The sequence below is a fragment of the Enterococcus mundtii genome (assembly GCF_002813755.1).
Lineage (GTDB): Bacteria > Bacillota > Bacilli > Lactobacillales > Enterococcaceae > Enterococcus_B > Enterococcus_B mundtii.
This window is the reverse complement of the sequence record NZ_CP018061.1, coordinates 3,284,528-3,342,198: the sequence shown is the minus strand read 5'-3', so window position 1 is coordinate 3,342,198 and position 57,671 is coordinate 3,284,528. Positions and strand designations below refer to the sequence as shown.

Genomic DNA, 57,671 nt, shown 5'->3' with positions numbered 1-57,671 from the left:
ATGATCAAGTCGATTTGATATTTCTTTGGTAGTTTTACTGCCATAGATTCTCTGACCGAACCATAAGCCACAATGCCTTCTATTTTTTGGTAGTCAACGGATTTTCCGTAATTTTTACATTCTTCAATCAATTGTTTTGCTGATTCAGTCTGTTGATCGATCAAGGATTGGTCAATAGGCGTATACCCCATAAATTGATAAAATTGTTGGTCGATCACATTCGTCACGTACACTGTGCCTTCATTTCTACGAGCCACCTCGACAGCTTTTTTGAATGCAGCAAACGCTTGCTCGCTTCCGTCAATTCCAACTAATATTTTCTTATATGCTTGTTCCATTTTTCCCACTCCTCTCGTTTCTCACTGCTGAATCGTTTTTGTTAAAAATTGTTCGATTTCTTCTTTTGTTTTACGATCTTTATTGACCAGACGACCTAATTCTTTCCCATCTTTGATGACAATGAAACTTGGAATACCGAAAATATTCCATTCTGCTGCTAAATCGATGTACGCATCTCGATCCATTTCGACAAATGTCCACTCTGAAAAATGACGTTCGATTTCTGGCATTTGTGGTTTGATGAAGCGACAATCGCCACACCAATCGGCAGTAAAGAAAAAGATATGATTGCCTTTTTCAACATAACCGGCTACTTCTTCAAGACTTTTAGGAGTAATCATAGGTTCACACTTCTTTCTTATTCTATGTTCTACTTAAATTATACACCTTTACAAAAAACTGACCAAACTATATCTAAAAAATAAAAAACGAGCAAAAGCGGATCGCCTTTACTCGTTGATTACTTATTTTCCGTAAACGATCGTATTCACCGTTGATTTATCTAAGCCCTTCAATGTTTGGATCAACATTTCTCTGGCTGCTTCAAAGTCACGGATACTAAACATCGTTTGATGCGTATGGATATAGCGTCCAACTACACCGATAACGGTACTTGGGATTCCTTCATTTTGTGTATGAGCAGCACCAGCGTCGGTACCGCCTTTTGATACAAAGTATTGATAAGGAATATTGTTTGTTTCAGCAATATCTAATAAATATTCACGTAATCGCGGCAACATGATCAATCCTGGATCTTGGATACGCATCAAGGTGCCTTCTCCTAGATGACCAAATGTGCCTTTTTTCGTTACTGTATCATCTGCTGCAGAGCAGTCTACCGCAAAGAATAGATCAGGTTTGAATTTGTTCACTGAAGCTTTTGATCCACGTAAACCAACTTCTTCTTGGACATTGGCGCCGGCGATCAGCGTATGACCTAATGTTTCTTTTTCTAGGGCTTCTAATGCTTCCAAGACCATCGTACAACCGTAACGGTTGTCCCATGATTTACTGATGATATTTTTGCCGTTTGCTGTTTTGATCGTTTCTGCAAAAGGTACGATCGTATCTCCTGGTAGGACACCAAAACTCATTGCTTCTTCTTTTGATTCAAAACCAGCATCAAATAAAATATCTGTTACTTCGACTGACTTTTGACCGCTTGTACCACGTAATAAATGTGGTGGAACAGAAGAAGAAATACATGGGTAATTTTTCCCTGTTGATGTCTTCAATGTAAAGCGTTGAGCCGATACTACATAAGGATTCCAACCGCCTAGCGGAACCACTTTGAACAATCCGTTATCTTGGATTTGTGTCAACATAAAACCAACTTCGTCCATGTGTGCTGCCACCATGACACGAGGGGCATCCGCTTCTTGGTGATGGCGCAATCCAAAGATCCCACCTAATCCATCTAATTGTAATTCATCAACTAGTGGCTCCATGTGTTGTTCCATGTACGCGCGGATGTCTTGTTCAAAACCGCTTGTTCCTTGTAATTCTGTTAATTCTTTAATACGTTGAAATGTTTTTTCATCCATAATAATGATCGTCTATAATTCAGACTTGTCTCCTTTCAATCTCAGCTTTGATTTGTCTTAAAAAATAGTATCTGGACAAATCTATCGTGATTATTATACCGTATTTTATTTCAAAACGGTTATTTATTTCAAAGAAAATCAGATAGTGTGGTAAAATAAAGCCAAAGAAACTTGTGAAAGTGTAAAGGAGGGCAAGCAGCATGTATGAAGAAAGTGAACAGGCCTATTTCAAAGGTGGTTTAGCTGTCGGACTTGGTTTAGGATTATTAAGTGGCGTGGCAACTGCACTATGGTACAATCGCAACAAAACGATGTCCGCTGATGAAGTCTTAGCTACCATCAAAGAAGCGTTTTTAGATGAAGGCTCGATTGAAGGCTCCTGGATCTCTTTTGAGAAAGAACCGACACGTAAATTTGCAATTCATTCAAAAGCTTATCGTGGTGGGATTTCTCGCATAGAAGATGGTGAAGTCGTCTATTATGAATTTTTAGCAGATGCCTATACTGGTACTGTTTTAGATATTTCTAGAAAAAAAGGAACAGATGCTTGATTTCATTTTTAAAAGATTCTCTTAGAAATAGGCTTTCCTATGGATAAGAGCTTCTTTTTTTGCATAAAAACTGGTATAAACGTACATGATAGGTTATGCTTAGTTTAAACTTTTTCAATTTATTTAGGAGAGTGAAAAATGAATCACACAGAAAAAATTGCTGTCCTGATTCCTTGTTATAATGAAGAAGCAACGATTCCTACAGTCATTGCCGACTTTAAACGAGAATTACCAGAAGCAGATATTTATGTATACGACAATAACTCAACGGACAACACCTACGACTTAGCAGTTGCAGCGGGTGCTATTGTAAAAAAAGAACCTCGTCAAGGTAAAGGAAATGTCATTCGTCAAATGTTTTTTGATATTGATGCGGACTACTACTTGATGGTAGACGGAGATGATACTTATCCAGCCGAAGCCGTACATGGACTTTTAGAAAAATTACGTTCTGGCGAAGCGGATATGGTCATTGGCGACCGTCTTTCTAATGGTACTTACTTTGAAGAAAATAAACGCGCCTTCCATGATTTTGGCAATAATTTAGTTAAAAATACGATCACTCGTTTATATAAAACAAAAATAAGAGACGTGATGACTGGCTATCGAGGATTTAATCGTATTTTTGTCAAAAGTTTTCCGATCATGAGTGCGGGATTCCAAATCGAAACGGAATTGACCATTCATGCCTTAGATAAAAAATTCAAATTAGTTGAGCTCCCTATTGATTACCGTGATCGCCCAGAAGGTAGCGAATCAAAATTGAATACCTTTTCTGATGGCTTCAAAGTCATTATGATGATCATTAAAATGTGTAAAGATTATAAACCTATCCTATTTTTCAATATCTGGACAGTCATTTTCTTTTTAGCTGGTCTGTTCACTGGGATTCCTGTCATTCGGGAGTTTATGTTGACGAGCTTTATTACTAAAGTCCCTTCAGCCATATTAAGTACAGGATTGATGATCCTAGCTTTACTTTCACTAGTTACTGGTATGATTTTAGATACGGTCGTTACAAATGCAAAGAAAGAGTACGAACTGAACCTCTATCATGTTTATCATGAGTATCACCAAAATAAAAAAGAAGAGAGATGATTTTATGCAATCATCCTCTTCTTTTTATCTTATCATTTATTTCTCTGATGCAATCGTCACAAACTTCACTTCGACATATTCCTCTACCCCAAAAGTTCCGTTCTCACGGCCAAACCCTGAATGTTTGACTCCCCCAAATGGTGTCGCAGAATTTGAGATCGTCGTATCATTGACACCGACCATGCCATATTGCAATTTATTGCTTACATTGTTGATCGTATGGATATTCGTCGCAAAGAAATATGATGCTAAACCAAAAATCGTATCATTGGCATCTTTGATTACTTGTTCTTCGTCTTCAAATGTAATGATTGGGATCACTGGTCCAAATGTTTCATTGTAGAAAATATCCATTTCCTTTTTCACGCCATCTAATACTGTCGGTTCAAAGAAAAAGCCATTTGCATATTCTCCGTCCGTTAGACGATGACCACCAGCCAAGATTTCTGCTCCTTTAGCTACTGCATCTTCTAGTTGTTCTTCAACTTTTTTTACGCCTTCTTCATTGATCAATGGCCCCGTAGTTGGATCGTCTAAGCCATTTCCAACAGTCACTTCTCTGATTTTTTCCACAATCAATTTTGTTGCTTGTTCTTTGATTTCTTTATGGATAAAAATTCGATTTGGTGACGTACATACTTGTCCATTGTTGATAAATTTCGTTTTGATCAATGTATCGACTGCTAATTCTACATCGGCATCTGGAAAAATAATAAATGGCGCATGTCCACCTAGCTCCATAGAAACTTTTTTCAAGGTAGGTGCTGCTTGTTCATTTAGAATTTGTCCAACTTCTGTTGAACCTGTAAATGTGATTTTTTGGATATCATCCGATTCAGACAAAATCTTTCCAATAGTTGAGGAGTCCCCCATGACGATATTTACGACGCCATCTGGAAAGCCAGCTTTGTGGAATAGTTCCATCAGCGCAAGTGCTGATAGAGGTGTTGATTTTGCTGGTTTTAAGATAACCGTACAGCCTGCGGCGATTGCCGGCGAGATTTTACGAATGATCATGTTGGATGGAAAGTTCCATGGTGTGATGGCGCCGACGACACCTACTGGTTGTTTACGTGCTTGCCATTGTTTCCCTTCAGGTGAAGGAATGATTTCTCCCATGATTCGTTGGCCTTGCGCTGCATTCCAGCGAAGGTTTTCGACATTTGTTTGGATTTCTGCCGTCGCTTGAGCAAGCGGTTTCCCTTGCTCCATCGTCATGATTTTTGCTAAACGTTCGCTGTCTTCTTCTACTAGATCAGCCATTTTATTCATTAATTTTGCTCGTTCGCTTGGTGCCGTTCTTGACCAACCTTCGAATGCCTTGTTGGCAGCTTCAATGGCTTCTTTTGTCTCTTTTTCGCCACCTTGTTGAACGCTTGCTAACGTTTCACCAGTTGCTGGATTGACGACATCAACTGTTCCTTCAGAGCCTTCAAGCCATTTGCCATTAATATAAAGATGAGTTTCTACTTGCGGTAAATCATATTTCCCCATAGTTTGCCTCCTCTATTCTTAATTACATAACAACCGTAACATTAATAAAGTCAAACCTCAAACCATCTGTTTAACGTGACTTTGTCTCACTCAGCCTTACAAATTCAATTTTTTTATTCTTTTGAAGAATAAATTGCTCGTTCATTCAAAAGCTTTGTTACAATGAGATAGAAATGAGATAGAGTACTACAATGATTTTATCCTACGACTAAAGGAGTGTTTTTATGGGGCTATTTGATGGCTTGATGGGAAATGCTACCCAAAAAGATACAACGAATATCACAAGAGAAGTTCAAGAAATCCTGATTCCAATGGAACAGGTAGAGTTAGCGTTCAAATTAGTACGTGATTTGATTATTTTTACCGACCGTCGGATGATTATCGTCGATAAACAAGGAATGACCGGTAAAAAAAGTGAATATAAATCGATCCCTTACCGCTCGATTTCACGTTTTTCGATTGAAACAAGTGGGCATTTTGATTTAGATGCCGAATTGAAAATTTGGATTTCTAGCGCAGAACTACCCGCAGAGTCTTTACAATTCAGAAAAGATAAGAATATCATCGCCGTACAACAGGCGCTAGCAACAGCTGTCTTATCTTAAACTTACGATCAACACAAAGAGCTTACACACCCAAAATACTTCAAATTTTGGGTGTGTAAGCTCTTTGTGTTGACGTCTTCTGTAAAACTCTTCCTAATAAAATAAAAATTTTATAGTACACGTCCTTCATTTTTTTGATGATTCGCTCTTTTTTCTTTAAATTCCATTTTGTCTACTTTTAGTTTTTTCATATTATTCACTTTGATTTTACTGATTTCTGCAAAAGAGCGCTGTTTGATACCTTCGATTTCTTGTCTTCTTTTCTCTTTTAACTTATCTAGATCTTTTTCTTTCATCATGCTCTCCTTTCTTTTAAAAAGCTTGGTTTTTAAAATTCACTGTAACCATACAAATCTAGAAAGTCGCATCAATCGAACAGGATGCTGAGACGTTCAAGTATCTTCTATTCATATTCTGGATTTTTGAAAATTTATCTCTCTTTATTTTTTTCGCTTTGCCCCACAGCCTGAGAATCATCTCTGTGTAATACTTCTTTACTATCTTTCGTTACTTCTTTATTTCTGTCGACTTCATTTAATGCTTGCTCTTTAACTGATGCTAATTTACGCTGTTTTCTTTCTCTAAGCCCTTCCAATGTTTCGTGTTCCATCGTAATTCCCCCTTTAGTAATTATTTTACTGAATAAATGTCGACAGAATGAACGAATTTTTTTGAAAATAAAAAAAGTATTTCCTCCAAACGATAAAGAGAAACATTACTGTTGGTAGTCGCTTATAAACATTCAGCCAACCAACTGTATGGTTGATTTATCACTTAACCCAAAACGAATAAGAACGTACAAAAAGCGACATACATTCACTTGATCCAGCGAATACATGCAGCTTTTTTGCTATTATTTACTCATTCTATCAGCCTTGCTCTTTTTCAAGAAAATCTTTGAACCAATAGAAGCTTTTTTTAGGTACGCGTTTCATATCACGTAGATCATGATTTCCTCTATTAACGTAAACCATCCCGTATCTTTTTTCCATATCACCTTTTGAGCTAGGTAGATCAATCAATCCCCAGCCAAGATAACCTAGTACTTCACAGCCGTCCAGGCTCATTGCATCTTGCATCGCTTTGATATGCTGTTCATGGTAATAAATGCGGTAGTCGTCTTGAATAGGTGTATTGCCATCCCACTTTTCCTGCGTGCCTATCCCATTTTCAACGGGGAAAATCGGTACATCGTACTTTTGATACATCTTGTTGATGATATCTCTAAATCCAAGAGGATCAATTCCCAGATTCCATTCATTCATCGAAACAAATGGATTTTCCACTTCACCATACGTCAAATAATAGTTTGGTGCGACATCTGTTGGAATGTTTTTATGACTGATACTTCCGGTACAATAGTAACTGAATGCTAAATAATCACTTGTTACTTTTCCGATCTCAGCAAGTTCTTCCTCTGTCATATCTACGTTCAAATGCTGTTCTTCAAACGTCAAAACTTGTTTCGAATAACCACGTCCGCAAAAGGCATCTAAAAGATTCTGGTTGATAAATTCATCCCATTCTCTCGCAATTAATACATCTTTGGGGTGATTTGTCGCAGGGTACATATTGGAATAGGCTAACATCCCGCCAATTTGACCATCTGTCGTTTCATGGATATAGTTGGCGATTTTGGCATGTGCGACCATGATATTATGCGCGATTTGATGAATGTTATCCGCTGTATCTTCCGTATTCAATGTTCCCCCGTATAATAGTGCCCACGGTGTTGAATACAAGTTTTGTTCATTGAAAGTTACCCAATACTTGACTTTATTCTTGTAACGATCCACCATTTTTTTTCCATATTCCACAAAAGCATCTACGACGTGTTTACTCATAAACCCATCGTAATTTTGTGCAAGATGAAGTGGCATATCAAAATGATAGAGACATAGCATGGGTTCAATATTCCGTTTTAGCATCGCATCAATGTAACGATCATAAAACAAGAGTCCTTCTTCATTGAATGTCCCATCACCTGTAGGATTGACACGTGACCAAGAAGTTTGGAAGCGATAAAAATTCATGCCCATTTCTTGCATCAAATCAAGATCTTCTTCATATCTATGATAGCGATCAATCCCATGTTTCCAATCTGAAGTAGTTTCAGTCGCTTCACGAAGGTCATAAACAGACAATCCTTTTCCGCCTTCGTTCCAAGCACCTTCCGTTTGCATACTTGAGGAGGAATCTCCCCAGAAAAATTTTTCCTTTACCATCTTATCATTCCAATCATCGTTCTATTTATCATTTGTCTATTTCCTTTAGCAATCGTTTAAGAAAGACTCATCTCAGCATTTGTACGAGCAACCCGTTCACTGATTTTCAAGAATGGCAGATAGAAGAAAACTAACGCAACGATAATGACCGCTTGAACAACAATTGCTCGCCAATCACCTGCTGTTGCTAAAAAGCCACTTAAAAATGGTGGTGTCGTCCAAGGAATTGGCACCACACAGCGATTGACTAGCTGCATCGATGTTGCTAAATAGCCAATGGTCGTACCTATGATCGGTGACAATACAAAAGGAATGATCATCGGTAAGTTGAAGACGATCGGTAATCCAAAAATCACAGGTTCATTGATGTTGAAAATATTAGGGCCTAACGCCAACTTAGATAAATCTTTATATGCTTGATAGCGACTAAAAATCAATATTGCTATCACTAAAGCAATCGTCGAACCCGTTCCACCCATCAAAGCGCCATATACTTGGTGAAACGCTGAGTTAATGATGTGAGGAGCAGCTTCACCATTCGCAGTAGCTGCCATATTCTCATTCATATTTACCATCAACAATGGATCTAAGATCGGACCTGTGATGACAGATTGGTGAATACCGAAAGAAAATAGTAAGTTGCCAAAGCAAACTAAAAATAAGTAACCAATAAATGACGTACCTACACCACGTAACGGTTCTTGGATGAATTGCTCGATGATTCTCATAAAATCATTTCCTGTTAGTTGGATCAAAAATGAAGCAAAGGCAAACAATGAAACGACAATGATCAATGGAAACATCGTGTTAAAAGATTTTCCTACCGCTGGCGGAACACTATCTCCTAAGTTGACTTGCAATTTTTTAGAACGTGTCAGACGAATGTATAGCTCTGTTGCCAATAATCCAGTAATGATGGCAGCAAAGACTCCTTTTGAACCAATATTCCCGTAACTGATGACCCCACTGATTTCCACAGCCGTTTCCCCATTGATCGGCGTTGTCTCGATCATTGTTGGAAGCAACGTCAAAAATGCTGGAACAACAGCGATCACGACGCCAATTGGATTATCATACTCTCTATTTTTTGACAAGAAATAGCCAATGGTGATCACAAGAATAATCCCAGTGATATTAAGGGTCGAGTTCGTAATGATCGATCCCCAGTTTTGCCAAGATGCCATTGTGTCCGCGCTGATCATATTTTGGAACCAACCTGACGGATCTAACACTACCGAATTAATTAAAATAGCAATACCTGCTAAAATGAATAAAGGCATGATAGTAGCAAATGAATCACGTAGTGTTCTTAAATAAACTTGATTGCCGATTTTTTGAGCTGTTAAAACAAATTTCCCCATCAAAGCTTCCCTTTTTTTCTCATCCATTTATTTATGCCTCCTGAATTGTCTATAGTTGTATATCAATTTCTAATACAGAATATCACCTGTAAGCGTTTTTGTAAACACAAAATTAAAATTAGTGTATACTTATTTTCAAAAGAAAGAAAAAAAGACCACACTTGATCGTGACAAGCACAGTCTTTTAAGTATTATTATCTAATTGATATCTGCTACTATTTTCCCTGACGTATAGGGATATCTTGTCTTAGATAGATCAAACGGCGTACCATCATCAAAAAAGACGATCTGATTGGTTTCCAAAATCGGGTCGCCTACCTCGATCTCAAACTCTTCACTGTCTAAATGATTTGCTTTTGAAGCAATGATCACTCGACGGGCCGCACTGACCACATAACCTAACTCTTCTCTGATATAGTTATAGATAGACCCCTTTAAAATCTCTTCATCCAAATCTTTGATGTACTTAAGAGGCATGATAGATGTCTCTATACTTCTCGCCTCTTCATCGACATATCTCACTCGTTTAATATCATAGACCGGATCAGTCGCCTTTATTTTCAATTCTTCAGACTCATAAGAAGTGGGAAAACGCACATCAAAGCGGATGATTTTACTGGTCACCGCCGTCCCTTCTTGAGCAGAAGTCCCAAATACGCTATTGATCTGGGTCACACTCTCATTGTCCTTTTTTATATTGCTCCTAACATATGTCCCTGATCCCCGTCTCGTGTAAAGTAAAGATTCATCAATCAATAACTGTATCGCTTTTCTGACAGTTACTCGACTCGTATGATAGGTTTTTGCCAATGCTTCTTGGTTTGGTAATAGCTCGCCTTCTTTAAATTCACCCTCGATAATCTTATTTTTCAAAGAACGAGCGATTTCGATGTATTTAGGCATATTCATTTCACCTCCAAAATTTGTATACACTTATTATAATATTAGATTAACAAGCAAATGTAAACAACCTTTACAACTATAACTAATAAATAAATGACTAGTCAGTCAGATGTTTATTCATTTACTAACATATCCGCTTTTCGGAATCCAAAAAAAGCCTTCAGAGAAGCCCAATTCTCTGAAGGCCAGGTGTCACTCAAGTCTTTGTCATTTGTTACCTATTGATTTTATCATGTTATATCTAAGCTAGGCATACAACTATTTCTGACTTTTGCAATGAATGTTGAAGTACGAATAAAGATGATTTACTTCGCCAAACGATAGATAGCATCCGCATAAATCGCTGTCGCACGGAACAAGTCATCTAGACTCATAAATTCATTTGCTTGGTGCATCGTATCTGTGTAGCCTGGGAACATTGCGCCATACGCCACACCGCGTTTTAATAAGCGTCCATATGTGCCACCACCGATGATTTGCTCATAGCCTTTTTCGCCGGTATGATCTTCGTAGACTTGTAATAATGTTTCAACCAACGGATCATCCATTGGTACATAATGTGGTTCCATTACACGGGCACCACGAGTAACTGAGGCACCTTCGTCTGCTACTGTTTTGTTCAGTTTGCTTTCTAATTCATCTGTGGTTGTGCCTTTAGGAAAACGGAAGTTCATGTTGATATAGTTATCGTCTTCTGAACCATTTTCTTTAAACGCAAACAACCCAGCGTTCATTGTTAGTTTACCCATTTTTTCGTCTTCGTGGGCAACGCCTAATTTCTCACCATAAAAGTCTTCATGGACGTAAGTAGCTGCCACATGGATGAATTGTTTAGCTGCACCAATAAATTCATAATTATCAAGGAAGCTCGCTAAGAAAGAGCCGGCATTGATCCCAGATTGTGGGCTTGCGCCATGTGCCCCTTTTCCGACTACGTTGATCGTAACAAATGTATGTTCTGCTTCAATCGAACCATTGATTGGGTTTGCTTCAATAAATTCATAAAATGCCTTTTCTAATGCAACTGCTGCATCTGCGCTTGGTACTTCAATTTTTGCAGTCGCTGTTCCTGGCACCATGTTTTCACGTAAACCTGACGTAAATGATTTCAATACATAGTCGCCGGCATTATCGCCTTTAAAACGGAATGCGAAAGAAACATTGCCTTTTTCTCCGTTGATGATCGGGAATTCCGCATCTGGTGAGAAACCGAAATCAGGTTCTTCTTCATGTTCAAAGTAGTAAGCCATATCTGCCCAACCACTTTCTTCATCACTACCTACGACAAAGCGAACTTTTTTCGATAATTCTAAATCTAGGTCTTTGATGATTTTCATCGCATAATAGGCAGCCATACTTGGACCTTTGTCATCACTTGACCCACGAGCAAAGATTTTTCCGTCTTTGATCACTGGTTCGTAAGGATCAGTATCCCAACCATCGCCAGCAGGCACAACATCCATATGCCCAAAAATCCCTAAGGTTTCGTCTCCTTCACCTAAATCGATGTGTCCTGCGTAATTGTCCACGTTTTTTACAACGAAGCCATCACGTTCACCATAAGCAAGCATGTGTTTCAATGCGTCACGAGGCCCAGGTCCAAATGGTGCATCTGCAGTTGCTTTTGAATCATCACGTTCACTGCTTACGCGTAAAAGATTTTTTAAGTCTTCAAGCAAGTCTTCTTTACGTGCTTCGACTTCTTTTTGCCAATTGATTGTCATAAAGTTACTCCTCCACTCATTCAGTCTACGAGTTCATCATAACATAAATCAGACAAATTGTTTAAAAAATCAGACAACGGATAAACGAAACAGTTTTTTCCATAAATATTATAAGCTATAATGAAAAAAAGGAGGCTTTCCCATGGAATTAAATGAACGATTACTCCAACAAGTGATTACTCCTCGCCCCATCGAATCTCATAAAGGTACATTTGGTAAAGTCCTGTTGATTGGCGGAAACGAGCAATTCGGTGGTGCGATCATCATGAGCGCTTTAGCAGCTGTCCATAGTGGCGCTGGCTTGACAACTGTTGTAACAGATCCTAATAATCACGTGGCCGTCCATAGTCATTTACCAGAGGCAATGGTAGGGGATTGGACAAATAAAGAAACATGGCATTCGGCTTTTGAAGATGCCGATGTCTTACTGATTGGTCCGGGATTAGGAACCGACCAACAAAGCCTTGAACTTCTGCAATTTGTCCTAACAAAACAAACAGAAAAACAATGGTTAGTCATTGATGGTTCTGCCCTGACATTGTTGGCTAGGCATTCGCTGGAGCTTCCTTATCCAGAGCATACCGTTCTCACACCCCATCAAATGGAATGGCAACGCGTCAGTGGATTGCGTTTAGATGAGCAATCTGAAGAGAACAATCAGCAGAAACAACAAGAATTAGGGGCATCCCTGGTTTTAAAAAGTCATCAAACAACGATCTATGGGCAAAATGGCATCTATTACAATACAGCAGGTTCACCAGCTATGGCAACAGGTGGTATGGGGGATACGTTAGCTGGCATGATTGCTGGTTTTTTAGCTCAGTTTCCAAAAAATGACCAAACGATCAGTGCCGCTGTCTATTTGCATAGCATTATCGGCGACCAATTAGCAAAAGAGCAGTATGTCGTTTTACCGACTCAAATCAGTCAGTACATCCCAAAATGGATGCATTATTTTAGTCAAAGATAAGAAGGAGCGTCACAATGGAAAAATATACCGGCTACCTTAGAGAGCCTTTTTATTACGAAACCGATCAAATGGGTATCATTCACCACAGCAACTATATCCGCTGGTTCGAAGAAGCACGTGTTGCGTTGTTAGAACATTTAGATTTTAGTTACAAGAAAATCGAGGAACAAGGCATCATCATCCCTGTACTAGGCGTAAGTTGCGAATACAAAGAGATGATCCGTTATGGGGACAAAATCTTGATCCAACCAATTATCGAAAGCTATACAGGTACACGCTTGAATTTCCGTTATGAGATCTACGACACAGAAGATCAGCGTTTACGGACGACCGGTACAAGCCAACACTGTTTCTTGCTTGCAGAAAATCAACGTTTAGTCAAACTAGGCCGTGTAAATCCTAGCTTGGATAGTCTGTTTAAAACTTATGCAAACATCGACACAGACCCTGATTCTGCAACAGAAATGAAATAAAAGAAAAAATAAGTGTTTATTCTTGCCTTTTAACCCCTGATTTGTATAATGGAAAGAAAAAAAGCAGGTGATTATAATGTATGTCGTGAAAGTCTTACACGGTTATATTGATAAAACTGGCTGTCGCACACGTGAAAAAAACCCGGAAACCTTGCTTGTCTTCAAAGACAAAAAAGAATCAGAAACCTTTGCCAATCAAATCGGTGGTCGTGTCAAACAACTGCAGGAAGTTCGCCCAGATTGACTGTTGCTTTCGTGAAAGGATGAGATGTTCGCACTATGGATATGTATTGAAAAGAGTCGACAAACCAATCGTTTGCGGCTCTATTTTTGTGTTTCTGTTCGCTGATCTGCTTACCTCCCCCTTATTCTGTTCTCAGTAAAGGATATGCTATACTGGATATAACTTTTTGAAAGGGGTGTTCTATGGGGAACAATTTGCAACAACAAGCATACGAAGCCATCAGACAACAAATCATCTATTCTGAATTAGCTCCCGGGAGTAAGATTTCCGACAGAATCTTAGAAGAACAACTAACGATTGGACGCACGCCGATTCGAGAAGCATTGATCCAACTTAGAAATCAGGAATTGATCAAAACAATTCCTCAATCCGGTACATATATCTCAAAAATCGACATACGTTCCGCAGACTTGGCACGTTACATGCGAGAAAAATTAGAGCAACCGATTTTACAAGAGTGCAGTGCTAAAATGAACGATAAAGCGCATCAGCGCTTGGAGATGATTTTAGAACAGACGGATCAAGCCATCTTGGCACAAGACAAAAAAACCTTCTTTCTTTTGGATAAAGCCTTTCACCAAATGTGTTACAAAGTCGCGGGGAAAGAAGAAATATGGACTTGGCTTGAAAGCTATAGCACTCACTTAGATCGTTTCCGTTGGTTGCGTTTGACGATTTCTGAATTAGATTGGGGCCGTGTATTAGATGAACATCAAATCTTATTGAGAGCCATGAAAGAACACGCACTTGATGAAGTGGGCTTTCTTTGTAACCTCCACCTCCATATGATCATTGAGGAACAAGAACAAGTGATCCTTCATTATCCGAGTTATTTTGAAATAATCTCTTCTGAAGTATAATGAAAAAAGGCGTAGCCTCCCGAACTTTCAGGAAGGGCTATGCCTTTTTTTCTTATTCAAAACGACTTAAATGACTGGACGAGATACTCACATAATCGGGAGTCATATGGCCAAGTCATAGCGACTTCTAACACATATGGTGAGAAGCCCACGTTATTCAACTTCTTCGAAAAGCTCATCGCTGCAATCTCACTCAATGCTCGGATCTTAGACTGATGACGATACCCAAAAAATCGCCATAGTTCTAGGGTTTTCTGTTGGGTATACAATGTAGGATCGCGTGTTTCAAGATGATGATATAATTCATGCGCTAAAATCAAAGAAGTAACTTGTTCCAGTGGGAGCTCAGTGATCTTTTCCTGTTCAAATTTCTGAATTGGTTCTGTCATTAAACAGATCCCCGTTGTTTCATCGTAAGTCGCGAGTGTCAAACGATCATTCCGCCATGCTGTTTCTCCATAGGAGATAGCGACATCGAATGTACGACAAAGCGCATGAATATTCCTTGTACGGTACTTTCGATAAATCACTTCTGCTAACCTTTCTCCACATTGTCTCGCCAGTTCTCCCCACGCTCGTTGCTCAGAAAGTGAGAATTTCCCTACTAAAAGATCTCGTTGAAATTGATAATCACACCACTGTTCATCAGAAATCGTCAGCAATTTTAAAATCAACTCATCTAGTTTATTTTTGCTTGATATTCCCCGCAATCACAATCACTTCTTCCTCTGGATCTAACATCGAGATTTCTAACTCCATCAAGAGTTGTAATTGTTCAAATTCTGTCGCCGAAAAATCTGCGACACGCGCGCCGATACATAGATAAAATTCCGGTCGAGCAATCAGCTCCGTCTGATAGACCGCAAGTTCTTCCCATAATTGTTGGACAGCGGAGAGATACTGTTCAGCTGTAGTTTTCAGACATTTTGCATACCCTCTTTGAACTTTGATGAATCCTTTTTGGTCGATGATCCGTAATGCGCCGATTGAATGTTCTGGACTATTTTCCCCAACCACATAGAAGTAGTCAGTATTCGCTAATAAACGAACATCTTTGAGGGACATCCGTAAATCTTCTGCAGCTAATGTCAACGCCTCTGTTTCACTGATCTGCTTTGTTAAATCAGTCGCTTTGACTTCCGTTGAACCTGTAGCAATTGCCGTCACTTTCGACGTCTGTGGATCAATTTCAACATGGACTTCAATCGATTCTGGTGTAGCGCCAGATTCGATTGCTTTATTCATCGCTTCATTTTTCAATCCTCGAATATCTTCTTTACTTGGCGAAGGAATGATTCGTTCAACCACATCTCTCACCATCGCTAATGCCACACCGATAGATGAGATCACTTCCGCATTTTCTGGTATTGAATACTTAACACCCATTTTCTGACTAAAATAAGTAATCAAGGACGCTGCTCCACCGCCTACCCCAACCAAGGAGATTTGCTCTTTTTCCAATTGATATTTTTCTGCCAGTTCCAAAATCACTGGTTCGATTTTGGCATAAGCTTTTGCCATGATCTGCTCAGCGATATCTTCCACAGAAGTCTGACAATAAGCTGCTAAAGCTTCCATGGCTTTTCTTGCGGCTTGTGGATCACCATAAGAAAAGTGTTCTTCTTGGACAAGCCCAAGAACATTCGCTGCACATGTATTGGTAATAGTGACCTCTTTTCCGTCTGCCAAAATCACTTTGACATAATCAGCCGGATCTCCCTCAATGGGTGAGAAAAAAACGATTTTCGGTTGATCGATTTTTTCAATCGGTGTGAATACAGCATAATCCAATCCAGCAATATGGGCTGAACGTGGTCCCACGTCAAGAATCCCTGTGCGATCTGCCCGAACCATTGAACCACCGGCAACACCTAAGACACGAACATCTAACGATGAAATATAGGTGGCATGACCGCCGACCACTGAGTAATCGATGGCTGGACGCCCATTCCTGATAACACCAATATTGGTTGTTGTCCCTCCGACTTCAAAATACACACCATTCGAGGCACGTAAATACATCAAAGAACCCATGACAGAGGCAGCTGGACCTGAAAGCATCGTTAATACTGGTCGCTTCTTCATTTCAGCAATTTCCATTACACCACCATCACCACGCATGATCATCAAAGAAACATTGACACCGGCAGTTCGAACAGAACGTTCAGTTGAGGTCGCTGTTTCTAACATTTTAGGTAAAATCGAGGCATTGATCGCTGCCGTTCGTGTGCGTCTCGTCAAACCATAAAGCTTTGTGATTTCAGAAGCCATCGTTGTTGGTATCCCTTGTTCCGAAGCAAGTGAATAGATAACTTGTTCGGGTTCACTATTATCTACGCCAAAAGCCATGGAAGAAACTAAAACTTCCGCCTGTTCTTTTTTAAGTGTAGCAATCGTCTCTAACACTCGTTCATTTGTCAATTGTTTAATTGGCAAGAACACATTTGCAATGTCTATTTTTCGATTATTCCCTAAATCAATCGGTGCTAATCGAGTTTGTCTTTTTGCCAAAAAACCTTCGAACCCGCCCTTAGCCATTCCGATCACTCCTACTTTTGCCACATCTCCTTCAATCAAGGCATTCGTTGCTTGCGTTGTAGAATGCGCGACAAAAACAACATCCTCGGGGCTGATCTGATTTTCTTGCAAACAATTTTGGAACGATTGTACGACCCCTGCAGCTACACCCTCTGGATGGTGATGCGTTGTTTTAACAGATGATTTACCGATGATTTCATGTGTCGCATTGTCGATTGCGACTGCTTTTGTATGGGTTCCGCCTACATCAATGCCCATTCTTACTGCACGCTTCATTTTGCATCCTCCAAATTTTTTACTTTCTATACCTATCAAAAATTACCATAAAGGATCAACGTCAAGATACAGACGATCACACCGATCGCCCACCCTGTCGGAATCGATTTTTTCATGAATTCACGAGAGGAAACCTTTGTATACCCTAATCCCCATGCGATCCAGGATTGAGTGATATCTAAATGCTGTGGCGCAATGGTCGTCGTCGCAAATAGTGGAAATAAGAAGGCCACGGGCATCGTCGGATTGACGGCTAAAACTACTGCTAAAATTGCTGATCCCGAACCGACTAGACTCAACGGACCACGGAAAAAACCTAGAGGCGTCAACAATGCAAAGGCAAGTGCTAACACAAAAGGTGTCTGAGGAATAAAGTCTCCCAAAATTGCAGAGAAATAAGAAGAAGCATATACCGCCGAATTATTGAACATCGCTAAAGTCATCAAAAAGCCAACCATCGGTGCTACATCTGTTGCTCCATCTGTAAATAATTTAGCGAATTGCCGACAAATCTCCTTGTATCCCCCACGTAATTTCCCTGTAAATAGCAACGCCCAGATCCCTGCCAACATAAAACCAAGAATGATCGGGATTTCTAACACCACTACTCCTAATACAGGTATAACGACTGCCAACCAAGAAATTATTGGTGCTTCCCCACCTTCTCGTGGAAGTTCAGCTGCCATTGCATAGCGTTTCTTCGGGTTCATTGATATATTAGCTACAAGTAGAACGATTACTAAACTTACGATCATGCCAATCATTCCGATTTGAAAGTAATCATTGTATGTATAATTTTCAGCCGCAGAATTAAAACCTGCATAGATCGTTTGATATTGCTTGAAATTGACAATATTTGCAAAGATCCCTGCCATGATCGAACCCATGAATGCAAATAGAGCAACAGGTGCAGTAATTCCTAACGACATCAAAATCGGTAAAACGATCACGGCAATTGAAATCACTGGACCAATCCCGGTCATCGACATAAAAATAATTGACGTTACAAGACACAAAAGGCTCATCGTGATCCGCGGTTTATCACCGCCAAGCTCTACGACTTTTCGAATCAATGTAGCCGCTATCCCACTATCTACCAACACTCGACCAAAAAACGCACCAAAGAATACATTCACTAAAATCGATTTCGCATATTCCGCTGGACCAGTAGCATATACATGGGTCAACACATCAATGACTGACTGTCCTTCCATTGCAGCATTCGGTGAGAAAAAATTACCAATCAGCGCCAATCCCATCCAAATCGTCGCCATGATCGCTAAACCAACCATCAAATTAAGTCCTTTGACACAATACCAAACCATAAAAAAGAACGACAAAATCAGCAACATACCAATAATCATTTCACTCATAGACTCACTCCATTCTATTTCATCTCACTGATATATCAGTTGACTTATTCTACCCTATAGAGAAATCGCTTTCATTAAATATTGACGACAGAATAAGTACATATGATTAAAAAAGATTCATTACGAGCTACTGAAATGTTTTTTGAAAAAACATTTCATTTAGCTAACTGTATAAATAGATTTACTATCTAAGATAAAAAATGAGCTATGGTAACCTTTCTTTTCAAAAAAATATCATGCACTTTATTTATTGGGTTATTTCAATCTATTTGTAGATAACAGAAATTTTATTGAAGAATGATAGCTATAAAAAAACACACCTAAGCAAGCTTAGACGTGTTTTACTTTAAATCCTATATTTATCTTGAAACGGTCACTCCCTGTTCATTTGAAGCGATGTTTACCGCATCCATGATCTGACCGTCTTTGGATAGCACAATAATATTGACGCCTGTTTTATTTCTTGATACATCGACGCCGGCAATTTTAATTCTAGAAAATTGTTGCTCCTCATAAGACGTAAAACTAGAAACCATGGAGATGTTCTTATCAGTGAGTTTTTGGTTAACTTCATTATAATTTTCATTTTGCGAAAGAATAGGAGTCTGATTCTCTTGACGAATACCAGTAAAATTCCAATCATGAGTAAACTTCTGTAAATCAAGATCCGGTAAAAGTTTTGCTATTTCTACTGCTAAAGCTTCACTCATTTGTTGGGACTTGCCTGCACCAGCAATCAGAACTGTATAATCTGAGTCTTCTAATTCTTTTAGATATTCCTGATAATCCCAAATATTCATCAACGTTGGGTCTCCATTTTTATAAATCGTATTCCAAGCATTTTTAGAAACCGATCGAATCGTCTCCAAGCCAAAATATTTAGCATTTGAACGGTTGATCTGAGAGTCTATGTTCGCTCCAACGTGTGACAGTGCGCTAGAATATGCTGGATAGGGCATCCCTTCATTTGCATTGAAATCAGCGATCAAAGGATTTAGATTACCTTGCTTTTTCTGGTTCTCTACATACCTATATTGTTCGTTGATATCACGATAAGACTGAACGATACCTTGCACACCTAAGACAAAGGAAAATAAAAATTGAACAATGAGAATTGAGCTGATCACACTATAAAAACTTCCAGCTGTTGTCTTTGTTAATTTATCTGGCCATTCGATTAACATCGCAATAATAATATACAATGCGCCACCAAAGAATGACCGCCCCCAGTTAAGTCCAGTTGGCGAAAGAGATAACACATAGATAGTTGCTAGTCCGGCAAGAATATATACATATGAAAGTCGGAACCAGTTTTTATGCTGGTTAAAAATAATACCTAATGCAATTAAAATAGCCACTAAAACAAATAATTGCAAACTGTTTTCGTAAAGAGTTCGTGTAATCCCAAAAACACCAGTATATAACTTACGAGCAAATGACCATGTACTACGGTCGAAGTACGTTGCTCGTATCGCATTCCCAGGAGCCGCAACCATCATCAATAATCCAAAGATTGCTCCACCTAAACCTGAAAACAACCATACCTTAATCGGTCTTTTCTCTTGATAGATAAAATAGATATACCCTAAAACAACAAGAATCGCTCCACCAGATGTATTTTCATTACACCATCCGGCAAGTATCCCTAAAACTGTCATAATAATAATCTGCAATGGTTGACTGAATGGTAGTTCTCGACCTTTTGTATAATAGCGGTGATACATAGAAAGAAAACTAATAATGATGATGCCACCCCATAGATAATTCGCAGCTCCAGTCTCCCATAAGATCGTTTGTCCGAAAGTTGGGACAAATAACCAAATCAACAAATTGATCATTAAATATTTAAACACATAAAAATTCTCATTATCTTTAGTTGATATTTTATAGATCAAAATGGTTAGTAAAACATAAATCAATGGATTCATAAAATTGAATACGATTTTTGGCATCAATAAAAATAAACGCGCAATGATATGGACCACTGACCGACCTGTCCAATTCATGTATTGCATATATTCGTCATGAAGAATAGTTGAAAAACTTGTTGTTTTGTACATGTATTCAATATCATCTGCAATCAATGGCGTTAAAAAATTCAAGATGACCATGACTACGTAAACAGAAACTATCACAATCATCTTTTTATGCTTGCAGATACTATCGATTATTCGATTCATTTTGTTCTTCCCTTCCAACAATTATTTAAGTGAATACTTATGAATATTATTATAACATTTTAAATCATTGGGTGCTCTTAAATGAAACAACGCTTTTTATCATTTTTTGTCTCATAGTTTCTTTGGCTTCAGATAGGTTCACTACAAAATGAACATTTCATAAAAGATCTTAATAGAAAACAATAAGAATAAATGTTTGTCGAAGCCTTTTCATTCAAGATCTCAACAAATCCACAAAGCCTGAGCGGTTATTCATTCGTGGGGAATATAGTCTCGAAAGACAGAAAAGAAGAAATTTCTAGGAGATTTTATGAGTTGAGTAGTTGACTAGCAAAAATCATCTGAGGCAAAACAAAAAAGCTTACTAGGAATTAACAGGAACAAATTTCTAGTAAGCTTTTTTATATTATGATAATGCCATAACGCCTAATTCACAAAATTTCTTTTGCTCCTTAGTACGCAGTGTCTATGGGCTATGACCGACACCTTTCCTTTGTGTATTAATCATAGCATAATGAAATGACTTTGGGAAGAATTTTAAATGCTATTCAATGATTTAGATAAAAACAAAAAAATATTTTTCATTTTATTATGCTTTGAGTAATGCTTTTTATTTAATTTTGCACGATAAATAAAGCTTCTAATTTCTTTTCTTCTAGCAAAAATCATTTTTTCGCTTTCAATATATTCTTTATATAAAATCATCAGACAAAAGATATCATGAATCTTTGTATGTTCAAGTAAATTATTGTATAGTGAAATTTCTTTCCTACTAACATTCTTATTAATTTGATATTTTGTAAGAAAACTTTTTACGTTGGAAGAAACAACAAGACTACCTGAGTGATTTTTATTTGCAATATTCATCAATATAGGACGATTATGAGAAGAAGCATTTCGAATACGTTTGATCATTATCAGTAATTCCTCAGCGGTTTTATAATACGCATAATTATTTTTCTGTTTATCAACATAAAACTTTATAAAGTCTATCAATTGCCCAAAATTCAATTTTTCTATTAGTACCCAAACTGGAACAATCTTGCTATTAAAATATTTCCGTGATATTTGATAATCATAATCATTAGGGTCAGATACATTATAAATTGTTCTTTTTAAAATCGGCTTATAATTAACATTTATGTAATTTTGTCCATAACGTTGTCTTAGTACTTGTTGTTTTAAATTAAACTTTACTCTCTCAAAGGAATCAAATTCATTGACGATAGCATACCCATCCTCAGTACTATTCGTTATGTCCTTAATTAAGTTCTTTTTTAAACTGTGTTCTATGTCTAAACATAATTTATTAAATAAATGTCTCATTCTCATATCTATTATTGATAAATCATATAAATGAAAAAAGTCTAAATCAATATATTTATTGTTGCTATCTTTTCTAAAATTTCTCTTGTAACAAGTAATTTTATAATAAAAATTGGTGTTTTCAAGTATATTCTGTGCTTCAGTAACTGTTAAAATATCACAGCTAATATTTTTATCCTTTGTTAAATATGCGAGTTGGTCAGATAAATTTAGTTTCATAATTCCCACCCATTCAATATTATTATCTAAAAACAGACTCATCAGTTGTAAGTAGAGGATTAATCTTATTGAAAATGCTGTCTTCACTGGAAAAGTTTAATCATGCTAGAAGATTTTATTTCTTTTTTGACTAATTTCCCAGTATTATATGTGTCAATTTTGTTATTTTCTAAAAGATTTATATAAAGCTAATTCTGTAAACTTCATAAGATCATTAAATATCAGCAAATTATGTTTACTTTTATCAATTAATAATTCCATTCCACTTCAAAAGCTCCAAAAAAAAGAACGAATGTTCTTATCTATTTTATCATGAAACCGCATTTGTTTCTACAATTCAAACTTACTAAGCTTTATCCTATATGGCTCAACACGGAAAAATATTTTTCGCTATAAAAAAAAGAACAGACAGAAAATAATCATCTTCTGTCTATTCCAAACATTCTAACATTTCTATTTACCAACTTCATTTGATAGAAAGTCGGTTTACGCTGTTAAATTATTTAGCTAAAGCGTCTTTTGCTTGGTCAGCTAATGCAGTAAATGCTGCTGCATCATGGACAGCCAAGTCAGCTAACATTTTGCGGTTGATGTCGATTTCAGCTAATTTCAAACCGTGCATCAATTTTGAGTAGCTTAAGCCATTCATACGAGCCGCTGCGTTGATACGAGCGATCCACAATTTACGGAAGTCGCGTTTCTTTTGACGACGATCGCGATATGCGTAGTTGTATGAATTCATTACTTGTTCTTTTGCTGTTTTAAATAAAGTGTGTTTTGAACCGTAGTAACCTTTTGCTAATTTCAGCATTTTTTTGCGACGTTTACGAGTTACTGTTCCACCTTTTACACGTGCCATGTATAATTCCTCCTAATAAAAATAAATCTTTAAATTTCAGTTATTTTACGTTCTTATTTCATTTTTGCTAGTTGTTGACGAATACGTTTGAAATCGCCACTAGAAACCATGCGCGCTTTACGTAATTGACGGCGTTGTTTTTTAGTTTTACCGTGGAAACGGTGACTTGTAAACGCACGGAAGCGTTTCAATCCGCCTTTACCAGTACGTTTGAAACGTTTTGCTGATCCGCGGTGTGTTTTTTGTTTTGGCATGACTATATTTCCTCCTCAAAATCTTTCGTTATCCGACTATTGACTGTCCAACAATCAGTTAGTCATTCAAATTACTTACTGTCGTTTTTCGGTGCCAGCGTCAAGAACATGCTGCGTCCGTCCATTTTCGCTTTTTGTTCCACTGTTGCAATATCAGCAGTTTCTTCAGCTAAGCGATCCAAGACTTTTTGACCAATTTCTTTGTGGGTAATGGCACGGCCTTTGAAACGGATAGAAGCTTTCACTTTATCGCCTTTCTCTAAGAACTTACGTGCATTACGAAGTTTTGTATTGAAGTCATTCAAATCAATCGTTGGACTTAAACGAACTTCTTTTACATTGATCACTTTTTGTTTTTTACGCGCTTCGCGGTCTTTCTTTTGTTGCTCGAAACGGTATTTTCCGTAGTCCATGATTCGCGCTACTGGTGGTTTCGCACCTGGAGCAACTAACACAAGATCCAAGTTTGATTGTTCTGCAATTTGCAATGCTTCTGCTTTTGACTTAACTCCTAATTGCTCACCATCTGAACCGATCAATCGTAATTCACGTGCACGAATGCCGTCGTTAACCATCATATCCTTTGCTATGGTCATTCACCTCCAAATATTATGAGAGAAAGAAAAGCTTACCGAATGAACGGCAATAAAAAAACGAGTTCTTTTGATAGAACCCGCACGTACTCCACCTATACTACATATAGATGAAAACTATCTAGCCCAGTGACTGTATCAACTAAGGCGAGAAGCGGGTGCTTCTGCTTTTATTTCTCAACTTAATTATCATACCAAATCTATTTCTTTTTGTCAATCATTTCTTCACTTTTTTCTATTTAATCGTAGCAATTCTTCTTCACATACAGCTCAGTAATTAGACATTTTTGTTGCTTCGCTTATCACCAATCGAATCTGTCCCCCTACTGCTACTACCTCATTTACGTTTTATATAATTCCACTTCTTTTATTTTAAGATAACTAAAATATAATCTAGGGAAAATCATTTGATTCTTAATACCAAGAAATATTTTTTTATAAAAAAATGTTCTTATTTTCCAAACACGGTACCAAAACCCCTAAAAAATCAACGTTATAACAAATCATATTATTTATGTTTCTATTATTTTTTTTACCTACACATCGGTATAAACTGATTCGTAACTATTCGTTTTTTTTGATAATCTTAATTTCAGATAACACGATAAAGAGATAATTACGAAACTCGTCTTTTATTATTCGTTATCTAAATCTTATTTACATATGGAGGGAAAAATGAAAAAACAAATTTTGGGTACCGTTTTATGCTCGGGGATTTTATTTGGAGCAAGCTTAGCGATCGGGGAACAAGACGCTTCTGCTCACGGTTATGTTGAATCACCGATCAGTCGTGCGTATCAAGGGCACTTAGACCGCAACGTCAACTTAGCTGCTGCAATAGCTAAGTATGGTCCTGTGGTTTACGAACCGCAATCATTAGAAGCCGGTAAAGGATTCCCGGAAAGAGGTCCTGTCGACGGTCGCATCGCTTCTGCCAACGGAGCTGTTCAACGAAGCTTTGTATTAGACAACCAAACAGAAACAATGTGGACAAGACAAAACTTAGAAACAGGAGCGAACACATTCAGATGGCGCTACACACAATCTCACCGTACAACTAAATGGCATTATTATATTACTAAAGTAGGTTGGAACCCGAATGCACCACTGAAACGTAGCGATTTAGAGTTGATTACAGAAATCCAACATGATGGAACTGCTTCTGCAAATAATCGTAACCACACAGTCAACATTCCAAACGACCGTATCGGTTATCATGTTGTTTTAGCTGTATGGGACATTCATGATACAGGCGGCGCCTTCTATCAAGTAGTCGATGTCAACTTGAAAGGTGATTCTGCGATTCCAGTAGCACCAACAGCACCACAAAACGTGCGTGCGACGAATGTAACTTCTTCAACTGTCCAATTAGCTTGGAATAGTCAAGCGAATACTGCATCTTATAATGTTTATCGTGATGGTGCATTGATCGGAAATACATCATCGCCAGATTTCAATGATACAAACTTAACTGCGGATACTTCTTATAACTATGAAATCGAAGCAGTTGGACAAACTGGCTTAGTCTCTGCTAAGACAGCTTTGACAGTAAAAACTGCAACAGAAAATGCACAAGAAAAACCAACTACACCGACTCACTTACACTCAATGGGTCAAACAAGTTCAAGTGTTTCATTGATGTGGGGCGCTTCTACTCATTCAAAAGGAATCAAACAATACAACATCTACCGTAACAATCAATTGATTGGTTCAACAAAAGAAACAGCATACGAAGTGTCTGGATTAGCTGCAAACACTGCCTACTCATTCGTGGTTCGCGCAGTCAGCAATACGGATGAACTATCTGATGCAAGCAATGCGTTATCTATTACGACAGATCACGATGACAATGGCGGCGACAGTGGTGGCGAAGTCACTCCAGGACGTCAATGGACAGTAGGAAGCTTATTCGCACCGGTTTCTTATACAGCAGGCGAAGAAGTTGTTCACAACGGTGTAACATACATCACTTGGCAATCTCACTTGAACTACGGAGATACAAACTGGGCACCCGGAATTGCTCATGCCTTATTCTATCCTAAATAAAATAAACCTTATAAACATAATTAAAACGATAATATAGAAAACATTCCACGTAAACAAAACCCTATAAAACTGAGGCTAGAACAACTTTCTTTGCCTCAAAAATAAGCTAGCACCTGTAACATTCGAGACGAATTATACAGGTGCTAGTTTTTCAAAGTGCTCATCCATTATCACAGATTGTAAAACACATTCTCTCCCTCTTCGTATCCAGTTCCTTCTATAAATAGATAAAATATATAGAATTGCTTGAGATGTAGTATTTAGTCATCTCGAAACTCTTGAATCCAAATAAACGATATTCTAAATTGACTTTTTTCGATAATAAGACCGAACACTCCTATCACAATCTCAAACCAAAAAATTGATGATCAAATCTACAAAAAAGGACTAAAACAGTCAATAAAAAGATATATTTTAAAAATAATCAAACGTCAAAAAATAACTATAAGCGCCATTCCAAGCTTTCTCAATTAGAATAAAATTTTATCTTTTTATTTTTTTATTGTTATTTATTATACAAAATAAATAACTAATAACAAATAAAAAAGACAATAAAAATGCCTTTAAATCAATATTTATTCATGTTTTGGATAAAAACACCCTCATTTGACGTCAAGACCCAATTTTACCTAATGTTCGGTATAAACAGATTATTCAATAGTGCAATTCTCTGATAATATTAAATACAGATAACAACGAGGCACATCGAACGAGTCATACTCATCGACCTTATTAGTTATCTAAAAATATCATTTTATCTATGGAGGGAAACATGAAAAAGCAAATTTTAGCAACAGTTCTATGCTCTAGCGTTTTATTAGGAGTAGGTTTATCTATCGGAGGACAAGACGCTTCAGCTCACGGTTATGTGCAGTCACCGATCAGTCGTTCTTATCAAGGACACCGCGACCGTCTAATTAATCACGATTCTGCATTAGCAAAATACGGTCCAGTAATCTATGAACCACAATCATTAGAAGCATTGAAAGGCTACCCAGCAGCTGGTCCTGCTGACGGACAGATTGCTTCTGCAAGCGGTGCAGTTGGAAACAACTTCAACTTAGACCGTCAAACTTCGACTATGTGGACAAAACAAGACTTGAACACAGGTCCTAATACATTCACTTGGCGCTATACACAATCACACAGCACCACTAAATGGCATTACTACATCACAAAAGCTGATTGGAATCCAAATGATCAGTTAGATCGTAGCGATTTTGAATTGTTAACAACGATCAACCATGGTGGGGCTCAAGCTGCAACAAATCCATCACACTCAGTGAACATCCCTAATGACCGTCTTGGTTATCATGTTGTTCTAGCAGTTTGGGATGTAGATGATACAGCAATGGCATTCTACCAAGTAATCGATGTGAACTTGAAAGGTGATTCAGCAATTCCAGTAGCACCAACAGCACCACGTAACGTTCGTACTACTAACGTAACTTCTTCAACAACTCAATTGACTTGGGACGGACAAGCAAATGCTTCATCATTCAACATTTACCGTGATGGTCAATTATTAGGAAACACAGCTTCACCAGATTTCAGTGATCAAAACCTAACTGCAGAAACTACATATAAATATGAAATCGAAGCAGTTGGACAAACAGGTCTAGTTTCTGAAAGAACAGCTTTATCTGTTACAACTTTATCTGAAACTACAGAAGAAAAACCAACTGCACCTAGCCACTTACACTCAATGGGTCAGACAAGTTCTAGCGTTTCATTGATGTGGGGAGCTTCTACTCACTCAAAAGGAATCAAAGAATACGAAATCTTGCGTGATGGCCAAGTAATTGGTTCAACAACTGAAACTGTTTTTGAAGTAGAAGGCTTAAAAGCTGAAACACAATACTCATTTGTAGTACGCGCAATCAGCAATGAAGGCGATGTTTCAGATGAAAGTAACACATTAACAATCACAACTGATCGCGATGAAAATGGCGGAGGTGACGAAAACGGTGGCGATGGCGGAAACGGCGGCGGTGAAGTCGTTACTGGACGTCAATGGACAGTAGGAAGCTTCTTCTCACCTGTTTCTTATACAGCCGGTGAAGAAGTTGTCCACAACGGTGTGACTTACATTACTTGGCAGTCTCACTTGAACTACGGTGATACAAACTGGGCACCAGGAATTGCTCACTCATTATTCTACCCTAAATAAATCAACTCACCACCCTTTGTTCGACTAAACAACGATTGAAATAAGCAAGAGGCAATCACTCATTTGTGATTGCCTCTTTTTTGTGATTTTTTATTTGGACCATTCAAAGTTCCACTTCAGTCAGAACATTTTTTATACGCTGATTTCTTCACGGATCTCCGTTAGTTTTTCTTCGATCATTTGTAACACTTGCACTCTCGCTGCTTCATCTTCCACAAAGTTCAAGCAGTCACCGTCGATTTGAATCTTAGGACTTTCATCATAAGCTTCATACCATTCATCATAACGGCGATTCAATTCTTGATAGTACTCATAAAGACTAGGATCAAAAGAAAGTTGCTCATATGTCCGCCCTCTTTTTTCGATCCGTTCTAACATGGTTGAAAAAGATACGCGAATATGAACCAATAGATCGGGATGTTTTTTCGATGCCGCATAGGGCAATTCTTCCATCATGTTCGCCAATAATTCATCGTAGACTTGGACTTCTGTTGCTGTCGCTCGACCAAGATCTGCATTTAAATGAAATAATAATGAATCCTCATAGATCGAACGATCTAACACATTGTTATCCTCTTGCATCGCTTGCTTGATACTTGCAAATCGCTTATTCAAAAAATAAATTTGCAATAAAAACGCATATTGTTCAGGGTTTGCATAAAACAAAGGCAATACTTCGTTGTCATCGATTGATTCATAAAAGGCCTGACTCTTAAAATGGTCAGCAATCATTTTTGTTAAGCTTGATTTCCCTGCCCCTATCGTTCCTGCTAAAACAATCACACTCATTTCCCTCCAACTCACTTCTCCCACTAAATACAGTGTTTTTTTCTCATGTTTCTAAATATAACCCCAATATCTTGTGGTGTCAAACGAAATCGACAAGTTTCTTTCCTATGAAAAACCAAAATTTTATTAAGAAAATCACGTTTTTTGTCGAGAAATCGTATTCTTTATTTTACTTCTTGACTGGTTTTAGTAAAATAAAGAAGGACTGTTTTTTTGGACAAACATCGCGCACGTAGTAATAGGCGCTTTATTTTTTGTTTAAAAGCTACTCTCAGAGGAAAAGAAGGAGTTGTACTATGGCAATTCATGGCCAAGGGGAATCGAGTGGAAAACTGATTTTAATGGGTGAGCATGCTGTCGTTTACGGCGAGCCTGCCATTGCCTTTCCGTTTTATGCAACAAAAGTAACGGCTACACTTGAAGCACTCCCATCATTCAATAAAGATCAACTTATTTCTTCCTACTATATAGGAAATTTAAATGACGCACCACATGCGTTGAACAATATCAAACAGCTGATTGCTGGACTGAAAACTCACTACCATGTGCAAGACACATTGCGTTTAACAATTGAAAGCACCATCCCTGCAGAACGTGGGATGGGTTCCAGTGCAGCTGTAGCCACTGCGATCACACGAGCTTTTTATTCTGCCTATGAGTTGCCATTATCACGAGAACAATTATTGGCACATGTGCAAGTTTCTGAAAAAATCGCACATGGAAACCCCAGTGGAATCGATGCTGCCGCAACAAGTGGATACGAACCGATTTATTTTACAAAAGGCCATCCTTTTGATTATTTTGCGTTGAATATCGATGCTTTTTTGATCGTTGCTGATACGGGAATCAAAGGTCAAACACGTGCAGCGGTGAAAGATGTGGCTCACCTTTTTGAAAAAGATGCGCAGAAAACTGGACAAAAAATCCAACAACTAGGATACTTGACGAAACAAGCTAAAAAAGCAATTATCGACAACTCACCAGAAAAGCTAGCTGAAGCAATGAATGATGCCCAGCGCATTCTAAAAAGTTTGACGATCAGTAATGACTTTTTAGACACTCTGATCGCTACCGCACGTACTGCTGGCGCTTTAGGTGCAAAATTGACCGGTGGCGGACGTGGTGGATGTATGATTGCTTTAGCACAAACAAAAACAGAAGCTCAAGAAATCAGCCACGCACTAATACAAGCAGGCGCAGCTGAAACTTGGATTCAAGGATTAGGAGTACATACCTATGCTTAGTGGTAAAGCCCGTGCTTATACAAATATCGCCTTGATCAAATATTGGGGCAAGGAAAACGAAGAATTGATTCTTCCGATGAACAACAGTTTATCTCTCACTCTCGATGCCTTTTATACAGAAACCGAAGTGATTTTTTCAGATTCGTTCACAGACGATCTGTTCTATTTAGATCATGAATTACAAACAGAAGCAGCAACAAAAAAAATCAGTCGCTTCCTTGATCTTGTACGCATACAAGCGAATACAAACAAACGCGCAAAAGTGATCAGCCATAACTTTGTTCCAACAGCCGCAGGTTTAGCTTCTTCTGCAAGCGGTCTAGCTGCGTTAGCTGGCGCCTGTAATGAAGCCCTAGGACTAGAATTGGATAAACAAGCCCTGTCCAGACTCGCTCGTCGGGGTTCTGGTTCGGCTTGTCGTAGTATTTTTGGTGGCTTCGTGGAATGGGAAAAAGGGCATGATGACCAAACTTCATATGCGCAACAAATCCCTTCTAATGGATTTGAAGACGAACTCGCCATGGTATTTGTATTGATCAATGATCAACAAAAAGATGTATCTAGTCGTGATGGGATGCGTCGAACAGTGGAAACTTCGCATTTTTATCAAGGGTGGCTTGATTCAGTCGAAACAGATCTAATGGAGCTGAAACAAGCAATCGCTGAAAAGTCGTTCCAAACAGTGGGCGAAGTCATGGAGCGAAACGGGTTAAAAATGCACGGCACCACGTTAGCGGCTAATCCACCCTTCACCTACTGGTCTCCAGATAGTCTGAAGGCGATGCAAGCAGTTCGTGAACTACGTGCTTCAGGCATTCCTTGCTATTTCACGATGGATGCAGGTCCAAACGTCAAAGTATTAGTTGAAAAGAAAAATCAAACGGCTGTTCAAGCAAAATTCATTGAATTATTTAGCCGTCAACAAGTGATTCTTGCTCATGCTGGGCAAGGAATCACGATTATTGAATAAAGGGAGATTGTTATGGTTGAAGTATCTGCACCTGGAAAACTTTATATCGCTGGAGAATACGCAGTTGTCGAAACGGGGCATCCTGCAATCATCGTGGCAGTCGATCAATTCGTCACAGTAACAGTGGAAGCTGCTCGGAAAGTAGGAAGTATCCAATCTGCACAATATAGCGAGATGCCTGTGCGTTGGACAAGACGAAAAGGCGAACTTGTTCTAGATATCCGTGAAAACCCGTTCCATTATATCCTTGCTGCTATACGTTTAACTGAGAAATATGCACAGGAAAAAAACATTCTTCTTTCATTTTATGATTTGAAGGTAACCAGTGAATTAGATAGCTCAAACGGCAGAAAGTATGGACTAGGTTCTAGTGGCGCAGTAGCGGTAGCGACGGTTCGAGCATTGAACCAATTTTACGCACTGAATTTATCTCAGTTTGAGATTTTTAAAATTGCAGCCTTAGCTAATCTAGCTGTCCAAGACAATGGTTCTTGTGGCGATATTGCGGCTAGCTGTTATGGTGGTTGGATCGCCTTCTCCACTTTTGACCACCAATGGCTCAAAGAACAAGAATCAAGTAAAACGATCAGTGAATTATTAGCGCTTGATTGGCCTGGTTTATCTATTGAATCCTTACACACTCCGGAAGATCTCCGTTTATTGATTGGTTGGACCGGTAGTCCTGCCTCTACTTCCGACTTAGTGGACCAAGTACATCGCTCTCGTGAAGATAAAATGGCGGCGTATCAACAATTCCTTGAAGATAGTACGCTTTGCGTCAACACGATGATCCAAGGTTTTAAAGAAAACGATGTTGCTTTGATCCAAGAAATGATTCGTAAAAATCGTGAATTATTGCGTGATCTGTCTGCCATCACTGGTGTGTTGATCGAAACACCAGCATTAAATAAACTGTGTTGTTTAGCTGAACAATTTGAAGGTGCGGCGAAATCTTCTGGCGCTGGCGGTGGGGATTGTGGCATCGTGATCGTGGACCAAAAATCAGGTATCCTTCCATTGATGAGTGCTTGGGAAGAAGCTGAGATCACCCCGCTTCCATTACATGTCTACCATCAACAGAAAGAGGACAAGTTATGAATCGAAAAGATGAACATGTATCATTAGCTAAAGCATTTCACAACAAACAGATAAATGAATTTGACTTCGTTCGACTTGTTCATCGTCCACTTCCACAAAGCAAGGTTGATGACGTGTCTTTGAAAACAGAAGTTGCAGGTTTTACTCTTTCTAGTCCTTTCTATATCAATGCCATGACTGGCGGTAGCGAAAAAACAAAAAAGATCAATCATGACCTTGCACAGATTGCTAAAAGTGCTGGGTTGATGATTGCTACCGGTTCTGTCAGCGCCGCCTTGAAAGATCCTTCCTTGGAAGATTCTTATACGGTGATGCGAGATGTCTATCCTGAAGGGAAGATTTTAGCGAATGTCGGTGCTGGTACTTCTGTCGCACGTGCCCAAGAAGCTGTAGAACTCTTCCAAGCGGATGCGTTACAGATCCATTTAAATGCACCACAAGAATTAGTCATGCCTGAAGGGGATCGCGATTTTTCGCAGTGGAAAGAACTGATCTCAGAAATCCAACAAACTCTTGATGTGCCAGTGATCGTAAAAGAAGTGGGCTTTGGGATGACGAGGGAAACCATCATTGAACTGTCTGAACTAGGTATCAAGACGATTGACGTCAGTGGACGTAGCGGAACGAGCTTCACGCAAATCGAAAACGCTCGACGTAAAAAGCGTGAATTGGCTTATTTGACGGATTGGGGACAGTCTACTGTGTCCTCCTTACTTGAAGCAAACGAAGCGAATACACATGCCGAAATCATTGCTTCGGGTGGCATACGAAATGCTTATGATATCTTTAAAGCATTGTGTCTTGGTGCGAACGCTGTAGGGATTTCCGGAACGATCTTGACGCACTACATGACACACGGGATCGAGGAGACGATTGCTCTTATGGCACAGTGGCAAGAAGAACTACGAATGCTCTATGCCATGGTCGGTGCAACAAAAACAAGTGATTTAACAAAACAATCCTTGATTTTGTCTGGCCCTGTCAAAGAATGGTGTGAAGCCAGAGACATCCCATTATCAAAATATGGTCGACGCAAATAAAAATGACGAGTGCATACGATGCACTCGTCATTCTTTGTTTGTTATGGTTGTTTTCCGATATAAGCTAAGATACCGCCATCTACATACAAGATATGTCCGTTAACAAAATCAGAGGCACGTGATGCTAGGAAGACAGATGGGCCAGCTAAGTCGATTGGGTCGCCCCAACGTGCAGCTGGTGTACGCCCAACGATAAATTGGTCAAATGGATGACGCTCCCCGTTTTCTTGTGTTTCTCTTAATGGCGCTGTTTGCGGCGTCGCGATATAGCCAGGTCCGATCCCATTACATTGAATGTTGTACTGACCATATTCTGAAGCAATGTTTTTCGTCAACATTTTTAATCCGCCTTTAGCAGCAGCATAAGCACTTACTGTCTCACGGCCAAGTTCACTCATCATTGAACAAATATTGATGATTTTCCCGCCACCTTTTTCAATCATATCTGGGATGACTGCTTTCGACATGATAAATGGTGCGTTCAAGTCTACGTCGATGACTTGACGGAAATCCGCCGCATCCATTTCGATCATTGGTGTACGTTTGATGATACCTGCATTGTTGACCAAAATATCGATTGGACCAACTTCTGCTTTGATTTGCTGGACCATTGCTTGTACTGCTGACTCATCCGTCACATCACAAACATAGCCTTTTGCTTCGATGCCAATTTCTTTGTAGTTGGCAATCCCTTCATCTACTGATTCCTGAGTTAAATTATTGAAGACGATCGTCGCTCCAGCTTCTGCTAATGAGCGAGCGATCTCAAAACCGATTCCGTATACCGCACCGGTGATTAAAGCGACTTTATTGTCTAAACGAAACATATCCATATTGAATGACATTTTTATCTTCCTTTCCTATTTCAATTGATCCATTGATACCATATCCATATCTGTATAGGTGATATTTTCCCCACACATTGCCCAGATAAACGAATAATTGCTTGTGCCAACACCTGAGTGGATCGACCAGCTTGGTGAAATCACGGCTTGTTCATTATCTACGACTAAATGTTTGGTTTCATCTGGTTTACCCATCATATGGAACACACGTGTATCTTCATTTGCATAATCAAAGTAAACATACGCTTCCATGCGACGTTCATGCGTATGGCAAGGCATCGTGTTCCATGAACTACCCGGTTCTAAAATGGTATAACCCATCTGTAATTGACAGCTTTCACAGACGTTTGGATGGATATATTGGTAGATTTTACGCTCATTCAATGTGACGCCTTCGCCTGTTTCCATGGGTTTCACTTGATCGATGCTGATTTTTACATTTGGATATTTGTGATGTGCTGGCACAGAACTGATGTAAAATTTTGCAGGATTCTCTGGATCTACAGAGGAGAAGACTACATGCTCCGTTTCTTTACCGATGTAATACCCATCTTGTTTCTTCATTTCTTCTTTTTCACCGTCGATTTCAATGAATCCAGGTCCGCCGATGTTGATCACACCAAGCTCGCGACGTTCTAAGAAATAAGTAACACCTAGTTCTTTATCTAGTTTGATTTCTAATGGACTAGTTGTTGGTGTTACACCGCCGAAGATCATACGATCATTGTGCGTATAAGTAAGACTGATTTTCCCTGGAACAAATACTTTCTCTACCAAAAATTCATTTCTCAATTGTTCTGTTGAATAATGACGGATATCCTCTGGGCTATGTGTATAACGTGTTTCCATTTCTTGCATGTTGTTAGACTCTCCTTTATCGAATGATTTTTCCAGAACCGCTAGCGATAAAACTAGCAACTTCTGCTTGATTGAATTGGTTGCAATCTCCATGGATCGTGTGTTTCAACGCAGAGGCTGCTGTCGCAAAATCAATAATTGCTTGTGGTTGCATCTCTTCTAAAATTCCATGAAGCAATCCCCCAGCAAACGCATCTCCTCCACCCACACGATCAACGATCGAAGTGACTTGATGAAGGGGCGATTCGAAATAGCTATCCTTCATCCACAAAGTACCTTGTAGATCATTTTCACTCGCTGAATGCACCGTACGTTTGGTTGAGTAAAACGTTTGGATGTTGGGAAATCTTTCTTGCATTTTTTCGTAATAATAAATAAGTGGATTTACTGTCGTTTCAGGTGCTTTTGCTATCCCTAACAAATAAAGCGCATCCATCTCACCGGCTGAACAAATATCCACGAGTGGTAATAATTGTTCTAACGCTTTACCCGCTTCTTGTTGTGTCCACAACTTGCCCCGATAATTGATATCAAAACTGATTTGACAGCCTGCTTGTTTGGCTGCTTCCATGAGTTCTTTTGTCAACCCTCGCCACTTTTCTGATAATGCCGGTGTGATTCCTGAAACATGGAATAGATCAACTCCCTTGAAACAGTCCTCCAATGACCATTCCAAGCAACCCATCACCGCGAAACTGGAACCGGCACGATCATAAATGACTGAAGCCGCACGTTCACCGATCCCTGTTTCCATATAATATGTGCCAAGCCGAGGGCCGCCTTTCAGCAGTAGACTAGTATCTACCCCATAGCTTCGTAAGTGTTTTTCGACTGCCAGACCCAGGGAATGTTCTGGGACTTTTGACATGAACGAAACCGTATGTCCATAATTTGCTAATGAGATCGCGACATTCGCTTCCCCACCGCCATAATGCGCGCAAAAATGATCACTGTCTTGTAACCGTTGTCCCTGTTCTGTCGACAAGCGTAGCATGATCTCTCCGAGTGTCACGACTCTTCCCATGAGCGGTTACCTCGTAATTTCTTTCATTTTTGCCGCATATTGTTGTGCGACTTTTGTCACTTCCTCAAAATCTCCATGAGCTGCTGGAGCCAACAAGTTCCCACCAACACCAACAGTGATCACGCCTGCCTCAAACCATTCTTGCATGTTTTCTAAACTGACCCCACCAGTAGGCATGATATTGACATGGGGCATCGGCGCTTTGAATGCAGAGATGATACTTGGACCGAAAGCACTTCCAGGAAATAGTTTGACGATGTCTACGCCACTTTTTAGCGCTGTTTTGATTTCATCGATCGTCATACATCCTGGTAAATAAGGGATTTGGTATAAATTGCATAGTTCTGCGGTTTCCTGATCAAAACAGGGGCTGACGATATACTCAGCACCTGCTAAAATCGCTAAACGCGCAGTAATAGCATCCAACACTGTCCCTGCACCGATCACCACATCCTGTTGGTCTTTGTATGTTTCTACTAGTTCTTTAATTACCCGATCTGCTTGTGGCACGGTGAAGGTCAACTCAATGCCAGTTAGTCCGCCTTTGATAATCGCGTGACAAGCATTCAGCGCTTCTTCATTTGTTGCTCCTCGTACGACTGCAATAACTCCCGCTTGTTTCAAACGAGATAAGATATCCATTTTTTTCATTTTCCCACCCATTTCTTATTTGGAAATTATAGTTTACAATAAAGAAATTTACATCTTCATTATACGGCAGGAATAAAAAAATGCAAACGCTTTTTAGTTTTTTTCAAAAGTTTTTTCGATTTCTTCTTTCGTTTGCAGGATCGTTTGAATGATTTGAGCTTTGCTTTCTTCACTTAATCGGTATTTCGGCATACTGACACTAAACGCTCCAACCACTTGGTTCTCATGAATTAAAGAGGTACCGATGCAAAAAATATCTTTTTCGACTTCTTCATCATCGAAGGCGATTTTTGTTTGTTTGACTTGCTGGATCTCTTTTTTTAGTTTTAACGGATTGGTAATCGTATATTCAGTGAATGGGATCAGAGGACATTTTTCAATATACTGTTGATATTGCTCTTCCGTAAAATGCGCCAAGACGGCTTTCCCCATTGCTGAACTATATAAAGGTCTCGTGATACCGATTTTTGAAGACATACGGATCGTTTGATTTTTAGGGTCCAACTTATTGACATAGAGAATCTCGTTGTTGTCTAAAATACCTAGATGAATAGTTTCGTCAATTGTTTGTTGTAGTTTTTCCAAAAATGGCAAAGTGCGTTCAACTAGATCGATTTGATCGATATTTTTGTTTGCATATCGGACCAGTTTTCCGCCTAAACGATAATTTTTTTCTTGATTTTTATTTACATAACCAATCAAGGATAACGTATCTAAAATTTTTAATGTAGTAGACGACGTCATGTCGATACCTTTCGCAATTTCTTGTAATGAAGCATCTGGATGCTCTGCTAAATAATCTAAAATATGTGAAGCTTTGATTAGAACGGTTCCATAAGGTTTTTTATTTTCCATATTCCACTCTCCTATTTCTATATAGGAAATTATATCGGAAAGAACGTCAATTTAAAAGGGATCTTTGTTTTCTTCTTCATAATGCGTATAATGAACAAACTCTCCTGCCAGATCTTTTTTCAAAAATTCTTTGGGAGTTACGCCAAATTCGGTTTTGAATGCGCGTAAATAATGAGGATAGGAGGCGAAACCACATTTACTATACACGGAACTTGAGCTGCCGTACTCTCTTAATAGTTGTTTTGAATAAAGTAGTTTTTTCTTCATCACGTATTGATGAAAGGTAAAACCAGTATGTTTTTTGAATTCGCGAGTCACGTGATATTTACTGATGAAAAATTCTTTTTCCATTTGTTTGAGGGAGAGCGGTTCACTCAAATTCTTTGCGACAAATTGAATCATTTTTTCTAACCGTTCATTCGGTACAGTGAAATTTTCTTCCGAAATATGTTCTTCGATCTGTACCATACGGTTGAGAAAAATCAAATATTCGACTAGCGCTTGTTCATAACGAATATCTGCACCATAATCTTTTCGATCCAACGTTTGGTCGATAAAAGAAAGTTTTTCTTTTAGTACTTGTGGTTCAATATGTAATATCCGGCTTCGGCGTTCACCGATCGGCCAAAAACAGGCGGATAGATTGGACCACTTGGTGGAACGACTCTCTAAGAATGCAGGGGTGATAAACATGTAGACACGCTCGAATACGTCAGTTGATTGACGAACGATCCGATGCAGATCTCTTGAATGGATCAACAAAACATTTCCTGGTTGTATCGTAAACTGACGACCATCTAAATAAAAAATGGCTTCTCCTTCTAAAGTAGCATGGATCTCATAGAAATCATGATGATGATAAACCGTTTTGTTTTGGCTAACGATATCTTTTACATGATAAATCTCATACTGATCCGAAATCATCGTATTCACTTGTTTTCCATTGATCGGTTTCTTTTCCATCTCTATCCCCCTTTCCCTTATTGCTCACTATTGAACAATGATACATTCTATTATTTTCTTATTCGGTGACTTGTTCCAACATGATTACACCTTGTTTTAGTGCATCATCTTTTGTTTCTTCTAAGACGATATAAAGATAAGGACGATGTTTCTGTGCGATGTTTACGATGGCTTCATAATCGATCATGCCTGTCCCTAGATTTACCGGGATGATTTCTTCTTCGTTAGAAACAATATAATCTTTCATATGCAATCCGCAAATTTTTTCTCCAAACCGTTCAAAGGCTTCTTCGACTAAATTTACTTGTTGATGATAGTTTTTTGCATTGATTAGATTGGTTGGGTCTAAAATGATCCCTAGATAGTCCGAATCGATCATGGCAACTAACTCTGCCACACGATCCAATGAATACAACGGATGATTCAAGCCTGGTTCGATGCCCACCATCATACGATGTTTTTCTCCAGCTCGCACTAATCGGTGAATGGCTTCAACGATCTGTAAGAAGGCTTCATCTGAAAAGTTCTCCTCTGTATAACCCGCTTCACTCACGCTCCCCGTCTCGGTTGCGACCATCGTCGCCCCGAAGCTTGCAGCATATTGGAGATATCGTTCAAATTGATGAAGCACCGTTTCACGAACAGATAGATCAGGATGGATCATGTTGATATAACAGCTTAATATACCGACACTTATGCCTTCTTTTGCGAGGATATTCTTCATATATTGCCCCATTCCAGCATTGATGGCTTGTCCATCTGCTGAAAGTGTAGGAAATGAACGACTTAATGCCAATTGTAGCGTAGAAATGTTTTGTTGACTCGCTTTTTTTGCTAAATCATCCACGGTTTGTACATGGCTCAAGTCATGCCCTCTGGCGGCTAGGTTTAATTTCATCATGGCTTCTCCTTTATCCTAATAGATCCGGTAACCACATCACGATTTGTGGAAAATACGTAATCAACAATAAAACTGCTAATATGACACCGTAAAATGGTAACAGTGGCTTTAACATCGCTTCTGCTTTAACTCCACCAACACTCGCTCCTACATATAGTCCGGTACCTACTGGCGGGGTAATGGAACCGACACAAAGATTCATGATCGAAAATAAGCCATAATGGACTGGATCCACACCAACACTTGTCGCGATAGGCAAGAAAATCGGAGTAAAAATCAAAATCGCTGGCGCGACATCCATAAACATCCCAACAAGTAACAAAATGATATTGATCAATAATAAAATAATGAAGCGATTATCAGTAACTCCAATGATCAGACTGCTGATTGCTTGAGGTATCCCAGTAAATGCCATAGCAAATGACATCATGGAAGACGTCGCTAATAAAAACATGATCGTTCCCGACATCGCCACGGCTTGTACCAACATCTTTGGTATATCTTGTAGTTTCACTGTCTTGTAGAAGAACATGGAGATCAATAAAGAATACAATACCGCAATCGCAGATGCTTCGATAGCTGTGAAGAACCCTGTTAAAATACCACCAATGATGATAACGATCAAAGCTAAACTTGGGATTGCTTCTTTTAACACTTTTCCGACTTGCTTTCCTTGTCCTTTTGGTACTGTCGGATATTTATTTTTCTTCGCCACTACAAATGCAACGAGCATGATTCCTAACGACCACAAAGCTCCCACTAAATAGCCACCCATAAATAGAGCTGAAATCGAAGCGCCTCCGGCAACTAAAGAATACATGATAAAGGCTGTACTTGGTGGGATCACCATCCCTGTAGGTGCCGAAGCAATATTGACTGCTGTCGCAAATTTACGATCGTACCCTTCTTCTACTTGTTGCGGGATCAGCACCCCACCAATCGCTGTCGAAGCAGCAATCGCCGAACTGGAGATTGAGCCGAACAATGCGTTTCCTAAAACATTCGTATGGGCCAAGGACCCAGGTATCCGACCAACAAACAACATAGCAAAATCAACTAATTTCTTGGCAATCCCACCATGGTTCATAATGATTCCTGAAAAAACGAAAAATGGAATGGCAATCAATGAGAAACTATTGATACTCCCGACCATTTTTTGCGCAGAACTAAACGCTGCGACATCAAAGGGGATCACTAATAACAACGTGAGCATCGATGAAAAAGCGATACTGATTGCAATGGGCATTCCAACAATCAATAAAAAGACAAAAACAAAAAATAAAATTGCACCTGCTTCTAAAGCCATCAAATTCCTCCTATCCCTTTTCCTGAACGACAGACTTCCCATTCATTGCTTCAATCAAATTGATCAAACTGTAGATAATGATCAAAACACCTGAGACCGGCACCGATAAATAGACATAGCCCATCGGAATCCCTAATGAAGGGGAAATTTGCCCCATCGTCAATGTCACAGCATTCCAACCACCATAAACCATGATCGTGATTGCAAAAGCCAGAAAAAGACACTGAACGACGATTTCCAATACATTCGCTTTTGTGCCAGTCAGTTTCTCACTTAACAGCGTAACTGCTAAGTGCCCTTTTTGACCCACTACATAAGCGGAAGATAGCATCGCAAACCAGACTAACCCAAAACGCACTAATTCTTCTGTTACAGTATTTGGATTACCCAAAATCGTTCGCGAGAATACTTGCCATAAGACAATGATGATCATACCGATCAACAGACATGCTCCTAGAAATTCTAACAGCCGACTGATTCCTTTTTTCATCGATTACACCCCTTCTTCTTGGATCATTCGGTAAAGCGTTTGAAAATCTGGATGATTTTTGAATTCGTCATGCAACGGTGCGACTGCTTCACGAAATGGCGTATTGTCCACTTCATTGAACTGGACGCCATATTCTTCCGTTGCTACTCTTTTTTCTTCTTCGATTGCTTGAGCGAATGCTTCGATTTCAAAAATCGTTGATTCTTTCGCCGCTTCTTCGATTGCTTGTTGTTGTTCAGTAGTCAAACGTTCTTTGATCGCATCATTCATAATGATGATATCCGGTACTCGTGTATGTTCATCATAGGAATAATACTTGGCTACACCACCATGCCCGGCTGTGTACAAAACAAATTCATTGTTCTCTGATCCGTTGATCAAGTTAGACTGTAGCGAAGTATATACTTCGTCACTGCCCATCGGTACAGGTGATCCGCCTAGTAATTCGACCATTCTAATGGCCGTTTCACTTTGCATCACTCGGATTTTTTTCCCTTTTAGATCATCCGGTGTGTGGATCGGTCCATCGACCATATAAAAACTACGTTGCCCTGAATCATAATAGGTGAGACCAGAAAAACCTAAATCTGTCGTTGATTGATAAATGGGTTGCATGATTTCTTCGTTCTCCATGACATTGAAGAAATGTTGCTCATCATTGAACAAGTAAGGAACTGAAAAAATCGAATAGACTTTAGAAAAACTTTCTAACGCAGAGGCACTGACTTTCGTAAAATCAATCGCACCTGATTGAGTCAATTCGATCAATTCACGTTCTCCCCCCAATTGACCATCAGGAAAATATTTTACTTTGACTGAGCCAGCTGTTTTTTCTTCTACTAACTCTCCGAATTTATTCATTGCATCAATGACCGGCTGACTATTACTGGCATAAGCAAAACGTAAAGTAATCGTTGCTTCTTCCTCTGCATTTGCGACAACACCGACACTTGACTGACTACCACAACCACTCAAACCGAGGATTCCCAGTAAACAAAAAGCAAAAGCAAGTGTTTTTTTCATTTTTTTCTCCTTTCGATTAACAATATGACACAAGTAATTCTGTCAGACATAATACAAGTAACGATTGGCCATAAGGCATCGCTGTCTTGCCGATCGTACGGTAAAACTCTAGATCATCGCCCATCCCTGTACCTACCGAAACATTTTGGACTTCGCCAGTTTCATCTACTTGCTCAAGCAATCCCTGAATGGCACGATAGGCGATCTCTAAATATTTCTTAGGCAAATAGCGCTCATGCACTGCTTTTAAAATACCGTAAGCAAAACCTGCTGTCGCAGATGATTCTAAGTATGAGGTTGGATCATCGATCAAGGTATGCCATAAGCCACTTTCTGATTGATATTTTGCTAAGGTTTGCACTTGTGCTTCTAGCGTTTCGATTAATAATTTACGGAAAGCATCTCCTTCTTTCAGTTCAAGAATCGTGATGATCTCAGGAATCGCAATCGTCAACCAACAATTTCCTCGTCCCCAAAATGCTTCCGCATAATTATGATTACCTTCAAAGGTCCACCCGTGGTACCAAAGACCTGTACGTTTATCCATCAAATATTTGATGTGGATCATAAATTGGTATCTGGCTTCCTCTAGGTATTCTGGACGATCTAGGAGCTTACCGATTTTGGCTAATGGCAAAACCGTCATCATCAACGTGTCATCCCACAATTGATTCTTATTTTCTGGTCCATATGTAGCGTGCTGTAATCCGTCTTCCTCTGTCCGAGGCATATCATTCATGACCCATTCCGCCCATTGTTGCAAGTAAGGCAAGTAGCGTGTATCACCTGTCTCCTCATATAAATACGCCATCGTGAGGATTGGTGCCATCGTGTTGACGTTTTTTGGCGGTGCGCCTTCTTGCATCCGTGCTTCAAACCATTCCTTCACCACTTCCGCCGCACGAGGATTTTTAGTCAACTGATAATTTTTGTAGATACCGTATAGCCCTACACCTTGTGGCCAATTCCAAACAGACCAACTTTTGTCATCCACCTTTAACCCATCAAAATCCAATAAAAATTCACCTGAATCATCGTTGATCGTCGTCAAATTCTCCACTAATCGAGCGATTGTTTCTTCCACAACTTCTTTCTGTACAAATAGTTCCTCTTTAATAATCAATTTTCCCTCTCCTTTTCAAACGCTTTCATTCTATGCTGTTAATATATCAGTAAACGCTTTCTCAATAAATAGCATCATTTGAACAAAAACTATCTAAAATTGACATAACAAGATTATTAATGGATTTCATGCGAAAAAGAGTGCTACCAAAAGAAAAACCATGACGTTTATCGCTCGTCATGGTTTCAAAATCAACAGTTCATAAAAATGTATACACCATAAAAAATGGCAAACAAGCAATTAATGGAAACCAAAAGTAGTTCTTACGAAATCCCAACTCGCTATTCTCCTGATTCGCTCGCATCCGATCCCCTGAAACTGCTGTGCCAGAAAGTGCAATTCCGATCAAAAGTAAGCCAATGCCAATGTTACGTAAGATTTCTCGTTCCAAAAGAAAGGATAGTCCAAGAGAAACGACACATGCAATCAACAAAGTAACAATATATTTCTTCAAGATCTCATCTCCTTTTTTATAGAAAATAGTAGCATAGCATATTCATCAAAATGCCTATTATTCGAGTTATCTAATACTTCTTTTTTTAGAAATCAGAAAAAAAAGCTACGACATTTTTCTCTTCTAACAACATATTGAGCGATTCTACAACAATTATTTTTCGTAAATTCTTCTGATGTATCGCTTGATAATCATTATCTTAAAAAGAAAAAACAACGAACCAAGTGAGAAGATTCTCTCATGCTTGATTCGTTGTTGGGACAACTTTTAGTTATGAATTACGCATTATATGCGTCGATAATGATTTGTTTCAATTCACTGATCAATGGTTCTTTTGGATTGGCTGTTGTACATTGATCTTCATACGCTAATTCAGCCATGCGATCAACTGTTGTGTCTAATGTTTCTTGCGTCACGCCTTGCGCTCTCAAGCTCATGTCGATACCAACAGATTTTCCTAAGTCGCTAACAGCTGTTGCTAATGCTTCTACAAGCTCTGCTGTTGTTTTCCCTTTCAAACCTAAGAACTTCGCGATATCCGCGTAGTCTGTATCCGCACGGAAGTAGTCATATTTAGGGAACATCGCATGTTTTTGTGGATCTTTCGCATTGTAGCGGATAATATGCGGTAATAGGATCGCATTTGTACGTCCATGAGGGATACCGTATTCTCCACCGATTTTATGCGCAACTGAGTGACAAATTCCTAAGAAAGCATTGGCAAAGGCCATACCAGCCATTGTTGACGCATTATGCATTTTTTCGCGTGATTCCATATCTGGTGTTTTCACTGATTTTTCCAAGTAGTCAAAGACTAATTTGATTGCTTGTAAACTTAAACCACGAGTGTAATCAGAAGCCATCACAGATACATAAGATTCGATGGCATGTGTCAAGACGTCCATACCTGTATCAGCTGTAACTGAAGCGGGAACTGACATAACAAATTGTGGGTCAACGATCGCCACGTCTGGTGTTAATGCGTAGTCAGCTAACGGATATTTCACGTGTGTTTCGCTATCTGTGATTACCGCAAATGGTGTCACTTCTGAACCAGTTCCTGATGTTGTTGGGATACATACAAACTGAGTTTTTTCAGGTTTGTCGATCTTGTACGTACGTTTACGGATATCTAAGAATTTTTGTTTTGCACCAAAGAATGAAGTATCTGGGTGCTCATAGAACATCCACATGCCTTTTGCCGCATCCATTGCTGATCCGCCCCCAAGAGCGATCACTGTATCTGGTTTGAAGTCCGCCATCATTTTTGTACCAGCGTAAACTGTGTTTGTTGAAGGGTTTGGTTCAACATCTGAGAAGATCTCGATTTTCACATCATTTTTACGACGTGCTAATACTTCTCTTACAGTGTCACAGTAGCCGAATTGGACCATACCTGGGTCACAAACGATCATGACACGTTCGACGTTTTCCATTTTTTCCAAGTAAAGCAAAGAGTTCTTTTCAAAGAAGATTTTTGGTGGTAATTTGAACCATTGCATGTTATTTCTCCGTTTCGCTACAGTTTTGACGTTGATTAAGTTGACTGCTGATACGTTTCTTGAAACAGAATTCTTTCCGTATGAACCACAACCTAGTGTCAATGATGGAATCATTTCGTTGTAGATATTTCCGATTCCGCCTTCTGCTGATGGTGTGTTGACTAAGATACGGCAGGCTTTCATGCGTAGTCCGAATTGGACATGCAACTCTTCGTTTTCTGAATGGATGACAGCTGTATGTCCTAATCCACCAAGGTTCAACATTCCTTCACATAATTCGAAAGCATGTTCTGTACTATTTGATTTGACCATTGCTAAAACTGGTGAAAGTTTCTCACGTGAAAGTGGATAATCAGGCCCTACACCTTCTAATTCTGCCACTAATAATTTAGTTCCTTCTGGTACATTGATTCCTGCTAATTTTGCGATATCCATTGCTGAATGACCCACGATTGCAGGATTTACAGCGTATTTACCTTCATTCATGACAGCATCTTCTAATTTTGAAAGCTCTGCTGGTTTAACGAAGTAAACTTGGTGTGCTTGGAATTCTGCTTTTACGGCTGCATAGATTTCTTTATCTACGATGACTGCTTGTTCAGAAGCACAAATCATTCCGTTATCGAATGTTTTTGATACGATCAAGTCATTCACTGCACGTTTTACTTTTGCTGTTTTTTCGATATATGCAGGAACGTTACCCGGTCCAACACCTAAAGCTGGTTTACCAGTTGAATAAGCGGATTTTACCATGCCTGCGCCACCAGTTGCTAATACGATCGCAATTCCTGGATGGTTCATCAACATTGAAGTCGCATCGATCGATGGATGCTCGATCCATTGGATACAGTTTTCTGGCGCACCTGCTGCGATGGCTGCATCACGAACGACTCTTGCTGCCTCAGCGGAACATTTTTGAGCACTTGGATGGAAAGCAAAAACGATTGGGTTTCTGGTTTTCAAAGCGATCATTGATTTAAAGATCGTTGTTGAAGTTGGGTTCGTTGTTGGTGTTACTCCACAAACGACGCCGACTGGTTCAGCAATCTCAATCAATCCTTTTTGAGTGTCTTCATTAATTACTCCGACAGTTTTGTCATATTTGATACTGTTCCAAATATATTCTGAAGCATACATATTTTTGATTGCTTTATCTTCATAGATTCCACGGCCAGTTTCTTCTACAGCCATTTTTGCTAGAGGCATGTGCTGATCTAATGCAGCCATTGCCATTTCATGCACAATGTGATCTACTTTTTCTTGATCGAAACTTTCCATTTCTTTCAACGCGACATTTGCTTTTGTCGCCAAGTCGTCGATCATCGCTTGTACATCAACAGTTTTCGTCTCTTCTTTTTCCATTATCTTAGCCATTATGTTCCTCCTACTGAGTCATGGTTATTTGTTAATTATTTCACATACACATCATACAACACTTTTTTTTCGATGTAAATACTTTTTTGTGATTTTTTTCACAGTTATGTTTTTCTTTAGAAAATAGTCCATTCAGTAGGATTGATCATCGAGTAACCCTTCAATAATGGAATAAGTGATTTATTTAGTAAAGTTACAAAAAAAAAGACTGATCGCCATCTTATCTCCATATGAGATAGGAATGACTATCAGTCTTTTTTGATAAAGAATGATCGAACTCCGTATACATTTAGCCAACGCGTGGCAAACAACCGGTGTCTACAATTCTTTTTCTTCTTTTTTCTCTTCAGGTGTTTCTGGAACTTCAACAGTTTCAATTACTTCTGGTTCTGTCGGTTCTTCTACTGGTGCGATTGGTGTGCTCGTCATCGCGCCTGTACCTGGTTTTACCGTTTTGATGGCTGCTCGATCGTATTCTAAAAAGATACCTTCGCAATCTAAAACGACTGTACGATTTGTCTCGTCGATTTCTGAGACTACGCCATGAAGTCCACCGATCGTGACTACTTCATCGCCAGCTTTCATACTATCAAGCAAGTTTTGACGTTCTTGTTGTTGTTTCTTTTGTGTACGTGACATAAAGAACCACATCCCTAATAGGGCAACGAACATCACTAACATTGGTAATGAACCCATTTTTTTCACCTCACTAACTAAATATCTACACTAAACACTTTAGCAGAAAAAGGCGCTAGAAACTAGTTTTTTAACTAAATTTCACAAATCCTACTAGAAACTTTTTGCGTTTTCTTTATTGAACCCATACTCTTCGAAAAAGGCTGCACGAAACTCTAATAAGTTATCATCCATAATCGCTTGTCGAACTTGTTTCATCAAGTTTAATAAGAAGTATAAATTGTGATAAGACGTTAAACGGATTCCAAATGTTTCATCACATTTGATCAAGTGACGAATATACGCTCTCGTATAATTCTTACAAGTGTAGCAATCACATTTTTCATCGATTGGACGGAAGTCCCGGGCATATTGCGCATTTTTTACGACTAATCGTCCTTGCGATGTCATACATGTCCCGTTACGAGCGATTCGGGTCGGTAGAACACAGTCGAACATATCGACTCCACGAATCACACCATCGATCAATGAATCCGCAGCCCCTACTCCCATCAAATAACGTGGTTTATGATCTGGGATCAACGGTGTCGTAAATTCTAAGACACGGTTCATCTCAGTTTTTGGTTCACCGACAGATAAGCCCCCAATGGAATACCCAGGAAAATCCATACTGATCAAGTCTTTCGCACTTTGTTTACGTAAATCTTCAAAACCAGCTCCTTGGATGATACCAAATAATCCTTGACGATCTGGATTCGCATGAGCTTTCAATCCACGTTCTGCCCAACGAGAAGTTCGTTCGACTGATTTTTTCACATAATCATAGCTCTCATCAAATGGAGGACATTCATCAAAACTCATCATGATATCAGAACCTAATTTATTTTGGATGTTGATGGCTTTTTCAGGAGACAAAAACATTTTTGAACCATTCAAGTGGTTTTTGAAATGCACGCCTTCTTCAACGATGTTCCGCATATCGCTTAATGAGAAGACTTGGAATCCACCAGAATCTGTTAAAATCGGCTGGTCCCAATTCATGAATTTATGCAAGCCACCTGCTTCTTCGACCAAATCCTCTCCAGGACGAAGCCATAAATGGTAGGTATTACTCAAAATCACGCCTGCACCCATTTCTTTTAGTTCTTCAGGCGACATAGTTTTAACGGTCGCTAATGTCCCCACAGGCATAAACATCGGCGTTGGAAATGTTCCATGAGGAGTAATCAATTCACCAAGGCGGGCGCCTGTATGTTTTTCTTTTTTTATTAAACGATAACGAATGGCAGGTTCTGTCATTCAATTCCCTACTTTCTTTTATAGAATCACGTTTGCAACTCCCACCATCATAATCTTTTCAACTACTTTTTGCAAGAGCTTCTCTTTTTTTATAGGTTTTTTTAACCTGCTTTTTTTGTGCACCTTTCAATAACGAAAGAGGATTCCTAGAGCAAAATCAGTCTTTCTTTGATATACTAAGACTATCAAAAAAAAGGAGTGGAAAATATGGTATCTTCTGGGGAATTAAAACAACAAGCAAAAGACAGCTTAAAGGGACGTTGGGGGCAAGCAATTCTATTAAATCTGATTCCAACATTGATCACAATTGCTATTATTCTTATTTTAGCTTTACCTACTGCTTTACTGATTGCAACGATGCAAGACAGTAGCGCAATGCAAGAAATGGTGAGTGGTTCAAGTAGCAGTAGTTCAGGCGGAGGGATCGTTTCTACGATCATCAGTGCATTGTTCATGAGTGGGATTTCTTGGACCTATTTAGACATTATCCGTGGGAAACGAACAACGATCGAACCATTCAAAGATGCTTTCCGCGGTTTTTCAGGCGTATTCTTCGGTGGCGTTCTATTGTTAGCACTAGTGACAACGATTTTCACTACGTTATGGGCATTGCTTTTAGTCATTCCTGGGATCATCAAAGGGTATGCCTATTCTCAAAGTTATTTCATTTACTATGATGTCGTAACAGAAACAGGCGAAAAACCAAAAATCCTTGATACGATCACTGCAAGCCGCAAATTGATGGATGGCTACAAAGGAAAATTATTCTGGTTAGACTTATCGTTTATCGGATGGCACATCTTAGCAATTGCTACAGTCGGTATCGGTTATCTATGGTTGAATCCATACATCACTGCAACTAAAGCTGCTTTTTACGAACAATTACCAAAACAAGTTTAATCAGCTTTTTCACCATAATAAAAAGGATTGGAAAATCTCCAATCCTTTTTTGGTGTTTATTTTTTTACATTTCAGATTCTGGTGCTTCTACTGTCTCTTCCTCATCTGGCAATTGGTGGAACTTGATCAATTCATTGACCCCAATCGGTATAATCGACAAGATTCCTACTAAGAACCAATGATTCAAACTAATATGAACTAACCCAAATAATTCTTGCGTGAATGGTAATAAAGCGACTGCTGACGTGATAAGAAGGGAAAGAATCGCCATTTCCACTAACGATTTATTCGTTGCTAAGTTCACTTTGAAAATCGATTGACTACTACGAACATTAAAGACATGGATGATCGAAGAGTAAGCCAATACTAGAAATGCGACGGTTTGGCCAACTTCTTGACTAGCATCGACCCAAGGGCTGATCGTATCAACGAAGCTTCCTAAATAGTAACCAAATAAAGTGACTACCGTAAATATTCCTGCATTGATGGCAATTTTCTTCATTAAACCACGAGCGAAAATCCCTTCATTTTTAGGAATTGGCGCTTCATTCATGATCCCTTCCTCTGCTGGTTCTCTTCCTAAAGCAAAACCAGGCAGTCCATCAGCGACAACGTTTACGAACAATAGTTGAACGGCTGTAAATGGTGCCCCCCAACCAACTAACATCGCAATCAATACGATAAAAATCTCAGAGATATTACAGCTTAATAAGAAATTGATCGCTTTTCGAATATTTTGATAAACGGAACGTCCTTGGCTAACGGCATCTACGATCGTAGCGAAGTTGTCATCGGTCAAAATCATGTCAGCGGCACTTTGCGCTACATCTGTACCGGTGATCCCCATCGCACATCCAACGTCACTCGCTTTCAATGCTGGCGCATCGTTCACACCATCACCTGTCATTGCGACCACGGCACCTGTTCGTTGCCATGATTTGACGATTCGGATTTTATCTTCTGGGGTTACGCGAGCATAAACCGATAAATCTTTTACTCGATCATCTAATTCTTCATCAGATAACGCACGGAGTTCCGCACCTGAAAGAGCTTCGTTACTATTGGTCAAAATTCCCAATTCTTTGGCAATCGCACTGGCAGTGACGACATGGTCCCCAGTGATCATCACTGTTTTGATACCAGCTTTTTTCGCACGCTTGATAGCACCTTTACTTTCAGGACGTGGCGGATCGATCATACCGATCAAGCCAATCAAACGTAGATCTTTTTCTAAAGCTTCTGAAGTGATTTCTTGTGGTTTTTCGTCATACGTTCGATAACCTACTGCAATTACACGTAAGGCACGTTTCCCAAAACGGTCGTTGACCACTTCTGCTTGTTCAACATCTCCAGACGTAAATTTTGGTGCTAAGACATCAAATGCGCCTTTTGTGATAGAGATATACTTATCACCCATTTTATGGACAGTCGTCATCATTTTTCGATCAGAGTCGAATGGGAGTTCGTCAACCCTTGGGTATTTTTCTTCTAATTCTTCTTTTGTATGATAGTTTTCCTCAACTGCACGTACGATTGCTGCTTCCGTTGGATTACCTTTGACGATCAATTCATCGTCCTCTTTTTCAACCGTCACATCGGTACATAATGCAGCCATTTTTAAGATTTCCATGGCGCTATTTGTCATTGAATCTTCGACGTCTGTCACTTCATCTTCTTTACTCCACACGCGACGGACGCGCATCCGGTTTTGTGTCAGTGTACCGGTTTTATCCGAACAGATGACATTCGCAGTACCGAGCGTTTCAACAGCTGGCAGCTGACGAATGATCGCATGTTTTTTCGCCATTTTCTGTACACCATAAGCAAGTGTCAACGTAACGATAACAGTTAATGTTTCTGGTACTGCGGCAACAGCTAAGGAAATCGAAGTCATGAACATTTCAAGTAACGGTTCACCTTGAAGTTCACCAATCAAAAAGACTAAGGCAGCAGCAGCTAATGCAATCACACTGATTCGCTTCCCTAATTGATTCAAACGGACTTGTAGTGGTGTTTTCTGCATTGTATGGTCATTTAATAATCCGGCGATTTTTCCCATTTCGGTCTGCATACCAATCGCTGTGACGATCGCTTTCCCACGACCAGCAGCAACGGTACAACCTTTAAAGACCATGTTCAATTGGTCACCGAGAGAGTCATCTTCTTGACTTATGTAACCTGCGTCTTTTTCGACAGCCTCACTTTCACCGGTTAGAGCTGATTCTTCTACACGTAATTGTGATGTTTCAACTAAGCGAGCATCCGCAGCAATTGCTGATCCTGCTTCTAATACCAGCACATCCCCGACAACTAGATTCTCAGCATCTACTTTTTCTACTTTACCATCTCTGAGGACCGTAGCGGTTTGTTTATTCATATCTTGTAGGGATTCTAATGCTTTTTCTGCATTTCCTTCTTGAACAATCGCTAGAACTGAATTGATGATAACAATCGCAATGATCAAGAGTCCTTCGAACAGGTCTCCATGTTCAGTTGCAAATGCGGTGTAAAATGAAATGACTGCGGCAACTAACAAAACAATCGTGGTGAAATCTGAAAGACTTCGTATAAATTTTTTGAAGAGTGATTCTTTGGGGGCTTCTTCGAATTGATTTTTGCCTTGTTTTTGACTTCTTTCTTTTGCTTCAGTCATCGACAAGCCTTGATCTATATCTACTTTTGTTTCTTCTGCTATTTCTTCTATTGTTTTTTTGTAACTATCCATCCTATACCTCCTTTAAAAATCATACGTTATGTATAACGTACTATTTTAGTATAACATCTTTTTTTTAATTAATTCAACTATATCGCATATATATATGAAGAGAAATATTTTAAAATAATCGATACATATTCATTGCAAACGCTACCAAAACGTGGTATGATTTAACCATAAGGAAGGAGGAAAAGACAAATAGATAGAAGAATTTCTCGATAGAGTAGTATAAGCAAACAAAGTTGTTAGAAGTACAAGTTTCACCTTAACGAGCATGTGAAGTAACCATTATAAATAGTGAATGCGTATGACTGTTTGAAACGAAAATCGTTCAAAAAAAGAAGTAGTGGGATACGTAACAATTAAATAACATGAACATCTGAAAATTGAATAGGAACAAGAGATGATTCAACTGTTGAAGATGTAAAGAAAACAAGATTTTTTGTTTATCAAGAAGAAATTCAACACCGTACTTTGCATGTTCTATGGAAAGTTACACTAATTCTATTTATTTGTTTCCTTCCGAAGCACAAAAGCCCCGACTAATCGAGAGTCGGGGTCTTTTTTATCTTAAAAAGTTACTTCACAAACATCGCATCGCCAAAACTGAAGAAACGGTAACGTTCATCAATGGCATGTTGATAAGCTGATAATGTCAATTCTCTACCAGCAAACGCACTGACTAACATCACTAAAGTGGATTTTGGCAAGTGGAAATTCGTAGAAAAAGCTTCAACTACTTTGAACTCATACCCTGGCGTAATAAAGATATCGGTCCAACCACTATCTGCTTTGATCTCACCATCAAATTTCGTGCCAATCGTTTCTAACGTGCGGATCGATGTCGTTCCTACTGCCACGATTTTCCCGCCATTTTGGCGAACTTGATTCAAGCGAGTAGCAGCTTCTTCGGTCAAACGATAAAATTCACTGTGCATTTCATGCTCTTCGATTTTATCGACACTCACTGGACGGAAGGTGCCTAGACCGACATGAAGTGTCAAATAGACAAGCTCTACGCCTTTTGCTTTGATTTCATCTAATAATTCTGTCGTGAAATGCAAGCCAGCAGTTGGCGCAGCTGCTGAGCCATTCTCTTCTGCATAGACAGTTTGATAGCGATCTGGATCTTCTAGCCGTTCTTTGATATAAGGAGGCAACGGCATTTCACCAAGTGCTTCTAGATTCTCTAAGAAAATCCCCTCATAGGCAAATTCAATGATTCGTCCACCATGATCTAGCTCTTCTTTCACAACTGCTTTTAGACGGCCGTCACCAAAAACGATCTCCGTTCCTACTTTGGCACGTTTGGCTGGTTTGATCAGTGTTTCCCACGTGTCACCTTCCGTATTGGTCAAAAGCAATACTTCTAAATGGGCACCCGTCTCTACTTTTTCACCGTATAAGCGCGCAGGCAATACGCGTGTATTATTCATCACTAACGCATCACCAGGATTTAATTCCTCAATGATTTCATGAAAATGTTTATCCATCATCTCACCTGTCTTGCGGTCAACCACAAGTAATCGGGAATGATCCCGGTCTTTTAATGGTGTTTGGGCAATCAGTTCTTCGGGTAACTCAAAATCGAAATCTTCTGTTGTTAACATATCGTCACTCACTTTCTCTGTTTGGCCCTTTTATTTTACCATTTTATGCCGACAATGCCAAAAAGCAAAAATCTTATCATTCCATTCATTTTTGATTAGTTACGTTATCTTTTCAGCTATATTTTATTTATAAATTCAAAAAACGCCTACTAGTCTAGTTATTTGTATAGTAAATAAATCATCAAATTTGTATTCCTTAGTTATTTTAGGCATACTATTATAAGAACATTCTTTATGGAAAAGAAAAGAAGAGGTGCAAATATGATCGAATTTCAGAATGTATCAAAAATTTATAAAGGTGGAAAAGTCGCGGTCGAGAACGTCAACATTTCTTTTGAAAAGGGCGAATTTATTTGTTTTATCGGTACAAGTGGTAGCGGAAAAACCACTACGATGCGGATGCTTAACCGCATGACGGACCCGACAGAAGGTCAGATTTTGATTGATGGAAAGTCGATCCAAGAAATCAACCCCGTTGAACTCCGACGACAAATCGGCTATGTGATCCAAAGTATCGGTTTGATGCCTCACATGACGATCCGAGAAAATATCACTCTTGTGCAAAAATTATTGAAGGTCAGCCAAGAAGAACGGAACAAAACAGCAGAGAAAATGATCGACTTGGTGGAGCTTCCTCGTGAAATGCTTGATCGTTACCCACATGAGTTATCTGGTGGTCAACAGCAACGTATCGGTGTCGTTCGTGCATTAGCGGCGAACCAAGACATCATTTTGATGGATGAACCTTTTGGTGCACTAGACCCTATCACAAGAGATTCCTTACAAGATTTAGTCAAGGATCTGCAAGAACGTTTAGGAAAAACGATTGTCTTCGTGACACATGATATGGATGAAGCAATCAAATTATCCAGTCGCATCGCAATCATGAGCGAAGGCAGAGTCATTCAATTTGATACCCCACAAAACATTTTACGCCACCCTGCCAATGAATTTGTCGAAGAATTGATCGGTGAAGATCGCTTGCTTCAAGCCAAACCAGATACAACAAAAGTAGGCGAAGTCATGCTGAACCAAGCCATCACGATCACACCAGAAAAATCATTGCAAGAAGCCATCAAATTGATGCGTGAAAAACGTGTCGATACGCTTTTAGTGACTGATAATTCAAATACCTTAAAAGGATTTATCGATGTTGAAACAATCGATAAAAAACGTGGCAAAGTCTCAAGTGTTGGCGATATCTTGAACAAGGATGTTTTTTATGTAAAACAATCCGCTTACTTACGTGATACCCTACAACGAATCTTAAAACGTGGCTTAAAATATGTGCCAGTAGTTGATGAACAAAATAAAGTCGTTGGTATTTTAACTCGAGCATCTCTTGTCGACATCGTCTATGACGTGATCTGGGGCGAAGAATCATCGCTTACTGATGCAATTGGTACGCCATCTGAAACAAAGGAGGTTTAACCAATGGCCGAATTTTTTCAACAACATGGCGCTGAGATCCTCTCAAAAAGTCTCGAACATCTCTATATTTCAGCAATTGCATTGGTCATCGGGATTGCCGTTGCTGTTCCTTTAGGTGTTCTTTTGACGCGTTTTCCTAAAGTCGCAACGATTGTTATTGGTCTGACCAGTGCGTTACAAACGGTCCCTTCTCTTGCCCTATTAGCACTTATGATTCCTTTATTCGGTGTCGGTAAATTGCCTGCAATCATTGCCCTATTTATCTATTCCCTTTTACCTATTTTAAGAAATACCTATATTGGGATGAAAAATGTGGATTGGAATTACCGCGATGTCGCAAAAGGCATGGGGATGACAAATATCCAATCGATTTTTTCTGTCGAATTGCCGATCGCTATGCCGACGATCATGGCAGGTATTCGGTTAGCAGCAGTCTATGTGATTGCATGGGCAACCCTTGCCTCTTACATCGGCGCAGGCGGACTAGGCGATTTGATCTTTAGCGGTTTGAATAATTATCAGCCCGATTTGATTTTCGCTGGAACGATCCCTGTAACGATCTTAGCATTGCTTGCAGATTTCTTATTAGGACTATTGGAGAATCGGTTAACTCCGATCGCATTGAGGGAGGAGAATGACGAATGAAACGAATCAGAAATAGTGTCGTTCTCGTATTGACCGTCTTATTACTTGCAAGTTGCTCCTTCCCAGGATTGGCAAGTAATACGGATGAAGATACGATTTCTATCACTGGTGGGATCACTTCTGAAGCTCAGATCATTGCCAGTATCGTTGCTGGGATGGTTGAACACTATACGGAAAAAAATACGACGATCATCAATAACTTAGCAACGACGACGATCAATCATCAAGCGATGATGAACGGCGACGCGTCTATTTCTGCCGCTCGCTATACAGGGACAGATTTGACTACTACCCTTAATTTACCGCCTGAGAAAGATCCTGAAAAAGCATTTGATATCGTAAAACGTGAATTTGAAAAAAGGTATGATCAAACTTGGTTTCCTTCTTATGGATTCGAGAACACCTACGTTTTTCTTGTTCGCAAAGATACTGCGGAAAAATACAATTTAAAGAAAGTCAGTGACTTGAAAAATGTCGCCGATGAACTTGTCGCTGGAGTGGATACTTCCTGGATCAATCGTAAAGGAGATGGCTATGACGGCTTCAAAGAAACATATGGCTTTTCATTTGATTCCATCTTGCCTATGCAGATCGGTCTAGTCTATGACGCTGTAGAAGCTGGGAGAATGGATATCGTTTTAGGTTATTCGACAGACGGACGTATTGCTAGTTATGATCTAGTCATGCTAGAAGATGACTTGAGTTTTTTCCCACCTTATGACGCTGCACCGGTTGTAGATAATCAACTATTAAAAGATACGCCGGGTTTAGCAGAAGCATTAACAAAATTAAGTAATACGATCAGCACTGAAAAAATGCAACAATTGAACTATGAAGCAGACAATAATTTGGTTGAGCCTTCTGTCGTCGCAGAGCGCTTTTTAAAAGAAAACCAATACTTTGGAGGGGAGTGACGATAATGGAAAACATGAATTGGCTTGAACAATTTATTTATTATTTTCAAGAGAATGGTACGTATGTCTTTTCACAGTTCCTACGTCACTTTCTCATTTCGATCTATGGTGTACTTTTTGCAGCAATCGTCGGTATCCCCGTTGGTATTCTTATTTCACGAAAACGTAAGTTAGCCAATTGGGTGATCCGTTTTGCAAATATCATCCAAACGATTCCTTCTTTAGCAATGATTTCGATTTTGATGATTGGTTTAGGTTTAGGGGTCAATGTCGTGATCGTCACGGTGTTCTTGTATTCGCTATTGCCGATCATCAAGAACACGTACACTGGGATGATCCAAGTCGACAAAAATATCCTTGATGTCGGTAAAGGGATGGGGATGACAGCCAGCCAACGTCTCTTTATGGTGGAACTACCGCTGTCTGTGTCAGTCATTATGGCAGGCATTAGAAATGCTTTGGTCGTTGCCATCGGGATCACCGCCATCGGTGCCTTCGTCGGAGCTGGCGGATTAGGAGACATCATCATTCGTGGGACCAATGCCACAGATGGTACGTCAATCATCTTAGCTGGAGCCTTGCCAACAGCCTTCATGGCAATCATCACCGACTGGGTCTTAGGGATCATCGAACGCCGTTTAGACCCTGCGGCAAAGCATTCAAGATGACGAACATAGAGAATCCATATTGAACCCAATGGATTTCTATTTTTAAATAGTTGAAAACACCACCAGTTCAAGAAATAAATTCTTGATTTGGTGGTGTTTTTTTATTTAAAATTCAGA

The 57,671-nt window shown here is 39.2% G+C and carries 54 protein-coding genes and 1 other annotated feature (1 of these 55 cut by a window edge); of the genes, 18 read left to right on the top strand and 36 right to left on the bottom strand.

What is annotated here, in order from left to right; translation table 11 throughout:
- The 3 genes from EM4838_RS15575 to pepA form a co-directional block, all read right to left on the bottom strand.
- On the bottom strand, positions 1-338 hold the 5' portion of the coding sequence (locus tag EM4838_RS15575; RefSeq protein WP_071866165.1) for a universal stress protein. 118 nt of this gene lie to the left of the window's left edge; only the first 338 of its 456 coding nucleotides appear in the window; it begins with the start codon at positions 336-338; its stop codon lies off the left edge, out of view.
- 21 nt (positions 339-359) lie between these two features.
- Positions 360-680 (bottom strand): thioredoxin family protein, encoded by a 321-nt coding sequence (locus EM4838_RS15570; protein WP_071866164.1) that lies wholly within the window; start codon positions 678-680, stop codon positions 360-362.
- Between the two features lie 123 nt (positions 681-803).
- Positions 804-1,883, bottom strand: coding sequence for a glutamyl aminopeptidase (gene pepA, locus EM4838_RS15565; RefSeq protein ID WP_019724279.1), 1,080 nt, complete (start codon positions 1,881-1,883; stop codon positions 804-806).
- Between the two features lie 200 nt (positions 1,884-2,083).
- Here pepA and EM4838_RS15560 point away from each other — a divergent pair, with 200 nt between their 5' ends.
- Positions 2,084-2,434, top strand: coding sequence for a PepSY domain-containing protein (locus EM4838_RS15560; RefSeq protein WP_019724280.1), 351 nt, complete (start codon positions 2,084-2,086; stop codon positions 2,432-2,434).
- Positions 2,435-2,572: 138 nt separating this feature from the next.
- A complete protein-coding gene (locus tag EM4838_RS15555) occupies positions 2,573-3,532 on the top strand; it encodes a glycosyltransferase family 2 protein (protein ID WP_062805833.1) in 960 nt (319 codons plus the stop codon).
- Positions 3,533-3,568: 36 nt separating this feature from the next.
- On the opposite strand, the gene EM4838_RS15550 is transcribed toward EM4838_RS15555, so the two are convergent.
- Positions 3,569-5,026: an NAD-dependent succinate-semialdehyde dehydrogenase gene (locus tag EM4838_RS15550; RefSeq protein ID WP_071866163.1), complete on the bottom strand. Its 1,458-nt coding sequence runs from the start codon at positions 5,024-5,026 to the stop codon at positions 3,569-3,571.
- A 224-nt stretch (positions 5,027-5,250) separates the two neighbouring features.
- On the opposite strand from EM4838_RS15550, the gene EM4838_RS15545 reads away from it, so the two are divergent.
- Complete coding sequence (locus EM4838_RS15545) at positions 5,251-5,631, top strand: PH domain-containing protein (RefSeq protein ID WP_065096934.1); 381 nt, start codon at positions 5,251-5,253, stop codon at positions 5,629-5,631.
- A gap of 110 nt (positions 5,632-5,741) precedes the next feature.
- On the opposite strand, the gene EM4838_RS15540 is transcribed toward EM4838_RS15545, so the two are convergent.
- The 6 genes from EM4838_RS15540 to pepV form a co-directional block, all read right to left on the bottom strand.
- Positions 5,742-5,927, bottom strand: coding sequence for a hypothetical protein (locus EM4838_RS15540; protein WP_071866162.1), 186 nt, complete (start codon positions 5,925-5,927; stop codon positions 5,742-5,744).
- 134 nt (positions 5,928-6,061) lie between these two features.
- Positions 6,062-6,241, bottom strand: coding sequence for a hypothetical protein (locus tag EM4838_RS15535; protein ID WP_071866161.1), 180 nt, complete (start codon positions 6,239-6,241; stop codon positions 6,062-6,064).
- Positions 6,242-6,500: 259 nt separating this feature from the next.
- Complete coding sequence (locus tag EM4838_RS15530) at positions 6,501-7,856, bottom strand: glycoside hydrolase family 1 protein (protein ID WP_071866160.1); 1,356 nt, start codon at positions 7,854-7,856, stop codon at positions 6,501-6,503.
- Between the two features lie 56 nt (positions 7,857-7,912).
- A complete protein-coding gene (locus EM4838_RS15525) occupies positions 7,913-9,244 on the bottom strand; it encodes a PTS sugar transporter subunit IIC (protein ID WP_071866159.1) in 1,332 nt (443 codons plus the stop codon).
- Between the two features lie 171 nt (positions 9,245-9,415).
- Positions 9,416-10,120 carry a GntR family transcriptional regulator gene (locus tag EM4838_RS15520; protein WP_071866158.1) on the bottom strand — a complete coding sequence of 235 codons (705 nt, stop codon included), beginning with the start codon at positions 10,118-10,120 and terminating at the stop codon, positions 9,416-9,418.
- A gap of 305 nt (positions 10,121-10,425) precedes the next feature.
- Positions 10,426-11,844, bottom strand: a complete 1,419-nt coding sequence (gene pepV, locus EM4838_RS15515) for a dipeptidase PepV (protein WP_071866157.1) — start codon at positions 11,842-11,844, stop codon at positions 10,426-10,428.
- A 142-nt stretch (positions 11,845-11,986) separates the two neighbouring features.
- On the opposite strand from pepV, the gene EM4838_RS15510 reads away from it, so the two are divergent.
- The 4 genes from EM4838_RS15510 (at position 11,987) to EM4838_RS15500 (ending at position 14,391) form a co-directional block, all read left to right on the top strand.
- On the top strand, positions 11,987-12,814 hold the full coding sequence (locus EM4838_RS15510) for an NAD(P)H-hydrate dehydratase (protein WP_071866156.1): 828 nt from the start codon (positions 11,987-11,989) through the stop codon (positions 12,812-12,814).
- Positions 12,815-12,828: 14 nt separating this feature from the next.
- Positions 12,829-13,287, top strand: coding sequence for an acyl-CoA thioesterase (locus tag EM4838_RS15505; protein ID WP_071866155.1), 459 nt, complete (start codon positions 12,829-12,831; stop codon positions 13,285-13,287).
- A 76-nt stretch (positions 13,288-13,363) separates the two neighbouring features.
- Complete coding sequence (locus EM4838_RS16640; RefSeq protein WP_169823213.1) at positions 13,364-13,531, top strand: hypothetical protein; 168 nt, start codon at positions 13,364-13,366, stop codon at positions 13,529-13,531.
- Between the two features lie 182 nt (positions 13,532-13,713).
- Positions 13,714-14,391 (top strand): GntR family transcriptional regulator, encoded by a 678-nt coding sequence (locus tag EM4838_RS15500; RefSeq protein ID WP_071866154.1) that lies wholly within the window; start codon positions 13,714-13,716, stop codon positions 14,389-14,391.
- 56 nt (positions 14,392-14,447) lie between these two features.
- Here EM4838_RS15500 and EM4838_RS15495 read toward each other — a convergent pair whose 3' ends face one another.
- From EM4838_RS15495 to infC, 8 genes are all read right to left on the bottom strand, one after another.
- Positions 14,448-15,101 (bottom strand): hypothetical protein, encoded by a 654-nt coding sequence (locus EM4838_RS15495; RefSeq protein WP_071866153.1) that lies wholly within the window; start codon positions 15,099-15,101, stop codon positions 14,448-14,450.
- A complete protein-coding gene (locus EM4838_RS15490) occupies positions 15,076-17,205 on the bottom strand; it encodes a hydantoinase/oxoprolinase family protein (protein ID WP_071866152.1) in 2,130 nt (709 codons plus the stop codon). The genes EM4838_RS15495 and EM4838_RS15490 overlap by 26 nt, the downstream gene beginning before the upstream one ends.
- Positions 17,206-17,240: 35 nt before the next feature.
- Entirely contained in the window at positions 17,241-18,578 is a 1,338-nt protein-coding gene (locus tag EM4838_RS15485; protein WP_071866151.1) for a citrate transporter, read from the bottom strand.
- A gap of 359 nt (positions 18,579-18,937) precedes the next feature.
- Positions 18,938-20,758: a DUF3329 domain-containing protein gene (locus EM4838_RS15480; RefSeq protein ID WP_071866150.1), complete on the bottom strand. Its 1,821-nt coding sequence runs from the start codon at positions 20,756-20,758 to the stop codon at positions 18,938-18,940.
- Between the two features lie 537 nt (positions 20,759-21,295).
- Positions 21,296-22,303 (bottom strand): Abi family protein, encoded by a 1,008-nt coding sequence (locus EM4838_RS15475; RefSeq protein ID WP_071866149.1) that lies wholly within the window; start codon positions 22,301-22,303, stop codon positions 21,296-21,298.
- Positions 22,304-22,802: 499 nt separating this feature from the next.
- Entirely contained in the window at positions 22,803-23,162 is a 360-nt protein-coding gene (gene rplT, locus EM4838_RS15470) for a 50S ribosomal protein L20 (RefSeq protein ID WP_019723984.1), read from the bottom strand.
- A gap of 53 nt (positions 23,163-23,215) precedes the next feature.
- On the bottom strand, positions 23,216-23,416 hold the full coding sequence (gene rpmI, locus EM4838_RS15465) for a 50S ribosomal protein L35 (RefSeq protein ID WP_010736566.1): 201 nt from the start codon (positions 23,414-23,416) through the stop codon (positions 23,216-23,218).
- A 71-nt stretch (positions 23,417-23,487) separates the two neighbouring features.
- Positions 23,488-24,012, bottom strand: a complete 525-nt coding sequence (gene infC / locus EM4838_RS15460) for a translation initiation factor IF-3 (RefSeq protein ID WP_010736567.1) — start codon at positions 24,010-24,012, stop codon at positions 23,488-23,490.
- A 43-nt stretch (positions 24,013-24,055) separates the two neighbouring features.
- Positions 24,056-24,185: a sequence feature (ribosomal protein L20 leader region), on the bottom strand.
- A gap of 499 nt (positions 24,186-24,684) precedes the next feature.
- Between infC and EM4838_RS15455 the strand changes: the two genes are divergently transcribed.
- Positions 24,685-26,055, top strand: a complete 1,371-nt coding sequence (locus EM4838_RS15455; RefSeq protein WP_071866148.1) for a lytic polysaccharide monooxygenase — start codon at positions 24,685-24,687, stop codon at positions 26,053-26,055.
- Positions 26,056-26,827: 772 nt separating this feature from the next.
- Positions 26,828-28,225, top strand: coding sequence for a lytic polysaccharide monooxygenase (locus EM4838_RS15450; protein WP_071866147.1), 1,398 nt, complete (start codon positions 26,828-26,830; stop codon positions 28,223-28,225).
- Positions 28,226-28,357: 132 nt separating this feature from the next.
- Here EM4838_RS15450 and EM4838_RS15445 read toward each other — a convergent pair whose 3' ends face one another.
- Entirely contained in the window at positions 28,358-29,014 is a 657-nt protein-coding gene (locus EM4838_RS15445) for a deoxynucleoside kinase (protein WP_071866146.1), read from the bottom strand.
- A gap of 296 nt (positions 29,015-29,310) precedes the next feature.
- Between EM4838_RS15445 and mvk the strand changes: the two genes are divergently transcribed.
- The 4 genes from mvk to fni are packed head-to-tail and all read left to right on the top strand — an operon-like array spanning position 29,311 to position 33,366.
- A complete protein-coding gene (gene mvk / locus EM4838_RS15440) occupies positions 29,311-30,258 on the top strand; it encodes a mevalonate kinase (RefSeq protein WP_071866145.1) in 948 nt (315 codons plus the stop codon).
- On the top strand, positions 30,251-31,228 hold the full coding sequence (mvaD, locus tag EM4838_RS15435) for a diphosphomevalonate decarboxylase (protein WP_071866144.1): 978 nt from the start codon (positions 30,251-30,253) through the stop codon (positions 31,226-31,228). Before mvk ends, mvaD begins: the two co-directional genes overlap by 8 nt.
- A 12-nt stretch (positions 31,229-31,240) precedes the next feature.
- Entirely contained in the window at positions 31,241-32,326 is a 1,086-nt protein-coding gene (locus EM4838_RS15430) for a phosphomevalonate kinase (protein ID WP_071866143.1), read from the top strand.
- Complete coding sequence (gene fni, locus EM4838_RS15425; protein WP_071866142.1) at positions 32,323-33,366, top strand: type 2 isopentenyl-diphosphate Delta-isomerase; 1,044 nt, start codon at positions 32,323-32,325, stop codon at positions 33,364-33,366. The genes EM4838_RS15430 and fni overlap by 4 nt, the downstream gene beginning before the upstream one ends.
- A 41-nt stretch (positions 33,367-33,407) precedes the next feature.
- Here fni and EM4838_RS15420 read toward each other — a convergent pair whose 3' ends face one another.
- From EM4838_RS15420 to tgt, 15 genes are all read right to left on the bottom strand, one after another.
- The gene (locus EM4838_RS15420) at positions 33,408-34,211 is read right to left on the bottom strand and encodes a gluconate 5-dehydrogenase (protein WP_071866141.1); all 804 of its coding nucleotides are present in this window, start codon (positions 34,209-34,211) and stop codon (positions 33,408-33,410) included.
- 15 nt (positions 34,212-34,226) lie between these two features.
- Positions 34,227-35,069 carry a 5-dehydro-4-deoxy-D-glucuronate isomerase gene (gene kduI / locus EM4838_RS15415; RefSeq protein WP_071866140.1) on the bottom strand — a complete coding sequence of 281 codons (843 nt, stop codon included), beginning with the start codon at positions 35,067-35,069 and terminating at the stop codon, positions 34,227-34,229.
- A gap of 16 nt (positions 35,070-35,085) precedes the next feature.
- Positions 35,086-36,093 (bottom strand): sugar kinase, encoded by a 1,008-nt coding sequence (locus EM4838_RS15410; protein ID WP_071866139.1) that lies wholly within the window; start codon positions 36,091-36,093, stop codon positions 35,086-35,088.
- 6 nt (positions 36,094-36,099) lie between these two features.
- Positions 36,100-36,744: a bifunctional 4-hydroxy-2-oxoglutarate aldolase/2-dehydro-3-deoxy-phosphogluconate aldolase gene (locus tag EM4838_RS15405; RefSeq protein WP_041684164.1), complete on the bottom strand. Its 645-nt coding sequence runs from the start codon at positions 36,742-36,744 to the stop codon at positions 36,100-36,102.
- A 93-nt stretch (positions 36,745-36,837) separates the two neighbouring features.
- The gene (locus tag EM4838_RS15400) at positions 36,838-37,599 is read right to left on the bottom strand and encodes an IclR family transcriptional regulator (RefSeq protein WP_071866138.1); all 762 of its coding nucleotides are present in this window, start codon (positions 37,597-37,599) and stop codon (positions 36,838-36,840) included.
- 51 nt (positions 37,600-37,650) lie between these two features.
- Positions 37,651-38,562 carry an AraC family transcriptional regulator gene (locus tag EM4838_RS15395; RefSeq protein WP_071866137.1) on the bottom strand — a complete coding sequence of 304 codons (912 nt, stop codon included), beginning with the start codon at positions 38,560-38,562 and terminating at the stop codon, positions 37,651-37,653.
- 58 nt (positions 38,563-38,620) lie between these two features.
- Positions 38,621-39,460 carry a sugar phosphate isomerase/epimerase family protein gene (locus tag EM4838_RS15390; protein ID WP_071866136.1) on the bottom strand — a complete coding sequence of 280 codons (840 nt, stop codon included), beginning with the start codon at positions 39,458-39,460 and terminating at the stop codon, positions 38,621-38,623.
- Positions 39,461-39,473: 13 nt separating this feature from the next.
- Positions 39,474-40,769 (bottom strand): TRAP transporter large permease, encoded by a 1,296-nt coding sequence (locus EM4838_RS15385; RefSeq protein WP_071866135.1) that lies wholly within the window; start codon positions 40,767-40,769, stop codon positions 39,474-39,476.
- A gap of 10 nt (positions 40,770-40,779) precedes the next feature.
- The gene (locus EM4838_RS15380) at positions 40,780-41,259 is read right to left on the bottom strand and encodes a TRAP transporter small permease (protein WP_071866134.1); all 480 of its coding nucleotides are present in this window, start codon (positions 41,257-41,259) and stop codon (positions 40,780-40,782) included.
- A gap of 3 nt (positions 41,260-41,262) precedes the next feature.
- Positions 41,263-42,282, bottom strand: a complete 1,020-nt coding sequence (locus tag EM4838_RS15375; RefSeq protein ID WP_071866133.1) for a TRAP transporter substrate-binding protein — start codon at positions 42,280-42,282, stop codon at positions 41,263-41,265.
- 16 nt (positions 42,283-42,298) lie between these two features.
- Positions 42,299-43,405, bottom strand: a complete 1,107-nt coding sequence (gene bglB, locus EM4838_RS15370; protein ID WP_071866132.1) for a beta-galactosidase BglB — start codon at positions 43,403-43,405, stop codon at positions 42,299-42,301.
- Between the two features lie 199 nt (positions 43,406-43,604).
- A complete protein-coding gene (locus EM4838_RS15365; RefSeq protein ID WP_071866131.1) occupies positions 43,605-43,859 on the bottom strand; it encodes a hypothetical protein in 255 nt (84 codons plus the stop codon).
- Between the two features lie 278 nt (positions 43,860-44,137).
- Positions 44,138-46,735, bottom strand: a complete 2,598-nt coding sequence (adhE, locus tag EM4838_RS15360) for a bifunctional acetaldehyde-CoA/alcohol dehydrogenase (RefSeq protein ID WP_019722420.1) — start codon at positions 46,733-46,735, stop codon at positions 44,138-44,140.
- A 318-nt stretch (positions 46,736-47,053) separates the two neighbouring features.
- Positions 47,054-47,431: a preprotein translocase subunit YajC gene (gene yajC, locus EM4838_RS15355; protein ID WP_010736590.1), complete on the bottom strand. Its 378-nt coding sequence runs from the start codon at positions 47,429-47,431 to the stop codon at positions 47,054-47,056.
- Between the two features lie 93 nt (positions 47,432-47,524).
- Positions 47,525-48,670: a tRNA guanosine(34) transglycosylase Tgt gene (gene tgt / locus EM4838_RS15350; RefSeq protein ID WP_071866130.1), complete on the bottom strand. Its 1,146-nt coding sequence runs from the start codon at positions 48,668-48,670 to the stop codon at positions 47,525-47,527.
- A gap of 207 nt (positions 48,671-48,877) precedes the next feature.
- On the opposite strand from tgt, the gene EM4838_RS15345 reads away from it, so the two are divergent.
- Positions 48,878-49,570, top strand: coding sequence for a DUF975 family protein (locus EM4838_RS15345; RefSeq protein ID WP_071866129.1), 693 nt, complete (start codon positions 48,878-48,880; stop codon positions 49,568-49,570).
- Positions 49,571-49,634: 64 nt separating this feature from the next.
- On the opposite strand, the gene EM4838_RS15340 is transcribed toward EM4838_RS15345, so the two are convergent.
- Both EM4838_RS15340 and queA read right to left on the bottom strand, forming a co-directional pair.
- A complete protein-coding gene (locus tag EM4838_RS15340; RefSeq protein ID WP_071866128.1) occupies positions 49,635-52,295 on the bottom strand; it encodes a calcium-translocating P-type ATPase, PMCA-type in 2,661 nt (886 codons plus the stop codon).
- 569 nt (positions 52,296-52,864) lie between these two features.
- Entirely contained in the window at positions 52,865-53,896 is a 1,032-nt protein-coding gene (gene queA, locus EM4838_RS15335; RefSeq protein ID WP_071866127.1) for a tRNA preQ1(34) S-adenosylmethionine ribosyltransferase-isomerase QueA, read from the bottom strand.
- Between the two features lie 261 nt (positions 53,897-54,157).
- On the opposite strand from queA, the gene EM4838_RS15330 reads away from it, so the two are divergent.
- Genes EM4838_RS15330 through EM4838_RS15315 form a run of 4 tightly spaced genes read left to right on the top strand, consistent with a single transcriptional unit; the run spans position 54,158 to position 57,554 of the window.
- Positions 54,158-55,327, top strand: coding sequence for a betaine/proline/choline family ABC transporter ATP-binding protein (locus EM4838_RS15330; protein ID WP_071866126.1), 1,170 nt, complete (start codon positions 54,158-54,160; stop codon positions 55,325-55,327).
- Positions 55,328-55,330: 3 nt separating this feature from the next.
- A complete protein-coding gene (locus EM4838_RS15325; protein WP_010736596.1) occupies positions 55,331-55,972 on the top strand; it encodes an ABC transporter permease in 642 nt (213 codons plus the stop codon).
- Positions 55,969-56,886 carry an osmoprotectant ABC transporter substrate-binding protein gene (locus tag EM4838_RS15320; RefSeq protein ID WP_023518952.1) on the top strand — a complete coding sequence of 306 codons (918 nt, stop codon included), beginning with the start codon at positions 55,969-55,971 and terminating at the stop codon, positions 56,884-56,886. Before EM4838_RS15325 ends, EM4838_RS15320 begins: the two co-directional genes overlap by 4 nt.
- Before the next feature lie 5 nt (positions 56,887-56,891).
- Positions 56,892-57,554, top strand: a complete 663-nt coding sequence (locus tag EM4838_RS15315) for an ABC transporter permease (protein WP_019722425.1) — start codon at positions 56,892-56,894, stop codon at positions 57,552-57,554.
- Positions 57,555-57,671 lie beyond the last annotated feature (117 nt).

Excerpts from the sequence above, each read along its gene's own strand:
- EM4838_RS15320 (WP_023518952.1), top strand. The coding sequence starts at position 55,969 with ATGAAACGAATCAGAAATAGTGTCGTTCTCGTATTGACCGTCTTATTA.
- EM4838_RS15330 (WP_071866126.1), top strand. The coding sequence starts at position 54,158 with ATGATCGAATTTCAGAATGTATCAAAAATTTATAAAGGTGGAAAAGTC.
- EM4838_RS15380 (WP_071866134.1), bottom strand. The coding sequence starts at position 41,259 with ATGAAAAAAGGAATCAGTCGGCTGTTAGAATTTCTAGGAGCATGTCTG.
- EM4838_RS15570 (WP_071866164.1), bottom strand. The coding sequence starts at position 680 with ATGATTACTCCTAAAAGTCTTGAAGAAGTAGCCGGTTATGTTGAAAAA.
- EM4838_RS15315 (WP_019722425.1), top strand. The coding sequence starts at position 56,892 with ATGGAAAACATGAATTGGCTTGAACAATTTATTTATTATTTTCAAGAG.
- queA (WP_071866127.1), bottom strand. The coding sequence starts at position 53,896 with ATGTTAACAACAGAAGATTTCGATTTTGAGTTACCCGAAGAACTGATT.
- EM4838_RS15540 (WP_071866162.1), bottom strand. The coding sequence starts at position 5,927 with ATGAAAGAAAAAGATCTAGATAAGTTAAAAGAGAAAAGAAGACAAGAA.
- mvaD (WP_071866144.1), top strand. The coding sequence starts at position 30,251 with ATGCTTAGTGGTAAAGCCCGTGCTTATACAAATATCGCCTTGATCAAA.
- EM4838_RS15345 (WP_071866129.1), top strand. The coding sequence starts at position 48,878 with ATGGTATCTTCTGGGGAATTAAAACAACAAGCAAAAGACAGCTTAAAG.
- rpmI (WP_010736566.1), bottom strand. The coding sequence starts at position 23,416 with ATGCCAAAACAAAAAACACACCGCGGATCAGCAAAACGTTTCAAACGT.
- EM4838_RS15535 (WP_071866161.1), bottom strand. The coding sequence starts at position 6,241 with ATGGAACACGAAACATTGGAAGGGCTTAGAGAAAGAAAACAGCGTAAA.
- EM4838_RS15505 (WP_071866155.1), top strand. The coding sequence starts at position 12,829 with ATGGAAAAATATACCGGCTACCTTAGAGAGCCTTTTTATTACGAAACC.
- EM4838_RS15555 (WP_062805833.1), top strand. The coding sequence starts at position 2,573 with ATGAATCACACAGAAAAAATTGCTGTCCTGATTCCTTGTTATAATGAA.
- EM4838_RS15325 (WP_010736596.1), top strand. The coding sequence starts at position 55,331 with ATGGCCGAATTTTTTCAACAACATGGCGCTGAGATCCTCTCAAAAAGT.
- fni (WP_071866142.1), top strand. The coding sequence starts at position 32,323 with ATGAATCGAAAAGATGAACATGTATCATTAGCTAAAGCATTTCACAAC.
- kduI (WP_071866140.1), bottom strand. The coding sequence starts at position 35,069 with ATGCAAGAAATGGAAACACGTTATACACATAGCCCAGAGGATATCCGT.
- pepV (WP_071866157.1), bottom strand. The coding sequence starts at position 11,844 with ATGACAATCAATTGGCAAAAAGAAGTCGAAGCACGTAAAGAAGACTTG.
- yajC (WP_010736590.1), bottom strand. The coding sequence starts at position 47,431 with ATGGGTTCATTACCAATGTTAGTGATGTTCGTTGCCCTATTAGGGATG.
- EM4838_RS15485 (WP_071866151.1), bottom strand. The coding sequence starts at position 18,578 with ATGAGTGAAATGATTATTGGTATGTTGCTGATTTTGTCGTTCTTTTTT.
- EM4838_RS15510 (WP_071866156.1), top strand. The coding sequence starts at position 11,987 with ATGGAATTAAATGAACGATTACTCCAACAAGTGATTACTCCTCGCCCC.
- EM4838_RS15450 (WP_071866147.1), top strand. The coding sequence starts at position 26,828 with ATGAAAAAGCAAATTTTAGCAACAGTTCTATGCTCTAGCGTTTTATTA.
- infC (WP_010736567.1), bottom strand. The coding sequence starts at position 24,012 with ATGACCATAGCAAAGGATATGATGGTTAACGACGGCATTCGTGCACGT.
- EM4838_RS15445 (WP_071866146.1), bottom strand. The coding sequence starts at position 29,014 with ATGAGTGTGATTGTTTTAGCAGGAACGATAGGGGCAGGGAAATCAAGC.
- tgt (WP_071866130.1), bottom strand. The coding sequence starts at position 48,670 with ATGACAGAACCTGCCATTCGTTATCGTTTAATAAAAAAAGAAAAACAT.
- EM4838_RS16640 (WP_169823213.1), top strand. The coding sequence starts at position 13,364 with ATGTATGTCGTGAAAGTCTTACACGGTTATATTGATAAAACTGGCTGT.
- EM4838_RS15550 (WP_071866163.1), bottom strand. The coding sequence starts at position 5,026 with ATGGGGAAATATGATTTACCGCAAGTAGAAACTCATCTTTATATTAAT.
- pepA (WP_019724279.1), bottom strand. The coding sequence starts at position 1,883 with ATGGATGAAAAAACATTTCAACGTATTAAAGAATTAACAGAATTACAA.
- EM4838_RS15340 (WP_071866128.1), bottom strand. The coding sequence starts at position 52,295 with ATGGATAGTTACAAAAAAACAATAGAAGAAATAGCAGAAGAAACAAAA.
- EM4838_RS15395 (WP_071866137.1), bottom strand. The coding sequence starts at position 38,562 with ATGGAAAAGAAACCGATCAATGGAAAACAAGTGAATACGATGATTTCG.
- EM4838_RS15385 (WP_071866135.1), bottom strand. The coding sequence starts at position 40,769 with ATGGCTTTAGAAGCAGGTGCAATTTTATTTTTTGTTTTTGTCTTTTTA.
- EM4838_RS15500 (WP_071866154.1), top strand. The coding sequence starts at position 13,714 with ATGGGGAACAATTTGCAACAACAAGCATACGAAGCCATCAGACAACAA.
- EM4838_RS15400 (WP_071866138.1), bottom strand. The coding sequence starts at position 37,599 with ATGGAAAATAAAAAACCTTATGGAACCGTTCTAATCAAAGCTTCACAT.
- EM4838_RS15420 (WP_071866141.1), bottom strand. The coding sequence starts at position 34,211 with ATGTCATTCAATATGGATATGTTTCGTTTAGACAATAAAGTCGCTTTA.
- EM4838_RS15480 (WP_071866150.1), bottom strand. The coding sequence starts at position 20,758 with ATGAATCGAATAATCGATAGTATCTGCAAGCATAAAAAGATGATTGTG.
- rplT (WP_019723984.1), bottom strand. The coding sequence starts at position 23,162 with ATGGCACGTGTAAAAGGTGGAACAGTAACTCGTAAACGTCGCAAAAAA.
- EM4838_RS15530 (WP_071866160.1), bottom strand. The coding sequence starts at position 7,856 with ATGGTAAAGGAAAAATTTTTCTGGGGAGATTCCTCCTCAAGTATGCAA.
- EM4838_RS15475 (WP_071866149.1), bottom strand. The coding sequence starts at position 22,303 with ATGAAACTAAATTTATCTGACCAACTCGCATATTTAACAAAGGATAAA.
- EM4838_RS15375 (WP_071866133.1), bottom strand. The coding sequence starts at position 42,282 with ATGAAAAAAACACTTGCTTTTGCTTTTTGTTTACTGGGAATCCTCGGT.
- EM4838_RS15525 (WP_071866159.1), bottom strand. The coding sequence starts at position 9,244 with ATGGATGAGAAAAAAAGGGAAGCTTTGATGGGGAAATTTGTTTTAACA.
- EM4838_RS15545 (WP_065096934.1), top strand. The coding sequence starts at position 5,251 with ATGGGGCTATTTGATGGCTTGATGGGAAATGCTACCCAAAAAGATACA.
- EM4838_RS15430 (WP_071866143.1), top strand. The coding sequence starts at position 31,241 with ATGGTTGAAGTATCTGCACCTGGAAAACTTTATATCGCTGGAGAATAC.
- EM4838_RS15455 (WP_071866148.1), top strand. The coding sequence starts at position 24,685 with ATGAAAAAACAAATTTTGGGTACCGTTTTATGCTCGGGGATTTTATTT.
- EM4838_RS15520 (WP_071866158.1), bottom strand. The coding sequence starts at position 10,120 with ATGCCTAAATACATCGAAATCGCTCGTTCTTTGAAAAATAAGATTATC.
- EM4838_RS15490 (WP_071866152.1), bottom strand. The coding sequence starts at position 17,205 with ATGAAGCGTGCAGTAAGAATGGGCATTGATGTAGGCGGAACCCATACA.
- mvk (WP_071866145.1), top strand. The coding sequence starts at position 29,311 with ATGGCAATTCATGGCCAAGGGGAATCGAGTGGAAAACTGATTTTAATG.
- EM4838_RS15390 (WP_071866136.1), bottom strand. The coding sequence starts at position 39,460 with ATGAAATTAAACCTAGCCGCCAGAGGGCATGACTTGAGCCATGTACAA.
- EM4838_RS15560 (WP_019724280.1), top strand. The coding sequence starts at position 2,084 with ATGTATGAAGAAAGTGAACAGGCCTATTTCAAAGGTGGTTTAGCTGTC.
- EM4838_RS15410 (WP_071866139.1), bottom strand. The coding sequence starts at position 36,093 with ATGGGAAGAGTCGTGACACTCGGAGAGATCATGCTACGCTTGTCGACA.
- adhE (WP_019722420.1), bottom strand. The coding sequence starts at position 46,735 with ATGGCTAAGATAATGGAAAAAGAAGAGACGAAAACTGTTGATGTACAA.
- EM4838_RS15405 (WP_041684164.1), bottom strand. The coding sequence starts at position 36,744 with ATGAAAAAAATGGATATCTTATCTCGTTTGAAACAAGCGGGAGTTATT.